Annotated in this window: 54 protein-coding genes, 1 tRNA gene and 3 pseudogenes (2 of these 58 cut by a window edge); 16 read left to right on the top strand and 42 right to left on the bottom strand. The window is 52.3% G+C overall.

Annotation, left to right across the window (positions count from 1 at the left end; genetic code table 11):
• Positions 1-49: the final stretch of a J domain-containing protein gene (locus C0623_13240; GenBank protein ID PLX98282.1), read on the top strand. It extends 710 nt beyond the left edge of the window; 49 of the gene's 759 nt are visible here — the last part of the coding sequence; the start codon falls outside the window, past its left edge; its stop codon occupies positions 47-49.
• Here C0623_13240 and C0623_13245 read toward each other — a convergent pair whose 3' ends face one another.
• From C0623_13245 to C0623_13255, 3 genes are read right to left on the bottom strand one after another with little or no spacing between them, the layout of a single operon-like run.
• On the bottom strand, positions 50-757 hold the full coding sequence (locus C0623_13245) for an N-formylglutamate amidohydrolase (GenBank protein ID PLX98283.1): 708 nt from the start codon (positions 755-757) through the stop codon (positions 50-52).
• Between the two features lie 60 nt (positions 758-817).
• Positions 818-1,948, bottom strand: a complete 1,131-nt coding sequence (locus C0623_13250) for a hypothetical protein (protein PLX98284.1) — start codon at positions 1,946-1,948, stop codon at positions 818-820.
• A gap of 2 nt (positions 1,949-1,950) precedes the next feature.
• Positions 1,951-2,682 (bottom strand): hypothetical protein, encoded by a 732-nt coding sequence (locus C0623_13255; protein PLX98285.1) that lies wholly within the window; start codon positions 2,680-2,682, stop codon positions 1,951-1,953.
• Between the two features lie 208 nt (positions 2,683-2,890).
• On the opposite strand from C0623_13255, the gene C0623_13260 reads away from it, so the two are divergent.
• From C0623_13260 to C0623_13290, 7 genes are all read left to right on the top strand, one after another.
• Positions 2,891-4,066, top strand: a complete 1,176-nt coding sequence (locus tag C0623_13260) for a branched-chain amino acid ABC transporter substrate-binding protein (GenBank protein ID PLX98286.1) — start codon at positions 2,891-2,893, stop codon at positions 4,064-4,066.
• Positions 4,067-4,163: 97 nt separating this feature from the next.
• Positions 4,164-5,075 carry a branched-chain amino acid ABC transporter permease gene (locus C0623_13265; GenBank protein PLX98287.1) on the top strand — a complete coding sequence of 304 codons (912 nt, stop codon included), beginning with the start codon at positions 4,164-4,166 and terminating at the stop codon, positions 5,073-5,075.
• Between the two features lie 14 nt (positions 5,076-5,089).
• Positions 5,090-6,160, top strand: a complete 1,071-nt coding sequence (locus C0623_13270) for a branched-chain amino acid ABC transporter permease (protein PLX98288.1) — start codon at positions 5,090-5,092, stop codon at positions 6,158-6,160.
• A complete protein-coding gene (livG, locus tag C0623_13275; protein PLX98289.1) occupies positions 6,160-6,957 on the top strand; it encodes a high-affinity branched-chain amino acid ABC transporter ATP-binding protein LivG in 798 nt (265 codons plus the stop codon). Before C0623_13270 ends, livG begins: the two co-directional genes overlap by 1 nt.
• The gene (locus C0623_13280; GenBank protein PLX98290.1) at positions 6,957-7,682 is read left to right on the top strand and encodes an ABC transporter ATP-binding protein; all 726 of its coding nucleotides are present in this window, start codon (positions 6,957-6,959) and stop codon (positions 7,680-7,682) included. Before livG ends, C0623_13280 begins: the two co-directional genes overlap by 1 nt.
• 219 nt (positions 7,683-7,901) lie before the next feature.
• Entirely contained in the window at positions 7,902-9,353 is a 1,452-nt protein-coding gene (locus C0623_13285) for a hypothetical protein (GenBank protein ID PLX98291.1), read from the top strand.
• Positions 9,350-9,994, top strand: coding sequence for a hypothetical protein (locus C0623_13290; GenBank protein ID PLX98292.1), 645 nt, complete (start codon positions 9,350-9,352; stop codon positions 9,992-9,994). Before C0623_13285 ends, C0623_13290 begins: the two co-directional genes overlap by 4 nt.
• A gap of 3 nt (positions 9,995-9,997) precedes the next feature.
• Here the strand turns inward: C0623_13290 and C0623_13295 are convergent, their stop codons facing one another.
• The 9 genes from C0623_13295 to C0623_13335 all read right to left on the bottom strand — a co-directional run bounded on the left by C0623_13295 (position 9,998) and on the right by C0623_13335 (position 21,600).
• Positions 9,998-10,180 carry a hypothetical protein gene (locus C0623_13295; protein ID PLX98293.1) on the bottom strand — a complete coding sequence of 61 codons (183 nt, stop codon included), beginning with the start codon at positions 10,178-10,180 and terminating at the stop codon, positions 9,998-10,000.
• Positions 10,158-13,994 carry a hypothetical protein gene (locus tag C0623_13300; GenBank protein PLX98294.1) on the bottom strand — a complete coding sequence of 1,279 codons (3,837 nt, stop codon included), beginning with the start codon at positions 13,992-13,994 and terminating at the stop codon, positions 10,158-10,160. The genes C0623_13295 and C0623_13300 overlap by 23 nt, the downstream gene beginning before the upstream one ends.
• 276 nt (positions 13,995-14,270) lie before the next feature.
• A complete protein-coding gene (locus tag C0623_13305; protein ID PLX98295.1) occupies positions 14,271-16,085 on the bottom strand; it encodes a hypothetical protein in 1,815 nt (604 codons plus the stop codon).
• Between the two features lie 156 nt (positions 16,086-16,241).
• Positions 16,242-16,664 (bottom strand): hypothetical protein, encoded by a 423-nt coding sequence (locus C0623_13310; protein PLX98296.1) that lies wholly within the window; start codon positions 16,662-16,664, stop codon positions 16,242-16,244.
• Positions 16,665-16,679: 15 nt separating this feature from the next.
• Positions 16,680-17,075, bottom strand: a complete 396-nt coding sequence (locus tag C0623_13315; protein PLX98297.1) for a hypothetical protein — start codon at positions 17,073-17,075, stop codon at positions 16,680-16,682.
• 130 nt (positions 17,076-17,205) lie between these two features.
• Positions 17,206-17,916 (bottom strand): hypothetical protein, encoded by a 711-nt coding sequence (locus tag C0623_13320; protein PLX98298.1) that lies wholly within the window; start codon positions 17,914-17,916, stop codon positions 17,206-17,208.
• A 45-nt stretch (positions 17,917-17,961) separates the two neighbouring features.
• Positions 17,962-18,849: an AAA family ATPase gene (locus C0623_13325; GenBank protein PLX98354.1), complete on the bottom strand. Its 888-nt coding sequence runs from the start codon at positions 18,847-18,849 to the stop codon at positions 17,962-17,964.
• The gene (gene aroC / locus C0623_13330) at positions 18,846-19,928 is read right to left on the bottom strand and encodes a chorismate synthase (GenBank protein PLX98299.1); all 1,083 of its coding nucleotides are present in this window, start codon (positions 19,926-19,928) and stop codon (positions 18,846-18,848) included. Before aroC ends, C0623_13325 begins: the two co-directional genes overlap by 4 nt.
• Positions 19,929-20,001: 73 nt before the next feature.
• On the bottom strand, positions 20,002-21,600 hold the full coding sequence (locus C0623_13335) for a hypothetical protein (protein ID PLX98300.1): 1,599 nt from the start codon (positions 21,598-21,600) through the stop codon (positions 20,002-20,004).
• Between the two features lie 71 nt (positions 21,601-21,671).
• On the opposite strand from C0623_13335, the gene C0623_13340 reads away from it, so the two are divergent.
• Complete coding sequence (locus tag C0623_13340; GenBank protein PLX98301.1) at positions 21,672-22,538, top strand: Hsp33 family molecular chaperone HslO; 867 nt, start codon at positions 21,672-21,674, stop codon at positions 22,536-22,538.
• On the opposite strand, the gene C0623_13345 is transcribed toward C0623_13340, so the two are convergent.
• The 16 genes and pseudogenes from C0623_13345 to C0623_13420 form a co-directional block, all read right to left on the bottom strand.
• Entirely contained in the window at positions 22,496-22,978 is a 483-nt protein-coding gene (locus tag C0623_13345) for a hypothetical protein (GenBank protein ID PLX98302.1), read from the bottom strand. The two genes, C0623_13340 and C0623_13345, sit on opposite strands and share 43 nt — an antisense overlap.
• 33 nt (positions 22,979-23,011) lie before the next feature.
• A complete protein-coding gene (locus C0623_13350) occupies positions 23,012-23,599 on the bottom strand; it encodes a hypothetical protein (protein PLX98303.1) in 588 nt (195 codons plus the stop codon).
• Positions 23,580-23,978, bottom strand: coding sequence for a hypothetical protein (locus C0623_13355; GenBank protein ID PLX98304.1), 399 nt, complete (start codon positions 23,976-23,978; stop codon positions 23,580-23,582). The genes C0623_13350 and C0623_13355 overlap by 20 nt, the downstream gene beginning before the upstream one ends.
• Complete coding sequence (locus tag C0623_13360) at positions 23,969-24,958, bottom strand: hypothetical protein (GenBank protein ID PLX98305.1); 990 nt, start codon at positions 24,956-24,958, stop codon at positions 23,969-23,971. Before C0623_13360 ends, C0623_13355 begins: the two co-directional genes overlap by 10 nt.
• 3 nt (positions 24,959-24,961) lie before the next feature.
• Positions 24,962-26,356: pseudogene (gene rimO / locus C0623_13365) on the bottom strand (30S ribosomal protein S12 methylthiotransferase RimO).
• Between the two features lie 64 nt (positions 26,357-26,420).
• On the bottom strand, positions 26,421-27,317 hold the full coding sequence (locus C0623_13370) for a hypothetical protein (GenBank protein PLX98306.1): 897 nt from the start codon (positions 27,315-27,317) through the stop codon (positions 26,421-26,423).
• A complete protein-coding gene (locus tag C0623_13375; protein ID PLX98307.1) occupies positions 27,217-27,708 on the bottom strand; it encodes a hypothetical protein in 492 nt (163 codons plus the stop codon). The genes C0623_13370 and C0623_13375 overlap by 101 nt, the downstream gene beginning before the upstream one ends.
• Entirely contained in the window at positions 27,695-28,324 is a 630-nt protein-coding gene (locus C0623_13380) for a CheY-P-specific phosphatase CheC (protein ID PLX98308.1), read from the bottom strand. Before C0623_13380 ends, C0623_13375 begins: the two co-directional genes overlap by 14 nt.
• The gene (locus C0623_13385) at positions 28,321-30,204 is read right to left on the bottom strand and encodes a hypothetical protein (protein ID PLX98309.1); all 1,884 of its coding nucleotides are present in this window, start codon (positions 30,202-30,204) and stop codon (positions 28,321-28,323) included. The genes C0623_13380 and C0623_13385 overlap by 4 nt, the downstream gene beginning before the upstream one ends.
• A gap of 49 nt (positions 30,205-30,253) precedes the next feature.
• Entirely contained in the window at positions 30,254-30,619 is a 366-nt protein-coding gene (locus tag C0623_13390) for a response regulator (GenBank protein PLX98310.1), read from the bottom strand.
• 14 nt (positions 30,620-30,633) lie between these two features.
• Positions 30,634-31,050, bottom strand: a complete 417-nt coding sequence (locus tag C0623_13395) for a hypothetical protein (GenBank protein PLX98311.1) — start codon at positions 31,048-31,050, stop codon at positions 30,634-30,636.
• Positions 31,050-32,327, bottom strand: coding sequence for a methyl-accepting chemotaxis protein (locus C0623_13400; protein ID PLX98312.1), 1,278 nt, complete (start codon positions 32,325-32,327; stop codon positions 31,050-31,052). The genes C0623_13395 and C0623_13400 overlap by 1 nt, the downstream gene beginning before the upstream one ends.
• A 50-nt stretch (positions 32,328-32,377) precedes the next feature.
• Entirely contained in the window at positions 32,378-33,265 is an 888-nt protein-coding gene (locus C0623_13405) for a chemotaxis protein CheR (GenBank protein PLX98313.1), read from the bottom strand.
• A gap of 119 nt (positions 33,266-33,384) precedes the next feature.
• Positions 33,385-34,380 carry a thiamine-phosphate kinase gene (thiL, locus tag C0623_13410; protein ID PLX98314.1) on the bottom strand — a complete coding sequence of 332 codons (996 nt, stop codon included), beginning with the start codon at positions 34,378-34,380 and terminating at the stop codon, positions 33,385-33,387.
• Entirely contained in the window at positions 34,377-36,638 is a 2,262-nt protein-coding gene (gene lon, locus C0623_13415) for an endopeptidase La (protein PLX98355.1), read from the bottom strand. Before lon ends, thiL begins: the two co-directional genes overlap by 4 nt.
• 167 nt (positions 36,639-36,805) lie before the next feature.
• Positions 36,806-37,582, bottom strand: a complete 777-nt coding sequence (locus C0623_13420) for a hypothetical protein (GenBank protein PLX98315.1) — start codon at positions 37,580-37,582, stop codon at positions 36,806-36,808.
• Positions 37,583-37,728: 146 nt separating this feature from the next.
• Here C0623_13420 and C0623_13425 point away from each other — a divergent pair, with 146 nt between their 5' ends.
• Positions 37,729-38,139, top strand: coding sequence for a hypothetical protein (locus C0623_13425; protein PLX98316.1), 411 nt, complete (start codon positions 37,729-37,731; stop codon positions 38,137-38,139).
• A 90-nt stretch (positions 38,140-38,229) separates the two neighbouring features.
• Here C0623_13425 and pyrE read toward each other — a convergent pair whose 3' ends face one another.
• The 7 genes from pyrE to C0623_13460 all read right to left on the bottom strand — a co-directional run bounded on the left by pyrE (position 38,230) and on the right by C0623_13460 (position 48,534).
• Positions 38,230-38,787: an orotate phosphoribosyltransferase gene (gene pyrE, locus C0623_13430; protein PLX98317.1), complete on the bottom strand. Its 558-nt coding sequence runs from the start codon at positions 38,785-38,787 to the stop codon at positions 38,230-38,232.
• 52 nt (positions 38,788-38,839) lie between these two features.
• The gene (locus C0623_13435) at positions 38,840-40,246 is read right to left on the bottom strand and encodes an amidophosphoribosyltransferase (GenBank protein PLX98318.1); all 1,407 of its coding nucleotides are present in this window, start codon (positions 40,244-40,246) and stop codon (positions 38,840-38,842) included.
• Positions 40,247-40,337: 91 nt separating this feature from the next.
• Entirely contained in the window at positions 40,338-41,162 is an 825-nt protein-coding gene (locus C0623_13440) for a phosphoribosylformylglycinamidine synthase (GenBank protein PLX98319.1), read from the bottom strand.
• A gap of 1 nt (position 41,163) precedes the next feature.
• Positions 41,164-44,145, bottom strand: a complete 2,982-nt coding sequence (locus tag C0623_13445; protein ID PLX98320.1) for a phosphoribosylformylglycinamidine synthase — start codon at positions 44,143-44,145, stop codon at positions 41,164-41,166.
• Positions 44,146-44,223: 78 nt separating this feature from the next.
• The gene (locus tag C0623_13450; protein PLX98321.1) at positions 44,224-45,522 is read right to left on the bottom strand and encodes an adenylosuccinate lyase; all 1,299 of its coding nucleotides are present in this window, start codon (positions 45,520-45,522) and stop codon (positions 44,224-44,226) included.
• On the bottom strand, positions 45,519-46,313 hold the full coding sequence (locus C0623_13455; GenBank protein PLX98356.1) for an MBL fold metallo-hydrolase: 795 nt from the start codon (positions 46,311-46,313) through the stop codon (positions 45,519-45,521). The genes C0623_13450 and C0623_13455 overlap by 4 nt, the downstream gene beginning before the upstream one ends.
• A gap of 91 nt (positions 46,314-46,404) precedes the next feature.
• Positions 46,405-48,534, bottom strand: a complete 2,130-nt coding sequence (locus C0623_13460; GenBank protein PLX98322.1) for a PAS domain-containing sensor histidine kinase — start codon at positions 48,532-48,534, stop codon at positions 46,405-46,407.
• 191 nt (positions 48,535-48,725) lie between these two features.
• On the opposite strand from C0623_13460, the pseudogene gap reads away from it, so the two are divergent.
• The 6 genes and pseudogenes from gap to C0623_13490 all read left to right on the top strand — a co-directional run bounded on the left by gap (position 48,726) and on the right by C0623_13490 (position 53,971).
• Positions 48,726-49,727, top strand: a pseudogene (gene gap / locus C0623_13465) (type I glyceraldehyde-3-phosphate dehydrogenase).
• Positions 49,728-49,805: 78 nt separating this feature from the next.
• On the top strand, positions 49,806-51,020 hold the full coding sequence (pgk, locus tag C0623_13470) for a phosphoglycerate kinase (protein PLX98323.1): 1,215 nt from the start codon (positions 49,806-49,808) through the stop codon (positions 51,018-51,020).
• Positions 51,021-51,031: 11 nt separating this feature from the next.
• On the top strand, positions 51,032-51,775 hold the full coding sequence (locus C0623_13475) for a triose-phosphate isomerase (GenBank protein ID PLX98324.1): 744 nt from the start codon (positions 51,032-51,034) through the stop codon (positions 51,773-51,775).
• A gap of 66 nt (positions 51,776-51,841) precedes the next feature.
• Positions 51,842-52,210 carry a preprotein translocase subunit SecG gene (locus tag C0623_13480; protein ID PLX98325.1) on the top strand — a complete coding sequence of 123 codons (369 nt, stop codon included), beginning with the start codon at positions 51,842-51,844 and terminating at the stop codon, positions 52,208-52,210.
• Between the two features lie 65 nt (positions 52,211-52,275).
• Positions 52,276-52,362, top strand: a tRNA-Leu gene (locus C0623_13485).
• A 61-nt stretch (positions 52,363-52,423) separates the two neighbouring features.
• Positions 52,424-53,971, top strand: coding sequence for a hypothetical protein (locus tag C0623_13490; GenBank protein ID PLX98326.1), 1,548 nt, complete (start codon positions 52,424-52,426; stop codon positions 53,969-53,971).
• 113 nt (positions 53,972-54,084) lie between these two features.
• Here the strand turns inward: C0623_13490 and C0623_13495 are convergent, their stop codons facing one another.
• The 7 genes and pseudogenes from C0623_13495 to C0623_13525 all read right to left on the bottom strand — a co-directional run.
• The gene (locus tag C0623_13495; GenBank protein PLX98327.1) at positions 54,085-54,636 is read right to left on the bottom strand and encodes a hypothetical protein; all 552 of its coding nucleotides are present in this window, start codon (positions 54,634-54,636) and stop codon (positions 54,085-54,087) included.
• Between the two features lie 16 nt (positions 54,637-54,652).
• Positions 54,653-55,411 carry a hypothetical protein gene (locus C0623_13500; GenBank protein PLX98328.1) on the bottom strand — a complete coding sequence of 253 codons (759 nt, stop codon included), beginning with the start codon at positions 55,409-55,411 and terminating at the stop codon, positions 54,653-54,655.
• Positions 55,412-55,453: 42 nt separating this feature from the next.
• Positions 55,454-56,761 carry a hypothetical protein gene (locus C0623_13505; protein ID PLX98329.1) on the bottom strand — a complete coding sequence of 436 codons (1,308 nt, stop codon included), beginning with the start codon at positions 56,759-56,761 and terminating at the stop codon, positions 55,454-55,456.
• 104 nt (positions 56,762-56,865) lie between these two features.
• Positions 56,866-57,120, bottom strand: coding sequence for a hypothetical protein (locus tag C0623_13510; protein PLX98330.1), 255 nt, complete (start codon positions 57,118-57,120; stop codon positions 56,866-56,868).
• A 29-nt stretch (positions 57,121-57,149) separates the two neighbouring features.
• On the bottom strand, positions 57,150-57,389 hold the full coding sequence (locus C0623_13515) for an HNH endonuclease (protein PLX98357.1): 240 nt from the start codon (positions 57,387-57,389) through the stop codon (positions 57,150-57,152).
• Positions 57,390-57,533: 144 nt separating this feature from the next.
• Positions 57,534-57,662: pseudogene (locus C0623_13520) on the bottom strand (YHYH domain-containing protein).
• A gap of 4 nt (positions 57,663-57,666) precedes the next feature.
• Positions 57,667-57,671 carry the end of a hypothetical protein gene (locus C0623_13525; protein PLX98331.1) on the bottom strand. The gene runs 523 nt beyond the window's last position, so only the last 5 of its 528 coding nucleotides appear in the window; its start codon lies beyond the right edge, outside the window — the gene reads right to left on this strand; its stop codon occupies positions 57,667-57,669.

Raw genomic sequence — 57,671 nt, forward strand, 5'->3', positions numbered from 1 at the left:
TGCCCGGGTCAGCAGCCGCCAGCGCCACCGCCACAAACAAGCCCTCTGATCAGAGAACCGCGTACACTTCGGAAAAAGCCTCGATAACCACTTTCTGCAGATGCTTCCATGTTTGGCGCTCGGCGAACGGAAATTTCTGGTTCACTTCAATCTGTAACCAGATATAGTTCTGTCCGGAAAATTCCTGCCGCAAGGAACGCACGATCCCGTCATTAACACCACGATATGGATAATTACGCCGCACCCGGACCGCCGGATCAATGTCAGTAATCTGCTCTTGCCAGCGCCGACAGAACGAGCGCTCGGTTTTGTGGGAGGGATCATACATCAATCCGACATCGCAGTTGCGCACCTGTCCGTTCAGCACCGGAGTAAAGGAATGGATCGCCAGATGCAACACCGAATCGGCTGTGCTCAACAGACTTTCGATCCTCTTTCTGACCAGGTACTGGTATGGCCAGTAACAGACATCGATAATCTTCTTCTGCTCCTCTTTCGGCAGACCTCTCGTAAACTCCGAAAAAAGGGCCCGGCGGTTGTTCCGTGAGCGGTTCTGATCAATCAGTAAGCGGGTAATTTTGGCTTGTTCACACGGCGCGTGGAAGTGGGTCGAAAAACGGACGGCCAGCTCCCCGGCACCGGGGTCATAACCGCGATGACTCGCAAGGACCGAGTCATATCCGGTAAAAAGGTGGGCAAATTCATCCGGAACCTTATTATCGCCATGTTCAACTGTAAAAAACAGGGTGGGCCGCACTTAACTACCTCAATATTCCGGCGAGGGGAAGGTCAGTACGCAGAATTGGCGAGGTTATTTTCATTCCACGACAACGAATTCCCCGTCTTTGACTACAGTCAGGAAGAGGTCACGTTCAATATCACCATAAGGGTCAAATCGCAAAACGGTTTGCAGGGCGTCAAATTCTTTCGTTTGCAACAGAACCTTTTTCAACTCCGGTCCGGTCCTGGCACCCCTTTTCAGTCCGGCAATAACAACCTGCATTGTATCAAAGCCGTGAATGACCGGAAATGACGGCTCCTGGCCGAAGTAAGCTCTGTACTCATCCTTGAATTCGAGATACTTCTTTTTCTTCGACGCCTCGTTAAACACGTGAAAAAGGGTGATCCCCTCAACCGAGCGCCCGCCGGAAGTCAATAAATCCCTGGTCATTGACCACTCACTGGTAAAAAGAGGTATCTGCACCCCCTTTTTAGCCAGCTGCTGGGAAAAGATCGCCGTATCAAGGGGGTTTGCGAGAACAAGAATTCCTTCGGGCTGACTCTTTAAAATCTTTCCCGCCAACGCACCGAACAGATGATCATCTCCCGAAACAAAACTGACAGCAGAAACAACTTCACCATCTTTTTCTTCGAGATATCGGCTGAAGCATCTCTGCCAATCTTCGGTATAGGCACTATTCCCGACATCAAGTAAAATCCCTATTTTTTTCAAGTGCCTCTGGTCAACAATGTAATTGACCAGCTTGCGAACAACGGTGACGCACTGTGGGCGTAACCGGAGAAAATTATCATCCTGTCTGCTCAGGCTGGTTGTTGAAGCAGTCGGGCTGATCAGAAGTGTTTTGCTCCGGTTGACAATCGGAACCATCTCTACCGCCATGGTGCTGGTCAGGGGGCCGATTATGACCGGCACCCCTTCCGAGATAAGACTGCGAACTGCAGCACGGGCAACGTCCCGATCCTGCTTGTCATCATAGATAATCAGTTCAAGCTTGCGGCCATCAATACCGCCGGCCTCGTTGACCTGCTTGATCGCGAGGAGAGCCCCATCACGCGCCGGGATACTGACCGGGGCCATCCGGCCGGTCATTCCGGCGACAAAACCGATCCGGATCGGATCCGGATCCGCTTTTTTACACCCGTTGAGAAAAAGCGTAAAAGTCGCCAAAAGGCAGGAGAGTACGATTAGTCCCCGAGCCAAAATCACGGCTAGCCTCCATCTTTCGCGCTGAGGTGCATGCGCGCCGAGTCGAGGACAAATTGCTGCAGCTGCAGTCGCCAGTCCCGATCGAGATCGACAAATTCAAGACCGATTCCGGGCGGCAGGTCAGGCCGTTTCATCTTTTCGGCCCGGTTAAGCCAGGCAACCCTTGCCGTGCAGCGGACCGGCTCCCCGGCGCGCGGCAAAAGAAATTCGATTTGAAAACGACTATCGAGCTCAACCGTCTTTTCCGTTGCCAGGAATATTCCGCCAGTCCCGAGGTTATGGGCATAGTCATGCCACTCGAGCTCATCATCGGGGCCGTACTTGACGAGAATGTTTCGATCGATGCGCGGAGCCGCCCGGTTGGCAAGAGCAACATACTGCCGGGCCGCGGCGAGAATCTCGCGCCGGCCAAGCGGCCGGGTCAACAGGCCATCGCAACCGGACTCCCATAACGCATCGAGCTCATTGCCCGCTCTGTCGGTCAGGATAATCACCGGGGTTGTGAACAGCTCAGGATCGTTTTTGATTTTGCGACAGCATTCAATGCCATCCATCCCGGGCATTTCAGCATCCATTATAACCAGGTGCGGTTTTATCGCTTTGGCCATGCGTAGCGCCTCCTGACCATCACGGGCCGTTGAAACCTGGAATTCGCTCCGGTCGAAGTAGCTCTTGGCGATGCCGCGCATCAGCTGTACATCATCAACCAGTAACAGCCGGTATTGAGTTGCCATGAAATGATTCCTTAAGCAGAGTTTGGGCGCAAACAACCGAGGTAAAATATTAACACAAACAAACCTTTAGGTTTAGACCAAAGTTCAGGTAGCTGTCATGAAAACTTGACTTTCATCGTTTCTCATGTGTAATAAGTCAGTTATCGGCATTTTCGAGAACGCAAATCGCAAGATGGCGTTCATCTATCCTTTACATCGAACAAGATTAATGGAGGTTGTTATGTTTCGAGGCTTTCTTTCTGTATTGGTCCTGACTGTATTCCTGGTTACATCCCAGGCCTTCGCAGCCGAAACCATCAAGATCGGCTTCAACATTCCCCTGACCGGCGATATCCCTGAAGTCGGCGAAGGCTCGAAAAATGCTGCCGAGATGTACCTCGCAGACATTAACGGTGCCGGCGGACTGGAGGTCGGCGGTAAGAAGTACATGCTCGAGTTCGTCTACATGGACAACGAATCAAAAGCGGAATCTGCGGTCACTGCCGCACTCAAACTGATCGATCAAGCAGAAGTTGTTGCCATTATCGGCCCCAACTCTTCCAAGCAAGCTGTTCCGGGTGGGGGCACTGCCAACGAAAACCGGACACCAATGATCAGCCCCTGGTCGACCAACCCGAACACCACGTTGGACCGTCCATGGGTCTTCCGCGCGGCCTTCCTCGACCCCTTCCAGGGCCCGGTTGCAGCAAACTTCGCCGCAAAAAAATTTGGTGCTAAAACAGCTGCCGTTCTCTACGATGTCAACAATGACTATTCTGTCGGCCTGGCCGAGGTTTTTAAAAGCGCATGGGAAGCCAAAGGGCTCGGACCGGTTGTTGCTTATGAATCAAACGGAACCAAAGATCAGGATTTCTCTGCTCAGCTGACGACAATCATTGCGGCCAAGCCTGACTTCATTTTTGTTCCGGAAAACTATAACCAGGTTGCGTTGATTATCCCACAGGCCCGCGATCTCGGCTACAAGGGCCCCTTCATGGGTTCTGATGCCTGGGGCACTCCTGACCTGGTGAAACTCTGCGGTGAAGAGTGCAACGGCCAGTACTTCTCAACTCACTACGCGGCGGCCGGAGCAAAAGGTGCAACCAAGGTCTTTATCGATCGCTACATGGCCAAGTACGGCGCAGAGCCAGCCGATTACGCTGCTCTGACCTGGGATTCCATCGGTCTGTTGGTTGAAGGGATCAAGAACGCCGGCAAAGTTGACTCCAATCCGCGTAAAATGCGTAAGCTGATACGCGATGGCCTGGCTTCGATTAAATCATTTGACGGTATCACCGGTTCATCGAAGTTTGACGCACAGGGCGACCCGATAAAGTGTGCCGTTGTCGTCAAGATCTCCGACGAAGGAACCTTTGTCTTCGAAGAGTCTGTCTGCCCGAAATAACCACCGACTCAAAAACAGCGCGGGGGCCTTCTGGCCCCCGCTTTGATCCTCTTAACAAACTCGCAAACCCGGCGCGTTGTCCAAGGAAATACCCGAAGTGGATTTTATCTTTCAGAATATTTTGAACGCCCTGCAATGGGGAAGTTTCTACGCTCTGATAGCTCTCGGCTACACCCTGGTTTACGGGGTACTGCGCCTGATCAACTTCGCCCACGGCGACATTTTCATGGTTGGCGCTTATATTTCTTTTTTTGTTGCCGGCTTTCTGCTCGGCCCAATTGTCGGCCTCTCCCCGGTGCTGACATTCCTGATCACTATCCCCCTGACCATGATTTTGACCTCGCTGGTCGGAGTAACGCTGGAGCGGATCGCCTACCGGCCGCTACGGCGAAAAGGGGCGCACCGGCTTTATGTGGTCATCACTGCGCTGATGTGCGGGCTGATTCTGGAATACTCCAACCTGGCGGTGCTCGGTGCCAGCCGGTTAAAGTTTCCCGAACTGATTGAAAAGCAGATCTGGAATATCGGTGGTATCACCGTGACCAATCTGAAGGTGCTGGTCATCGCCGCTGCGATTGTTGTGTTCCTGTTCTTGCAATGGGTGGTCACCAGAACCAGGGTCGGCATGGCGATGCGTGCCATCTCTTACGACAAATTTGCCATTCCACTGATGGGAATCCCGATGGACAACATCATTGTGATCACCTTCATCCTCGGTTCAGGCTTTGCCGGCCTGGCCGGCCTGCTGTTCGCCATGAGCTACCCGGTCCTGGAGCCGTTCATGGGCATGCTGATCGGCTGGAAAGCGTTTATCGCCGCTGTCGTTGGCGGCATTGGTGACATCAAGGGTGCATTCGTCGGCGGTTTCCTGCTCGGTTTTATCGAAGTCGGCGTTGTCACTGTTTTCCCATCCTCCTATCGTGACCTGTTTGCCTTCACCATATTGCTGCTCATTCTCTGGATAAAACCTACGGGACTGTTCGGCATTCCGCAGTCGACCAAGATATAGTCGGGAGATATATTATGAAACAATATTCTCTCAACATTCTACTGGTCATCATCGCAGTTCTGCTGCTGATCGCGGCGCATTTTGGCTGGATCGACAACTATATCCAGATAGTCGTCATGACCATCGGCATCAACATCATGATGTCGACCAGCCTGAACCTGGTCAACGGCAACATGGGCGAATTCACCTGCGGCCATGCCGCCTTCATGTGCGTCGGAGCCTATGTTTCCTCGATTATCTCTGTCTTCTGTTTCGGCACCAAGTTCGGCGCCCCGATGCTGCCCGCCTCCTCGGTTCTGATCGTTTTCCCGATCATTCTGCTGATCGGTGGTGCGTTTGCCGCGGTCTCTTCCCTGCTGGTTTCGATCCCTTCGTTTAAAACCCGCGACGACTACCTGGCGATCATCTCGATCGCGGTTAACTATATGATCATTTCAGCGCTGGAAAACATGGACTTCATCGGCGGCTCGCGTGGTTTCCAGGGGATGAAGGACACCTACTGGGCAATGATCGACATCTTCGACGGCCCCTGGATGCTGTTCTGGGTCATCAACTTCACCATTTTCACCGTTTGGGCGATTCGCCGCTTCATCAGTTCCACCTACGGCAAAGGAGTCAACGCGATCTGCCAGGATGAAGTTGCGGCCGAGATCATGAGCGTCAACACAAACAAGATCAAGATCATCAACTTCATGGTTGCCGCCGGGTTGGCAGGCTGTGCTGGCGGTCTCTACGCCCACATCATCGGCTACGTCAACCCGCAGTCCTTCAACATTCTCAAATCGACCGAAGCGATGGTGATGGTCTATCTCGGCGGCATGGGCTCCCTCTCCGGTGCCGTTATTTCCGCCGTGCTGTTCACCTGCCTGATGGAAGTGCTGCGCTCCCAGGCGATCATCGATGGCCTGCTGTCTCCAATCACCTTCATGTTCCCGGACTGGGAGCCTTCGGCCGGTGTCATCAAGTGGGTCATTATTCCGCTGCTGCTGGTCATCGTGATGCAATTTCGCCCGGAAGGGATCATGGGCAACCGTGAGTTGTCCGATGTGTTTCCGAAGTTGAAAAAGTTTTACAGGTTTAAATAATGGTACAGACCCAATTACAGACAGAGACCTCGCCGGTTCTCGAAATCCACGGCATGACCCAGCAGTTCGGCGGTCTAAGAGCCGTCTCCGACTTTAACGTCAAGCTACAGCCCGGCCAACTGACCGGCCTGATCGGCCCCAACGGCGCCGGAAAAACTACCGTCTTCAACCTGGTGAGTGGCTTCTATCAACCAACGATCGGTAAAATCTTCATCAATGGGCAACCGACTGCCGGCCTTAAACCGCATAAAGTCACTTCGCTCGGCGTCGCCCGTACCTTCCAGAACATCCGCCTCTGGAACGACATGACGGTACTCGACAACATCCGCGTCGCGCAACACTACTGGCTCGGCTACGGCTTTTTCAGCAGCGTCTTCCGCAGCAAACGTTACAAACAGCGGGAAGCACAGATCTCCGAAGAAGCGAATGAGTTGCTCGAAGTCTTTGACCTGAAACGCTTTGCTGACGAGTTGCCGAAGAACCTCCCCTACGGCACCCAGCGCAAACTGGAGATTGCCCGCGCGCTGTCGAGCCACCCGAAACTGCTGCTCCTTGACGAGCCGGCTGCCGGACTCAACTCGGCCGACGCGAAAGAGTTGATCCGCCTGGTCCGCTGGATTCACGAAACTTTTGATGTGACCATCTGGATGATTGAACACCACATGGACGTCATGATGGAACTGGCCACGCAGATCAAGGTGATCGACTTCGGTGAAACCATCGCTGAAGGAACACCAGACGAAATCCGCAACAACCAGGCGGTCATCACCGCCTACCTGGGAGACGATAATATCTGATGCTTCTGCAAGTCGAAAATCTCGAAGTTAAATACGGCAATATCCAGGCGCTGCATGGCATCAGCTTTCACGTCAATGAAGGCGAGATCGTCACCCTGATCGGCGCCAACGGTGCCGGCAAAACCACCAGCCTCTACACCATCACCCGGCTACCACCGCCGGAAGCACCGCGGGTGGTCGGCGGCGATATCAAGTTCCAGGGGGAGTCTATTCTCAAGACCCGCCCGAGCGACGTAGTGAAGAAGCTGAACCTTGCTCTCTCGCCGGAAGGCCGACGGATCTTCGGCAACCTGTCGGTCATGGAGAACCTCAAGCTGGCCACCTACTCCCGCGAGAAGAACGCCGACCTGGATGCCGAGTATGAACGGATTTTCGACCTGTTCCCGCGCCTCAAAGAACGCCGCAACCAGCGCAGCGAGTCGCTCAGTGGCGGCGAGCAGCAGATGCTAGCGGTCTGCCGCGCCCTGATGACCGGCTGCAAAATCCTCCTCCTTGATGAGCCGTCGATGGGTCTGGCACCGGTACTCAAGTACGAGCTGTTCCGCAAGCTGAAGCAACTCAACGAAGACGGAATGACAATTCTGCTGGTCGAACAGAACGCTAACCTGGCACTACACCTGGCGCACCGCGGTTATGTTCTCGATACCGGGAATATTGTTGCCGAAGGGAACGGCCAGCAGTTACTCGAAAATCCCGACGTCAAAAAGGCTTATCTGGGTGGCTGACGCCGTAAATTGTTACCCCGGCTCCGCCACTTCACCCTTTTTCCAACTCTGGCCAACTCTTATTTCTTTCCTTAACCAGTTGCAAAATCGGTAATAACAGTAAAACTCAAGGGTATTGCGGGAAGTTCATTTTTTCTTTTTTCTGGAACTCCCTTTGCAATAAAAACATGGTCAGAGTTGTTCAGCCTGAACCGAGCCGACTGGCTCAAGGAGGTTTGCATGTCATCCCTGCCATTTTTTTCGAACTATCCGATGATCGCCTGGCCGGTTTTTGTCGTTGTACTGGTGATCCTGCTCTACCTGGCCCGCAACCAGACCCACAAAATGATCAAGTCGTTCACCCGGGTTGCCTCACAAGCCCTGCGCATGGCATCAAAATCGTTGATAATGGCTGAACAAAAGCTCAAACAGCGGAACCGCGAAGTGCTTCTCGCCTCCGGCGCTCTCGCCGTCGAAAAGGAGCTGGAACGCGAATTCCACCGGGTCGACGCCGTCGTCAAACGCGACCTGCAGACCTACCCGGCCTTTCATCGCAACATGTCTGACCTGATCACGCGGATCGATGAGGACTACTGCAGGAGTACCGAGGTGCCGCCCTCACCGCCGGCCTGGATCTCGGCGATTGAAGCGGTTGCCCAGGTTCCGAACAGCGATGGCGGTGTCGCCGAAATCCTCGGAGAGATCAACAAGACCCTCGACCGGCATCATAAATCGGCGATGGATGACTACCGTAAGGCGAGCCAGCAGCGTCATGCCACCCTCAACAAGATGATGCCGCTCTGGCGCAAGCTTGGCGAAACTCTTGAGCAGGTCGGTAAAACCATTACCGGTCTGTTCGAACGTTCGGAGCTGATTTCGAAAAAGATGGATGAATACGAGCAGATCCGGGCCGGCGAGGATCAGGCCGAGCGTCGCCTCTCCTCTTCATCGCTGACCCAGTTTTTTATTTCCGGCCTGGTCATGATGATCGCCATCGGCGGTGCCATTATCAACTTCAACCTGATTGCCCTGCCGATGTCAGAGATGGTCGGCGGCGGCAGCTATATCGGTGCTTTCAAAACATCGAATGTTGCTGCCCTGGTCATTATCCTGGTTGAAATATCGATGGGCCTGTTCCTGATGGAATCGCTGCGAATCACCCATCTGTTCCCGGTGATCGGGCAACTCGACGACAAGATGCGGCGCAAGATGATCTGGATCTCGTTTATCATCCTCTTTACCCTGGCCGGGGTTGAATCGGCCCTCGCCTTTATGCGCGACCGGATCGCCGCCGACATGGAGGCTCTGCGCCAGACCCTGGCCGGCGCCGAAGCAGTCAGGACCCAGGTGGAAAGTATTATCCCGACGGCCGGACAGATGGTCATGGGCTTTGTTCTGCCGTTCGCCCTGACCTTCGTTGCCATTCCGCTCGAGTCTTTCATCCATTCTTCACGCACCGTGATCGGTCTCGCTATCGCCTGGGGCCTCAGGGCGAGCGCCTTCTCCCTGCGGCTGATCGGCAACATCACCAGCCATCTCGGTACGGCGGTCATCGCCCTTTATGACCTTCTGATCTTCCCGGCACTCTGGCTTGAAGAAAAACTGCACCGCGACACAAAACCGGAAAAGCAGGTCGAAACTGCTCCTGCCGCCAACCAGAAACCGACCCCTAGCGAGGAGGCCTCTTCATGAAAAAGCTGCTCCTGTTGTTATCCCTATCCATACTTTTGATCAGCGGCTGCTCCGACACGACCAGTCATTCAAAATCGGTCTACATGCTGCTCGACACCTCCGGCACCTACACCCGCGAGCTCGACAAGGCGGCCGTCATCATCAATTATCTCCTCGGAACACTACAGCCGGGTGACTCCCTCGCCGTGGCCCGGATCGATACCGGCAGCTTCAGCGAAAAGGATATCGTGCAGAAGATGACCTTTGACGGTCGGCCATCGGTCTCCAACCAGCAGAAACGGGATTTCAAGGAGAATATCGACACGTTCGTCAAAACCGTCAAAGGGGCACCCTACACCGATATTACCGGTGGCCTGCTGCAGGCCGCTGAGTCCCTCTACGAAACCGGCGCCGGGCGCAAGGTGATCCTGGTTTTCTCTGATATGGAGGAGGAACTCGCCAAGGGTTATGTCCGCGACATCCCGCTACAGCTTCAGGGCATTGAAGTGGTCGCCCTCAATGTCACCAAGCTGCGCGGCGACATCATCGATCCGCGCAAATACATGAGTCGGCTTGAGGACTGGAAGACTAAAGTCGAATCAGGTCAGGGGCAATGGCGGGTGATTAATGATCTGGAGAGGCTAGAGCGGATCCTCGAGTAATTCTCAGGCCAGAAACTTTACCACCGGGGTCCAGAACGCAAGGAAAAGAAACGGCAGAAAACAAGCAAGACTAATCGCGAAAGCCCCCAGAAAATCCAGGGGCTTTCGCGATACAAGCCGGAACTTTGATTTGTCGTAATCGAGATTTGCCCCGCTACACCCTTCAGCACGCAGAATTATTCTCATCCAGAACTTTCCGGGTTACCGTAGCAAGTTTCTTTATGTCCATCGGTTTCAGGCAGAATTCACGGATACCGATCCTTTCGATATCATCTTCTGAAATCTGGGCAGTATAACCACTACAGATGATGATCGGGATCTCCGGCCGGATTTTCAACAGCTCTTTCGCCAACTCCACGCCCGTCATCCCGGGCATCGTCTGGTCGGTAAAAACCAGATCAAAATCCTCCGGCTTTTCCCTGAACAGCTCGAGAGCTTCACGGCTATTGGTGAAACTGGCAACCGTGTACCCCTGGTATTCCAATAACTCGCTGCAGGTCTCGGCAAGACACTCTTCATCATCAATAAAAAGGATTCGCTCAGTCCCGGTCGGCAAAGAGTCTTCGGCGTCGACCTCCGGCGCCGGCTGATAATCCTCAAGCAGGGGAAGGTAAACATGAAAAGTGGTCCCCTCTCCAGGGACGCTGTCAACGGTTATATGGCCGCCATGCTGCGAAACGATACCATGGGCAACGGCCAGTCCCATACCGGTCCCGCTACCGACTTCCTTGGTGGTAAAGAATGGATCGAATATACGATCCAGATACTCCGGCTCAACGCCGTGGCCAGTGTCGCTTACCGAGATTACTGCGTAACAACCGGGTTGTGCTTCGGTGTCGGAAGGCAGTTCGTTGCTGGCAAGGTCAACTTTCAACAGATTGATTTTCAGCAGCCCCTGCTCATTCATTGCATCGACAGCGTTGGCACAAAGGTTAATGAGAACCTGCTGCACCTGGGTCGAATCAGCGTTGACAAATACGGTGCCCCTTTCAACCCGGGTCTGAATCTCAACGCTAACAGGAATGGTCGGTCGCAACAATTTCAGTGAATCGGAAATGGTCAGGGAGAGATCAACCGCAGAGAGGGCCTGATCGTTATGACGGCTGAAGGTAAGAATTTGTTCGACGAGACTTTTTGCACGACTGGCGGCCTCTTTGATATGGCCAATGTTCTCGGCAGAATCGGTCGCGGTTTTCTGCTTATGTTGAACGATATCGATATTACTGCTAATAATCGCCAGCAGGTTATTGAAATCGTGTGCAATGCCGCCACTCAGGGTGCCGATAGCCTCCATCTTCTGGGCTTGACGCTGCGCCTCTTCCTGCCGCAACCTGTCAGAAACATCGCGCATGAGGCCAAAAAAGCCCATGACGTTACCGCCCGGGGTAAACACCTTGGTGCCAATGGTTTCACCGGGAAACAGGGAGCCGTCTTTTCTACGATAAGTAACGATATAGGGTTCGGCAGCCTCTTCGGGGGACAAATTAAAGCGCAGACGGCCTTGCCGGAGGAATTCCTCTCCGCTCTCATAGAATACCGAAGTTGGTTTTCCAGCTATTTCGTCCAGCGTGTAACCGAAAGTCTCGGTGAAAGCCTTGTTGATAGCAATAATACTTCTCTGCTGGTCGACAAGAACAGTGGCATCCGGAATCGAATCAAACAACGACTCAAGGGTTGCCTTATGTTCCTGCATCTCCCTCGCGGCCAGTCTCTGTTCGGTAACATCTTTCGCGATGCCGGAAAACCCGGAAACAGAGCCATCCGAACTTCTCTCGATGCTGATCGTCCATGATACATCATGAGTTCTCTGCCCATCGATACTGACCAGACGATTTTCATGTTTAAAAGTACTGTCATCACTTTGCAACCAAGTACCAAAAGCGCTAGTAGTGCCGGAACGATCCTCGGGATGAATAAAATCAAAGGCCAACTTTCCAATGCACTCTTCAGGTTGCATCCCGTAGAACTTGGGTGCGGCATGATTAATAAAAACGATGTACCCCTCGGGGTTGACGCTAGAAATAAGGTCAGGGGTCCCCTCGACCAGATTCCGGTATTGTTCTTCACTCGACCTCAGCTTTTCCTGGGCCTGCAAGCGGTCAGAAATATCGACAAAACTGGTGACGGCACCGGTCACTTCGCCATTTTGTATCGTTGGGTAGCTCCAGAGTTCGACCGATAATGGTGTGCCATCAGCCTTCCAGAGGACTTCAGTTTTAAGATAGACTTTTTGCCCGGTTCTGAAAGCATCGTAAATCTGGCAATTTTCGACGGGATGCGGTACTCCATCTTTCGTTTTGTAATGAATTAACTCATGCATATTGCGCCCGAGAAGGTCGTTTTCAGATTCAAACCCGAGGAGTTCGACGCAGCTCTGATTGCAAAAGGTACAATTCCCTTGCGGGTCGAGACCGTAAATACCCTCTGCCGCAGAATCAAGTACCAATCGGACCTTTTCTTCGCTTTCTATTAATCTATTTTCTGTTTTTTTCAGTTCAGTTATATCCGTTGCAACTGCATAAACATTTCCATCCTGATCTGCCTTGGTCCCCCTCCATGACAACCATTTATAGGACCCGTCTTTACACTCAAATCGATTTTGAAATTTCGAGACCGGCTCCCCTTTTAATTGTTTCAATGTTTCATCGACCGTACCTTGTCTGTCATCAGGATGGATAAATTCAAGAAACGGTTTAGACAAAAATTCTTTTTCTGAATAACCTAATATATTTCTTACTGCCGGGTTACATTTTGTGAAATAGCCTGTGTTTGTATTTGCTGCGCAGATGATGCCTGGCGATAACTCGAGCGTTTTTTGTAAATCGAATTGGAATTCGGAAAGTTTTTCTTCGACCAGTTTGCGCTCAGTGATGTCTTGAATTGTCCCCCTTAAAAAGTATTTTCCCGATCCGGTTTTTTGTTCCGGTTCGCAAAGGGCATGTACCCATTTCACGCGATCCGGGGCGAACACAAGTTTCAATTCAACATCATACGGCTTCCCCTGGTCTATCGCTCTCTTAATGACAGATGTGAATTTATCTAAGTATTCGCCCTTGTAAACATTTTTGTAATCTGACAAAGAATAAGGCCCATCTTCCGGGGCTCGATCATAGATCCGATAAACTTCCTCTGACCACTCAGGCACACCAATATCAGGATCAAGTGTCCAGTTCCCGATATTTGCAATACGTTGAGCAAGGTTTAAATTCTTGTTACTCCTCCGTAGTAATTCATCCTGTTGTGCTTTTTCGGTGATATCTTGGAAAAAGCCATAAATCCTCCGATTCGGCAGGTCGGACATGCCAACAACACGAACATACCGAAGGTTTCCTTTTGCAGTAATCAATTCCAGTTCAAGGTCAAAAGACTCACCATTCTCGATAGCTCTTTGTACCGCCTCTGAAATAACTGGTTTTGATGCCTCAGAATAGAAATTAATCCCTTCTTCAAGGTTCGGATCATAGTTTATATTGACTTCATGGATACGGCAGACTTCTTCAGTCCATCGTTGCCTTCCGGTATCAATATCGACTTCCCAGCCACCAACCTTACCAATTTTGCTCGTCTCCTTGAGTAACTTCTGACTTTTCCTAAAAGCTTTTTCTGCCTCTTTATGAGCGGTAATGTCGGTTAGCATCCCGACAAACATAGTCGCTTTACCGTCTTTTCCCAGTATGGGATTGACCTCGCCAAGCGTCCATACGACTTTCCCGTCCGAGTGAACCCAACGATACTCCGAGCGGAATTCCTTGCTATTCTCGAACGCTTTTTGCCATTCGGAAACCATTCGGTCTCGATCGTCGGGATGGAGGAAGGGGATCCAGTCAAAATCGAGTGCTTCTTCAGATGTCACTCCAACCAGTTCAGCACATTTTTTATTAACATAGGTCGTCTTGCCCTGCGCATCGTTGAGAAAGATTCCAACCGGTGCGGACTCTGTCAATGCATGGAAGTTATTTTCAATTTCTGAACGTAGCGGTTTTGAATAACTCTCATCCATAAATAATCCTCCAGCGGACCGACCAAACCAGATAAGACAAGCTACGACCAAAGAAAAAGCTCATACGCACAGGCTAAATTTCCAACTCATGCAGAAGCTGCCTTTAATATGTTTTCTGAATTTTCAGTATAACAGATAAAAAGTAACCAAATTTCGATCTGGCTCAAATTTTCGGCGAAATTTAACAACTGAAAAATGGCCACTGTGATCAATATTCAAACCACTGACATCCTGAAATGGCATAGGCTTCTGGCAATCGTGATTGTCGGGATGCTTTTATTCTTTTAGAACAGGGAACTCGATAACAACTTTAGTGTAATCACCAACTTCACTCTCAACAGAGATTGTGCCTCCATGCTTTTTTACTATATCGTAGGACATACTCAACCCAAGACCGGTCCCTATTCCGGCTGGTTTGGTCGTATAAAAAACATTGAATATCTTATTAATTTTTCCCGCAGGAATACCACATCCCTGATCCATAACTGACAGTTGCACTTTTTTTGCAGACCCTTCGCCCGTGCAACTTGCCTCTATGCGTATGACCTTACCCGGATCGTCCGTTGCATATTTTGCATTCAGGGCATGACGGGCATTGCTGATCAGGTTTATTAAAATCTGTTCCAGTTGCTGGACATTGCCCTGAACCTCAGGCAGGTCACTTTCAATGGAGACATCTACTGTTATCCCATCCTGTTCAAGTTGCCTTTCAAGCAGCTGCAATGGCGCACTAATGATCTCTTCAATCTGGAGCGGTTTAAACTCTTGTGCTTCCTGCCGGGAAAGGCTTAGCAGATTACTGACTATTTTAGCGACTCTGCCCCCTTCATACATAATACCGTTCAACATTTTGTCCGTGGATTCATCCTCCGGAAGTCGATTCTTCAGAATTTGTGCGTAGTTGATAACACCATTAATCGGGTTGTTGATTTCGTGGGCGACACCGGTCGCCAGCTCGCCAATCGATGCCATCTGGGCATCACGGATGCGCTGATCGAGCATTTTTTTCCGCTCGATCCAGTTTCGACAAAATGCTCTGGCCAAAAACCAGGCCCCGGAGAAATAGAGAAGGGCCAAAACCACGCCCAAAGTGATAAACACATTTTCCACATAAGAGACCGAAGCGGAAAGGAGATCTTCCGGAGTGTGCAGAACAGCATACCAGCTATAACCGGAGTAAGGACCGGTCACGTTTCGGTGAGATGATTCGTCCCGGTTGCCGGCAGGGCTGATCGGAGCGATTTTGGAATAAACAAAAAGGCCCTGATCGTTTCTACTGAAATCGGCTCCTCCTTGTCCCATATCGTCCCATATATCGGGGAAATCCTTGTTAAACCGATCATCCCGGTCATACATGAATCCCCATTCCTTAGCGGAATTCGGATGGGAGAGATAGAAGCCTTCCCGGTTCATCAGCATTAAATGCCCGGACAATGATCGTTGCGTATCACTCCTGATCTGGTCAATTAAACGTTCAGCCAGGTAATTAAAAACAACGATACCGCGCTTCCTGTTTTTCTGGTCAAAAACCGGAATACCGAAACGGATCATCGGCTTGATCGGCTCTTCTATCCGCCCATTTTCTACATTCAAATCGAGAGGTGACACGAATACGGAACCTGAATCGAGCCTGTAAGTATCGGTGAAGTAATAACGATCCGACTTATCCTGAAGCTTTTGCCTGGGGATGGCCAGCGCCTTCCCGGCCAGGTAATTGACACGGATTTTCTCAAGACCGGAGTGATCAATGAAGCGGATCTGATCAAAAACCTTTCGGCTCTCCATGAGTACGCTCCAGTCGTGCTCTATTTGTTTGATCTTCTCATCCGAAGGGGTTGTTAAATATACCTGAAAGGAATGATTGCGACTCAACGCGATCAATTCTGCAATTACGGCGTCAAACTCTATGGAGACACTATTCTCAACTGAAAGTAAAGCCCCCGTACTCTGGCTCTTGATATCGCTCAGATGTCTCTGGTATTGGGTTTGAAACAACAGAACAAAGATGATGATGGTAACGATTGAAGGGATGGCGAAGAGGGGATAAAAAATCTTCCGAAAATCATTTCGTGCACTATCGTCCATTTTCATTGATATATCTATTCATCCTGCCCCCCGTGGCTAAAAAGTCGTCACCTGGCTCCATCTATAATGCGACCAATATACTTGAAAAACAAGGAAAGGTCGAACAATCTGTCCGACCTTTCCTTATTCTGACAACCAAAAACTGCCAACTGACGACTTCCTTTATTTCTTCCTGGAAATTGTCTGTTCAATCATCGCCTTGAATCCGGGCAGGCTCCGTTGCTTGAGCAGCCGGCCGTTAACAAAGATCGACGGTGTCCCGCGGACACCATTTCTCTGCCCTTCGCGAAAATCACGCTGGACCAGGGCGGTGTACTCCCGAACTTTGTCCTTGAGATCCCGATCATAGCGGGTCATGTCGAGCCCGGCTGCTTCGGCAAGTTCCCTGATCTTCTCCGAACTCAGCTTGTTGTAGTTGGCGAATACCAGGTCATGGAACTCCCAGAACTTTCCCTGGTCGTTAGCAGCCAGGGAAGAGAGGGCTGCCGGACCGGCAAACTTGTGATTGCCGAGCGGAAAGTGCTTGAAAACCAGTTTGACATCTTTCGGGTATTGCTCGAGCACCTGCTCGAGTAGAGGCGTCAGCCTCGCACAGTACGGTCATTGGAAGTCGCTGTAAACAGCGACCACCACCTTTGCGTCATCCGGACCCTTGAAAGGCGATCCGGAGATATCGATTTTTTTGATAAATTCGAGTGAGACCAGTTGAACCTCTTTGCCCTTATTGAGGATCAGCCGCTCACCGTCGGGTGAAACCGCTATCTTCTCGGCCGCGAAGTCGAGGTCGAGGCTCTCCTGTGGACGTCCCCAGGCATCGAGCACCTGGATCTTCCCATTTTCCTGTAGAACAAAGACCCGCTGTCCGTCGGCACTGGTCGTCATATCGATCGGGTCCGAATCGAGTTTGAGATTTCCGTTGACCTGCCATTCGACCTCGGCCGGAACGATTGCCGCCGGCAACAGGAACAGCAAGGTCAGCACACACATACGAAGCATCGTGAACCTCCTTTGCAAGGTAGAGTTAACTTTAATCATACCAGGCAGAAATAGCAACCCACGCGAGGATGATTCATGCAGCCGAAGAGTTCCGTAATCGGCCCAAAATCAATGATAAAACTGCATCAGGTCAGGCATCACCGCCGGGCTGAAGATCGGTTGCATCACCTTCTTTACCGTTTTTTTTAAGCAGACGGGCAACTATCAGGCCCAGGAAGAAAAAGAGTATGGCCAGGACCAGGGTCAAAATCCGGTGTTGATTCGTTGCCGATGCGACACCACCGAACAGGACAAAAGAGACCAGTGCCGGGATAATGCCGATGAACGTACCGATCGCAAAATCGAGCTGGCGCATCGCAGTCAGTCCGCAGGCAAAATTCACCAGATCAAACGGAAGATATATCAGGCGCATGATCAGGACGGTGACCAGGCCATTCTGGCGCAGGCGCTGGTCCCAGCGTGCCGCCAGAGAACTCTCTGATTCCCGGGCCGCGACAAGATATCGCCCGAACCAGCGGGCCAGGAAAAATGCAAAATTGGCACTCGCATTCTCACCGATAATCGTAAAGATGACTCCAAGAAACGGCCCGAAAACAAGCCCCGACGCAATCGTCAAAAGCGCTGCCGGAAAGAGGATCAGAGGACGAATTGTATAAAAAACAACGTAAATCAGGGCCGCATGCAACAACCCGAACTGTTCAAGCCAGGATTCAAGACGGTACGGGATCTGCGTCAATGGAATCCCGGACTGCCACCAGAGAACAAGGCCGGAGCAGAAGATGGCAAGCCAGATGGTGGCGAGAAGTTTCTTGATGGCGGGATGGGCATCGAAAACTGACAAAAGTCTTCCTTTTTCATACCGAAAAGCCCTGAAAAAAGGCCCGGCCTATTCGGCCGCTAACCTCGCTTTTCCGACACGGTACCTGGCAAACTGCGCGGCGGTGCGCCCGCAGCGCTTGCTTTTGTCGTGTGACCAGCGGACAGCCTCTTTCTCGAGTTGGCTGTCCCATTTCAATTCGATGCCATTTTCAAACGCCAGGTCCTGAATACACTGGCGGACGACCCGCAGGTAGTGCTCCTGGGAGAATGTCCGGAATGAGACCCAGAGCCCGAACCGGTCGGAGAGTGATATCTTTTCCTCAACCGCCTCGCCATGATGAATTTCATTGTTGACCATCTTGGCGCCAAGGTTATCGATTTCATATTCGGGGAGCAGATGCCGACGGTTCGAGGTCGTGTAAATCAGAACATTCGCCGGCGCCGCGTAAACCGATCCATCGAGTGCACTTTTGAGCATCTTGTAGGTAATTTCTCCCGGCTCGAAGGAGAGGTCATCGCAGAGCAGAACAAACCGGTAGGGGGCGTCCTTGATCTCGGCAAAAATCTCCGGCAGGTAGATCAAGTCGTTCTTGTCGACCTGGACAATGCGCAGACCTTCATCGACGTAGCGATTGAGCAGGGCCCGGACCAGCGATGATTTCCCGGTGCCGCGACTGCCCCAGAGCAGGACGTTATTGGCCGGATAACCGGCGAGGAATTGCCGGGTGTTGTTCTCTATGATCTTTTTTTGCTGATCAATCCCGAGCAGGTGATCGAGCTCGGTTTTCGACACTTCTTCAATCGGCTCCAGGTATCCGGAAAACGAGTGGCGGCGCCAGTTGGCGGCCGGACAGACCGCCCAGTCGATCGGTTCGACCGGCTTTGGCAGCAGCTGCTCAAACGCCGACAGAACCCGGTCAAGCTTGGCTATCATCTCCGGCGGCAGGGACATCAGCCCAACCTTGTCTTCTGGATCAACGCCAGATCGAGCAGAACCAGGGCAGCCATGCTTTCGATAATCGGCACTGCGCGCGGCAGAACACACGGGTCGTGTCGTCCCTCCGCTTCGAGAACGACCTCGTTGCCATTCATATCAACCGTCTTCTGGGCAATGCCGATCGTTGCCGTCGGCTTGAAGGCAACCCGAAACCCGATCGGCTCACCATTCGAAATACCCCCCTGGACGCCGCCGCTGTTGTTGGTCACCGTCCCGAGTCGGTCGCCTTTTTTGACGAAAGGATCATTATGCTGTGAACCACGCAGCCGGGTACCGGCAAAGCCAGACCCGATCTCGAATCCTTTGGTCGCCGGAATGGAGAGCATCGCCTGGGCCAGCCGGGCTTCGAGCTTGTCAAAAACCGGCTCACCGAGTCCGACCGGAACGTTTCGACAGACACAGGTAATGATTCCGCCGAGGGAGTCTTCAGCCGCCTTGGCGTCGACAATCACCTGCTCCATTGCCCTGTCCGTTGCGGCGTCGGGACAGCGCGTGACATACGAATCAACCGTTTGCCGATCGATACCGATCAGGTCAATCTCTCCGGCTTCGACCGTGTTGATGGCGCTGACAAAGGCAACGATTTCGACGCCAAACTTTTCCCTGAGGATCTTTTCGGCAATGGCTCCGGCCGCGACCCGGCCAATGGTCTCCCGGGCGCTCGACCGGCCGCCGCCACTCGATGCATGAATGCCATATTTAGAACGGTAGGTATAGTCGGCATGTGACGGTCGCGGAATATCGGACATGCTGCCGTAATCACCGGGCCGTTGATCCTTGTTATCAACCTTGAGGCCAATCGGCGTTCCGAGGGTGCGCCCGTTTTCCGTCCCCGAAAGGATCTGCACCTGGTCCGCCTCGTTGCGCGGCGTCGTCAGGTGGCTCTGCCCGGGCCGTCGCCGGTCGAGCTGCGGCTGGATATCGGCTTCGGTTAATGAAATGCCCGGCAGGCAACCGTCAACGACGGCACCAACCGCCCGGCAATGTGATTCGCCAAAAGTCGTCACCCGAAACAGGGTGCCAAATGTACTCGACATGATCTTCTCCCCAAATATGAATGCAAGCGCATTGATGATACGTCAATCGGCCTGATCTGTACAGTCCCGGTACTCAGAACATTCCGGACTGCAGAATCAGCAGATTCAACAGACCGATCAGGAAACCGAGCAGAGCCCCGAACAGGTTGATGTAACGGAACTGTTCCTGCATTACGCCGAGAAGCAACGACTCGATTTCGAGAAGGTCGAGTCTGTTCACCTTGTCCTCAACCATCTGGCGGATGTTCAGTGCATCGACCAGCACCGGAACCTCCTTGCGCAGAACCTCGTAAATTTGCAGGAAAAATATATCCTCCAATTCCTGTCCGACATCGGACGGCAACCGGGTCACCAGACGTCCCACCTTTTTTTCAGATACCAGGATCCGAATCTCATTGCCGACAACCGTCCTGATCTGATCGGCAACCGGTTCGCTCCGGAGCAATGACAGCGCTTTTCCCTCCAGCGCCCCGATCGCCGCCATCCTGCTGCCGGAGGGCATCGCCGTATCGAGCAAGCTTGCGAATGTACGGTTGCGGATTGATTTCAAGCCTTCGTCAATAAGACCCAGCAAAGTCTCCACCGATTTTCGGCTGCGGATAATGCCAGCAGCCCGCTCGCGCAGAAAAACCCGGACACCGTCAACTTTTTCGTACGGTAACTTGTCGACGTAGCCGGCGAGCGGTTTGTCAAGAAAGCTCTCAATCCGCTCGCGCACGAGCGCCGAAACCTGACCCCGTGTTTTCTCCTCGCGCAACCAGCCGGCGACTTCCTCGCTCAACTGGTCAAGAGCGTCCGGGATTTTTACATAGAGCTTGTCGAGGTCGATAAATCCGCTGAGCAGTCCGGCGAGCCCGCCGAGGGAATCGATAAATTTTTCCAGAACTTGCCGGATGCTGGCTGCCATCCGTTTGCGGAAATCCGGATCGTACAACATTCCCCCGAACTTTTCGAGCAGCGCCGGAATTTCCCGGTCAAGCTGATCGAGCAGGAGCTTGACAAGATCCTCCGGCAAAAGCGCCCGCATCGGCTTGTCGCTTCGCAAAAGTCGCCCGGTTCTTTCATCCACGAAACGGCCGACCGCGGCGGCGACCTCAGGTGAACCGAGAAACTGGCTCAGACGCTCATCGAGGTGCTGACGCAACCGGTCGTATTTTTCCGGAGTCAGGGTCCGTTCGAGATCAAGCATGAGAAATTGATCGAGATGTTGCCGCAGGAAGATCCGCAGGTACTGGTCAAATTCGTCGCTCCTGAGATATATGACGATTATTTCCGAGAGCTTGACTCCGGCGGCATCTGCCAGTTCAAGGAATCTGGATCGAAACTCCGCCGGGACCAGGGAGACGATCGTTCCATGCTCTCGTTCGAAGAGTTGATTGAGCTTGTCCGATACGGCCGACTTCAGTTCTTTCCGGAAGGAATCCTGTTCGAGGGTCCGAACCACATCTCCACGCGTCAGCAGATGCGAACCGACCATCTCACCCATCCGGATCGCCAGCTCGCCCCGCTTGGCCGGAATAACTCCCGGGGTCATCGGCAGGCGCAGTCCGAACAACCGCCAGGCCCGTAACGGCCGGAAAAGCATCCGGATCGCAACGTAATTGGTCAGGTAGCCGATCAGGGCGCCGAGCAGAGGCGGTACGATGTAAGGTAAAAGTTCGGGCAGTGTCATAACTCTATTCCATCGCGCTTGACAGTTTGCCAGCAGTCGCTAATAATACGCCGACTTAAACGAGGTAAAAAATGGGCGATCAACTTATCCGGTTTATTTCCGGGGACAGTCAATTCAGGGTCATCGCGGCAGAAACCACTGTATTGTGCGAAAAACTCCGCCGGCTGCATGGGACCGATCCGACCGCAACGGTTGCCCTCGGCCGGCTTGCGACCGGAGCCGCTCTGCTCGGCGGACTGCTGAAAGGGAACCAGCGTCTTGCCATTGCCCTGGAGGCAAACGGGCCCCTGCAGAAGCTGCATGCCGAGACCGATGCCGAGGGCCATATCAGGGCCTCGGTCAAGTGCCCGATCGCCGGTCTGCCGCCTCGCGATAACCGCTTCGATGTCGCCAACGGCATTGGCAAAGCCGGCTTTCTCCACGTCATCAAGGACCTCGGACTGAAAGAGCCTTACCGCGGCATGGTTCAGTTGCAAACCAGTGAGGTCGGTGACGATATTGCCTACTACCTGACCCACTCCGAGCAGGTACCGTCCTCGGTGATCCTCGGTATCACCCTTGACCGGAATGCCGAAGTCGGCAACGCTGGAGGATTGATGGTTCAGGCTTTGCCCGGTTGTGCCGATGAATTGATTACAGAGCTCGAAAAGCGTCTCATGAAAATGCCTTCGCTTTCGTCCACCCTGCAGAATGGCGGTTCGATCGAAGATCTCCTCGACGATCTGTTCTTCGATATCGAATGTGGTCCTTCGGAAAGAACAGCGCTCAGCTTCCGTTGCAGCTGCAACCGGAAACAGGTCAGCAAAATCCTCGAGAACCTCGGCCGGCAGGAGCTTGAAGAAATGAGCGCCGGGGATGAAGATGTTGACGTAACCTGTGAGTACTGCCGACAGACCTATCGTTTCTCGCCAGCAGACGTTTCGTCTCTCATCGGCTGAATTTCTATTTCCAACGGGGCGCCATCCCGAACCTCAGCAGAGAGCTGAACCTGTTGTTCCGGAATACCCCGATTCGAAAAAATCCTGAGCAGCAGTTCCATTCTTTTATCCGCCAGTTGCTGATCATACTCCGGGGAATGTCCGCTTGAACGAACGACTCCGGCCGCAGTGACCTGACGGTTCGACAGCAACAGATCGATCAGCGGATCAAGAACCTCCATGCCGCCCGGCCAGGGCAGAACAGCGCCGGACGCGAACAGATTGTCATCCGGATAACTGATCATGGTCCCATCGGAACTGATGGTCGCACCCGGCAGGTTTAGCACCGCCGACCGGGTGGTCTGCATGATCGATTCAGGTGTTTCTTCTGGCGGAACGGCACAGGCAACAAGCACCAGCAACACCAGGTAAACGGAATATGTTTTTATGATCGTTATCATTATCTCGATATTATAACAAAACCGGGAGGCAGCTCACAGGTCATTTTTATCAGCCACCGAGCCAGTTTCATCCGCCGGTTCGGCAAAAGCCGGATGGCGGCGCAGGCTTCGCAGCAGGGCATCAGCGACAAAACCGTTGATCACTCCGGCGACAACCGCCATCAGCAACAGTATCGGCAACAAGTACCATAACCCGTCATGCCTGACCAGCAGCAGCCAGGCACAGATCATTTGACCAAAGGTGTGACCGGCCGCACCGAGAACCGAGACGCCAACCGCTCCGATCCGTTCGCCGGCCAGCTTCCGGCCGGTGATCATTGCCAGTGTTGCCAATACTCCGCCACTTAATGAGAGAAAAAACCGGGGCGAAATAAAAGTCCCGAGAAACAGTGAACTGACAACAATCCGGGTCAGAGTCACACTCCAGGCAGCCCGACCGTCATAAAGGAAAAGCGCGATCAGCGCGAAGATATTGGCCAGACCGAGCCGGAACCATGGGGTCGGTGACGGCAGCAGGAACTCGATGGTATGCAGGGCAATCGCCAGAGCCGAAAAGAGTGCGAGAAAAACCCGGCGCCGCTCCGTGGCCAGGCGATTCGGATCAACGACTGAGGAGGTCATAGCCTTGTCCCTTGTCAGGTTCCGCCCGCCCGGTCACTTCTATCAACAGTCGGTTCGGCACACAGGCTATAATCTCGCCAGCCCGGCTGATCGCACCCATGCCGATACAGACCTTGTAAGGGCATGGTGAAGAGAGAATCCTCGCTTTACCGTCCCGGATCTCGAGTTCGCTGACCCCGAGCGGACCCGCCAGTTCGACCCGGCGGCCGGTTTCGAGATCCGCCTTGAAAATAATCTGGTTGTCGCGGAGGACATGCAGTGTTTCACCCGGGCCGGAGAGCCCGAGAAATAGCGTCAGAACAACGCAGAGCAACAACAACAGCAAGACGATCATCCGGTCAAGCGGTGTTGTGCGCCGCCAGAGTTCATTCAGGGCCATTCGACTTTTCCCTTCAGGCCCGGTGTCGTGACCACCGATCCATCCCGGCTGACGATGATTCCGTCGGCAGAGAACCTGGCAAGCAGCGGCAGACCTTGCTCGGGGCCGAGGACAAAAACCGCAGTCGCCAGAGCATCGGCCAGCATCGCTTCACCGGCAATAACGGTTACCGCCTGACAGCTTGTCGCCGGGTAACCGCTGCGCGGATCGAGAATATGATGGTAACGAACGCCGTCCTGCTCAAAATAGCGCTCATAATCACCGGAGGTTACGACCGCGGTATCGGCCAGTTCAAGCCGCGCCAGGATTCCGTCCTTTCTTCGCGGATGCTGGATGCCGATCCGCCATCCGGTCCCGGCCCGATCACCAAGTAGCTGCAGATCGCCGCCGGCATTGACGCTGGCATGACGCACGCCGGCAGCCGCCAATATTTGAATAGCTCGATCGATAGCGTACCCCTTGGCGACCCCGCCGAGGTCAATGGCAAGCTGCGCCTGCCGCTTGACCAGCGTATCATCGACGATCGTCAATGCTCCGGGTCCGGTGCCGACGAGGGCCCGGTCAATCTCCGCTTTGGTCGGCACCTGCGGGTTCCCTTCGGCGAAGCCCCAGAGCCGGACCAGGCGGCCGAGACCGGCATCAAAGGCTCCTGCGCTTGCGCTGGCGACATTGATTGAGGTCTGCAGGACTCTGCGCAGATCGGCCGAGACGGTCCGCTGTTTTTTAGCCAAGGACAAAAGACTGACTTCGCTGTCGGGCCGGTGCGGCGACATCAAGGCTTCGATCCGTTCAATTTCGGCAAAGGCGGCCGTTACCGCTGCATCGAATTGTTCAGCATCGGGATCGAGGATTCGGATTTCGGTGACCGTCCCCATCAGGAGTCGGGTACGGACAAGCGGACCGTCCGTGCCGGGCAGCAGCAAGCTGACAACAGCAACAAACAGGAGAATACCGAGAAGTGTAATAGCCGGACGGATCACGGGTCACGCTTCTTCATTTTCAACAATTTCACCGATCAGGTCGTATTCGGAGGAATCGGTAACCCGCAGTGGCACGATGTCGCCAATATCGGCCTGGCCGGCAGTAATGTAGACCTGGCCATCAACTTCCGGTGCCTGGCGGATTGATCGTCCACGCAACAGCAGGTCGGTCTCTTCGCTATATCCCTCAACCAGGACCGGATCGATCCGCCCGACCATTGCCCGGTTTTTGGCAAAAGCGACACGGTTTTGCGCTTTCATCAACTTGTGATAGCGGGCCCGTTTGATCCGAACGGGAATCTGCCCTTCAAGTGCCGCGGCGGCCGTCCCTTCTTCGCGCGAATAGCGGAAGACACCAACCCGTTCAAAATGTCCCTCCTTGACAAAGTCAAGAAGCCTGGCATATTGCGCGTCACTTTCTCCCGGGAAGCCGACGATGAACGAGGTCCTTAACGTTGCCTCCGGCATCCGTTCACGAATACGATTCAGCAATTTGCGAATACCCGTCTCGCCAATGCGCCGATTCATCATCGTCAGCACCTGATCGTCGATATGCTGCAACGGGATATCGAGATATTCACAAATTTTTTCTTCACTGGCAATCAGATCAAGCAGCTCGTCACTGATGCCGTCCGGGTAGGCATAGAGCAGGCGCAGCCATTTCAGATCTGTAATCTTCACGAGTTCGCGCAGCAGTTGTGCGAGGGATGTGCCATCATTCAAATCATTGCCATAAGCGGTGACATCCTGGGCAATCAGGTTAATCTCCTTGACGCCTTCGGCGACCAGTCGTTCGACTTCGGCAAACACCGATTCGATCGTTCGGGATCGCAGGTTTCCGCGCAGGCTCGGGATAACGCAATAGGAACAACAGTTTGAACACCCCTCGGCAATCTTGACGTAGGTCGAATAGAACGGCGAGGAGCGGAGTCGCGGTGTCTCGTGATCATAGAGATAATCCGGCAGTTCGAAGGACAACCCGGCGGCGTTCCCACCGCCCTGGCCCAGGATTTCGGCAATACGGGGCGCGTCACCTGTCCCCATAAAGATGTCGACTTCCGGCAGTTCTGCAGCCAGGTCATTCTGGTAGCGTTGCGGCATACAACCGGAAACCACCAGGAGTTTGCAATTGCCACTGTTCTTGTGCTCCGCAACATCAAGAATCGTATCGATCGACTCTTCCTTCGCTTCATCGATAAACGAACAGGTATTGACAATAATAATATCGGCGACCGCTTCATCGGTCACTATCTCGTACTGGTCTGCCGGCAGGTGCCCGAGCATCACCTCGGCATCAACCAGGTTTTTCGGACAACCGAGACTGACCAGGCTGATCTTCTTTTTCGCCACTTAATTGTTACCTTTCTGCAACCGCTGCAAAGCTTCAAGCAGCGCCATGCAAAACAAAGCGCCCCGGAGTAAAACAACAGCCGGGGCGCTTAAAAATGACTGCCATTTCTGTTCAATAACCCATGCGATGGCCTTCCGGTCTGACCACGTCAACCCCGGCAGGCATCATGAAATCAAAGTTGAGCGGTGAGACACCTCGGTTCAACCGGACCCGGTTTTGATCAAAGACAATCTTCGTCGTATTTTCGCTTGTATCGACCGCCCTGGTTGAGACAATCGGAAAGGTGCGACCGGTCAACCCGGAGCCAGCATATTCGTTCACCGCCCGCCGATCAACAACGACCTCAAGCTCACGGAACATCGTTGTTGTCGTTTTCGGTGTCAGCTTCAGCACATAGTTGCCATCGTCATCCCGGTTCGGCGAAGCCCAACGCACCAGAAAATCACGCGAAAGGTTGCCAAGACCGGTCAGAAACGTCAGCGGATCCTGTGATCTTGCCTGCGAAACCCGGCTGACATCCGACTCGATCACCTGGTTGTTCTCGGGGATATAAACCCACATTGTCCGACCATCCGAAACAATTTCCTGCCGGGTCGGGAAATCATACTCCCAGCGGAACTTTACCAGAGGGACGGTTGATGTCGACTGGCGATCAAACTGAAGCGTCACCCGGCCACTCCCCTGCTGTTTTCGGTCGAGTGAAGCGATCCCCGATTCCTGGGAGAATTCGGTTTCGACGTCATGGATTGCATCGGCCGAAGGCGTATCAACCCGGAATGGGACCTCCAGAGTCTCGACAACCTCTCTTACGGTCGCCGCCCGGGCCAGCGGCGAAAGCAGCAACATCAGGGATACGAATATGACAAGATTTTTCATATAAGCCATCTTAACCTCCCTCAGCAAGGTTCTAATAGTTTTTCTCTTTTTGGCCTTCGCGAACCGACTTAACTGTAACTCTACCCGATGCCAGATCAAAAACCAGTGTTCGGCCAAAGTTACCGCCAACATCTTCAGCGACCAGCGGGATGCACAATTCGGCCAGCTTTGAGCGGGCGCAGGAAATATTTCTCTGGCCGATCGATTCTCCTGCCCAGGCCTGCAGTGCCTCAAACATATTGGCGCCACCGAAAATCTTTGCCTGAAGACGCGCGACAACGGCTCCTTCTGCCACCAACGCATCGACTAACAGACCGATCGATGCATCAACGAATTTGCTCATGCGGGACGTATCCATTCCGGGCCGTGGTGACGGTAGCAACGTATGGGCCATACCGCCGATTTTCAGCTCCGGGTCATAGAGAGTAATCCCGAGGCAGGAACCGAGACCGTAGGTCACGAGTTCATTCGGCGCACTTGCGATTCTGAACTCGGAAATTCCGACGCGCTCACGCCCGGTCATTCACTCCCCCTACAGCAGTGGTAATCACCTCAAGCGATGTCGGATCGGGCATCAGAAAAAAATGCCCGCGGATAATCTGTTCTTCCAGGCCGTTGCCATGAAATTCGGTCTCGATCATCAACGCCTGATTCCCCTCTTCACTCAATTCGATCAGGAGAAAATCGATGATCGATCCGGCCATATCGTTGGCAAACAGCGGAATCGACGGAATCAGGCTCAGATTGAGCAGACTGCCCATCGCGCCGAGGTAGGCCGATGCCAGAATATTTCCGACCTCTTTGATCGTCGAGATTCCTATTTCATCAAAAACACCATCGACCGGTGCTTGCCCCAGAAGCCGCGACACCATCCGCTTGGCACTTTCCATCGGAAAGACCAACAGGATATTGCCGCAGGCGTCACCCCGGACCTGCAAGGTGATCCCGACAACAACCTGCTCCGGACCGCCCATCAGGTCGGGAACTTCGACGATGTCAGCAACGGTCACCCGCGGTACATGGAGGTATATTGTTTCGCCGACCATCTGCGAAAGAGCCGTCGCGGCATGCCCCATTCCGACATTGCTGATTTCACGTAAGGCGTCGAGATGTTCTTCTGTCAACTGCTTGAAAGTCATGCACTCTCCTCGACCTCTGAAAAAGAGAATTGTTCCGTTTCAACCTCAAACAAAACCTGGGGATCGAGGATGAAAATTATTTTCCCTTCACCGGTGATCGTGGCGCCACTTACACCGGCAAGTTGACTCAACGGCGTCACCAGGGTTTTGACAAAAGCCTCCTGTTGACCGGAGAGCCGGTCGACGATTAAACCAACCTTGCGACCCTGAATCTCACTGATGACGAGATGCATTGTCGCAGCCTCATGCTCCTGCAGATGCAACAACCGGTTGAGTGAATAGAGCGGAATGACTTCGTCGTCGAGCGGATATATCCTCTGCTTCCCGGACAACTGAACCTCATTTGAGCCAAGGTCGAGTGTCCTCAGAACACGGGTGACCGGGATCCCGAGTGTCTGGCCATCACATTCGACCAGTAAAATTTTAATAATGGCGATCGACAGCGGCAACTTCATGAGAACACGCGTCCCCTCGCCCCGTTTCGACGCAATCTCGAGCATGCCGCCGAGGCTCTCTACCGCTGATTTGACCACATCCATACCGACACCGCGGCCGGAAGTTTCGGTTATCTGCCCAGCCGTGGAAAAACCGGGATAACAGACCCACTGAAAAATTTCGCGATCGGTCAGGGCTTTAATCTGGGCCGGCTTGAGGAAGTTCTTCTCATTCAACTTTTTTCGAACTGAAGCCGGGTCGATACCACGGCCATCATCGGAAACCTCGATCAGGGCCAGGTCCTTTTCGCGCCAGGCCCGAATCTGAACTGTTCCCTCCTTTTCGATACCGTGGTCAATCGCATTCCGAACCATATGAACAAGCGGATCGGCCAGGTCTTCCAGAATTGCCCGGTCAAGTTCGACATCATCGCCGATAATTTCAAGTTTGACCTTCTTGTCGCTTTTGCGGCACTGGTCCCTGACCAGACGGGGCAGATTGGCAGTGATGCTTTCAAGCGGAGTCATCCGGACCTGAAGGACATGATAATGGAGATCGGTGACCAGGCGGGTCAGCAGGTTCAGGCCGCTATCGATATCGTTCCACTCCTGAGAGCGGGCCGCAGATTGCAACATGTAACGATTGGTAATTAACTCTCCGGTCAGGTTGACAAACTTGTCGAGCAAGGCGGTCCGGACCCGGACGGTTCGTAGATCTTCATCACGCCGATTCGAGCGCCCTTCCTGACGCCGATCACTACCGAATGAAACATTGGCGATGTCCGGCATGGCTGATATTTTTTGCGCAATAATTTCTTCGGAGACATCACTCTGCAGCCAGGCTGTAACCTGTTTGACGGCAAGCCCCTGTTTCATTTCCTCTTCACTCGGGTCGCAAGACCCGATTCGGCCAAACTCCTTCAGGGCCTCCAGAGCGAGAATGGCACGTGCCGCCGGCGCCGGAACATCTTCGGCAAGATCAATCAAAACCTTAAAAACCGGACCCGACTCCTCACTTGCATCATCGTTGACTTCAGGTTGATTACCTGATGACTCGCCGGCAGCTTCCGACACAACCAGAAGATCTTCTCCCCCCTCGGCCATAAAAGCAGTAACATCCTGTTCCGGTTCCTCAGCTTCAATATTGGCAAGCAACCCTTCCAGCAGATCGATTCCGGCCAGCAACCGATCAACTGCCGGTTCGGGAACAACACCGGATTTTCGAAAATTGTCGAGGAAGTCTTCGAGATGATGGGCCAGAGTCGCCGTATTTTCAAAACCCATTGAGGCCGCCATCCCCTTGATCGAGTGGGCCTCGCGAAAAAGGGCATCAATGCCCTCGCGGTCAGAGGGATTCTGCTCCAGCGCGATGGTGAGCTGACTCATTCTTTTGAGATGTTCCTTCGATTCCGACAGGAACAACTCCTGGTATTTCGACATGTCCATGGTGGACCCCGAGCGTTTCAGTGAAATCCGGGTTCAAATCGCCCGGAAACTACGAACCGAGAACACGGCGGACAACGTCAAGCACCCGCTCTTCTTTAAACGGTTTTACAATAAAATCCTTGGCGCCGGCCTGTACTGCCTCGACAACCAGTGCATCCTGACCGAGGGCGCTGCACATCACGATACAGGCATCCGGATCTGAACTACGGATATCCCGGAGCGCCTCGATGCCGCTTTTCAACGGCATAACAATATCCATGGTGACCAGGTCAGGTTTCAGTTCGGCATATTTCGCAATAGCTTCTTCGCCATTAGCGGCCTCGCCAACGACCTCATGTCCGGCCTTGGTGAAAATATCCTTGAGCATGTTTCGCATGAAAAGGGCGTCATCGACGACCATTACCCTTACTGCCATTGTATCCTCCAATATTATAACGTTTCCAAGCTACTCAGGAGACTTGGGAGATCCAGCATATTGATCATTTTTTCTTCGTAACTGTAAAGCATCCGGATATGAAGATCCTTCTGTTCTTCCTGCTGACAGGTCAGTAACATTTCCCGGTTGAGCGGCACGATCCGATGTATTGCTGTAACCCCCAGAGCCAGCGCTTTCTGTCCAATCGGCAGAACGATTACACGTTGGCCATAGGCATCATCAGCCAATCCCATATAGCGGCTCAGATCGAGAACCGGGACTATATTACCGTGAAAGTTGATCGCGCCGAGAATCGACCTGGGAGCCCGCGGCACATAATTGAGCTCCGGTGCTTCGACAATCTCCTGCAGATCGTCAACTTCCAGCCCGAACCATTCATCGGCCAGTCGAAAAACCAGAACAAGATCCATCACGCACTCGGCAGATCATCCCCGAGTCGGAAGCGCTTGACGTTTTCCGCCAGGGTCTGGGCATAGGTTGCAAGTTCCTGGGCCGACTCGGCCATTTCACTCATTGCCGCCGACTGCTCTTCGGTTGCAGCTGAACCTTCTTCAGTCGCCGCCGCATTGTCTGAAACAACCTGGGAAATCTCCTCTATTGCCTCGACCATTTTATTGGCGCCCTCGATCTGCTGACGTGACAACTCAGCAATACTGGTCGCCTTCGACTGGGTATTGACGGCCGTCTCAATAATCTCTTCAAATGCACTGTTGGTTTCATTGATTGCCTTGCGGCCTTCATCCATCTCCTGAATATTGTTGCGTAACGAAACCTCGACATTTTGCCCTTCACCCTGAACCTGGCCGATCAACGTCGTAATTTCTTCAGCTGATTCGGTGGTCGAATCGGCTAGCTTCCGGATCTCTTCGGCGACGACAGCAAAGCCGCGGCCGTATTCTCCGGCCCGGGCCGCCTCGATAGTCGCATTCAGAGCAAGTAGATTGGTTTTCTGGGCAATGCCGTTGATCACCTCAACTATTTTCCCGATTTTGCCAAGCTGGTGACCGAAATTCACCACCTGTTCACCGCTGCGCTCGACATCCTGAAGAATCTGCAGCATCCGCTCCAGGGTCTGACGCGACTTTTCGCCACCCCCCTTGGCCGTCTGCGCGGTGATATCAACCGCGTCAGAAACCTTTTTCGAAGAGGATGCGACCAGTTCGGTATTGACCGCCATCTCCTTGATCAGACGGGATGCTTTTTCAACGGTCTCGGCCTGGATTTCGGCCCCGCGACTGATCTGTTCAACGGTATTGGCAAGTTCATGGCTGGAGGCTGTCATCTCTTCCGATGTTGCCGAAAGCCCCTGGGCAGAGTCACTGACCCGGACCGAAGCATCACGGACTCGACCGACCAACTCCCGGAGGTTGGCATTGACCCGATTCAATGAATCCGCCAGGTCTTCCGTTTCATCGGCGAATCGCGACTCCTTCAACGTTATGGTTTGCGAAAGATCGCCGTTGCTGATCCGTTCTGCGGCCATCGTCAGAACTTTGATATTGCCGGTGAACGCTTTGGAGAAAAGTGATCCGAGAACCAGACCGACGAGAATGGCACCACCGGTCGAAACCAGCTGTTGCCAGACTTCGGCAATTCCGATCCTCGGAACCAGTAGGTTCAGAACCACAATGGAAGCAACGACAAAAATAAACCCCATGATGAATTTGTAGGTGATTTCGACACGCATCGCTCAATTCCTCCAGTCAATTCCTTATGACAAGCCGTTTGCGTTTGTACTTAAAACCGCTCCGGGCCAAACTCATTTTCAATGCAACGATAAATCCGCTCAACCGGATATTCCGATCGGAATATATGCCGGGCCGATCCGACCAGGGTTTCAGCACGTCCGAGGACGAGGAAACGATCCGGACCGAGGGCCCGGGCAAATCTGTCGAGGATCTTCGCTTGCTCTTCCCTGGAAAAATAAATCATAACATTCCGGCAGAGTATCAGGTCCGCAGCCGGATAGTCGCTATTTTTCAACACATCGTGCGACCGGAACTCAACCCGCTGGCGAATCTCCTCGGTTAACTGGAAACGGGTACTCTCGACCCTCTCGAAATAACGCTCGCGCACTATGTCCGGTACTTCGGCCAGACGCTGGGCGTCATATTCGCCAGATTCGGCCTTTTTCAGAATCGGCCGGCTGATATCGGTGCCCAGGATGCTGACTTCAACATCATCAGTGACCATCTCGTGCAGGAGTAAAGCCAGCGAGTAGGGTTCTTCACCACTTGAGCAACCGACGCTCCAGATCCGCAATTGTTTCCGCCCGGTCTGCCGGGCCGCGGCAAGCAACTCGGGAAAAATCTTTTCTTCCAGGACCCGGTAAGTCGACGGATTCCGGAAAAAATGCGAAACATGAATCGTCAGAACGGCCAGAAGTGCATCAATTTCATCATTATCCGCATCGAGCAGTTCGACGTAGTTGGCCGAGCTTCTCAACCCCTTGGCCCGAACCCGGCTGGCAATGCGTCGCTTGATGCAACGATCCTTGTAACTGCCGAGATCAAAAGCCCGGCGCGACAGCAGAATCCGAACAACCTCCTGAAAGTCCTCGTCAGTAAAATCGGCGCCGACAAACGGGGCCTTGCCCTCCGTGCCGAACGATTCCCGGTCCGTCATCCCGCTCCTGCCAACTGGCTGATGCCGTGAAGACACGGAACCGTCCAGTATTATTGCCTATTTCTCTTTTGAAAGCAAAAACTATCGCTGTTTAAGTTAGTTCGCACAAGGATACATGATTATCCTGTTTCTGGAAAGTGTTTGTAGCCGCGCTTCGCCGGCAGGGGGATGACTCCATCCGGCCCGTAAACCTTCAATTCCGAATGCCTTTCAACAATGCTGCCAATCCGGCCGATCGGCACGCCGGTTGATGCTGCAATATCGTCGATCATCGGTAAAGCTGAAGGGGGGGCGGTAAAGAGAAGTTCATAGTCTTCGCCGCCGGCCAGGGCAAGATCGATCAGAGAGGCATTGTTTGTCAACGCCGAACGGAAGGATGAAGAAAGCGGCAGCAGGTCAAGCTTGAGATCAGCACCAACCCCGGAAGCGGAGAGGAGGTGTTCAAGGTCACCGAGCAGGCCGTCCGAAATATCGATCATCGCTGTCGGGATATCACCGGCCGCGAGCCGGCGGCCGACTTCAACTCTGGCGGTCGGGTCAATATGCCGTTGCAACAGCTGCTCCTCCGGCGTCTGGCCGGAGAAAAGCTGCTGCAACGCCAGAGCACTGTCACCGACCGTACCGGTCACGCAAACAGCGTCACCAACTTCAGCGCCGTCTCGACCGACCCAGGCGGCCTCTGCGGCAACTCCATAAGCAGTAACTGACAGCGTCAAACCGGAGGCCGAGCGACAGGTGTCGCCGCCGGCAAGAGTGATTCCATAGCCGGAACAAGCCGACAGGAACCCGTCAAGTAAATTTTCAAGATCGGCAATCGTAAGCAGGTCGGGGATGGCCAGAGAGAGAAACAGAAACCGGGGTTCCGCCCCCATGGCGGCGAGGTCACTGACGTTGACGGTTACCGCCTTGCGGCCGAGAGCATTTAAACCGATCCACTCCCTTTTGAAATGGACTCCCTCGGTCAGCAGATCCGTCGTTATCAACTGAACCTCACCCGGGCCAATTGTCGTCACGGCACAATCATCACCGATGCCACGAATCAGGCATTCCGAAGAGCCGCATCGACTCTTCAGAAACCCGATTATGCTGAATTCATCGCGGCCAGCCAGCTTCATGCCTTCTCTTTCAGTGCCGCATCGAGGACCTCTTCGATCCGGCCGGCGTAAACAAAGCTGATTTTTTTCCGTAAATGCGCCGGGATCTCTTCCAGATCCTTGCGATTCTTCTCCGGGATAATAATCGTTTTGATCCCGGCCTGTACCGCCGCCAGAACTTTCTCCTTCAAGCCACCGATCGGCAGGACCTTGCCGCGCAGGGTAATCTCACCAGTCATGGCCACGTCCTTGTCAATCGGCCGTCCTGACAAAGCCGATATCAGCGCCGTCGCGATCGTAATCCCGGCACTCGGCCCGTCTTTCGGGATGGCCCCGGCCGGAACATGCACATGAATATCGGATTTTTCGAAAAAATCTTCTTTAATTCCGAGTTCTTCGGAGTGGGCACGGGCAACCGAAAGTGCGGCCTGCGCACTCTCCTTCATGATTTCACCGAGATGACCGGTCAGGGTCAACTTCCCCGTCCCTTTCATCGGGCGAACTTCAACGTAGAGGACTTCACCACCCGCTTCGGTCCAGGCAAGACCATTGGCGAGTCCTATTTCATTCTCGGTCCGCTCCTCTTCCGGCAGAAAGCGGGCCGGACCGAGAAAACGACCGATCGATGCCACATTGATCATCACCCTCGACTTTTTCCCATCGGCAAAACGACGTGCAACCTTGCGGCAGACCGCTCCGATTTCCCGTTCAAGGTTTCGCAACCCCGCTTCCATGGTATAGCCGGTGATAATCTTGCGCAGAGCGTTGTCGGAGAAGTCGAGGTCTTTTTTGTGCAGACCGTTCTCATCGATCTGGCGCGGCACCAGGTATTGCCTGGCGATCGCCAGCTTTTCTTCAGTTGCGTATCCGGCCAACCTGATTATTTCAAGACGATCGCGCAATGCCGGGGGAATCGTTTCCAGGATATTGGCCGTCACAATAAACATCACCCTGGAGAGATCAAACGGCTGATTAATATAGTGATCGGAAAAGGCATGGTTCTGCTCCGGGTCGAGCAACTCCAGCAGGGCTGCTGACGGATCTCCACGAAAATCACTTCCGACCTTGTCGAGTTCATCAAGCATGAACACCGGGTTGTTGCTGCCGGCCTGCTTGACCCCCTGAATAATACGCCCCGGCATTGCCCCGACATAGGTCCGGCGATGCCCACGTATTTCAGCTTCATCGCGAATCCCGCCAAGGGAAATACGCACAAACCTGCGGCCGAGGGCCCGGGCGATCGATTTGCCGAGACTGGTCTTGCCCACCCCGGGAGGACCGACAAAACAGAGCACCGGCCCCTTGAGATTCTTCTTCAGTTTCCGCACCGCCAGGAACTCCAGAATCAGTTCCTTGACCTTTTCGAGGTCGAAGTGGTCTTCATCAAGTACATTACGTGCTTTTATCAAATCAAGGCTGTCTCGAGTCGAATGACTCCACGGTAGATCGAGTAGCCAGTCGAGATACGTCCTGACCGTTCCGTACTCAGCAGCTTCCGGATGCATCGATTCGAGACGGCGAAGCTGTTTTTCGATCTCGCTTTCGATCTCCTCCGGTATTTTAACCTTACCGAGACGCTCTCGCAGTTCCGCGACATCTTCTGCCCGCGGGTCACTTTCGCCAAGTTCGGCCTGAATCGCCCGCAACTGCTCGCGCAAAAAGTATTCACGCTGCGAACGCCCCATCTCCTCCTTGGCCTGGCTCTGAATCTCGCTCTGCACCGAAGCGAGCTCGAGTTCCCGGGCCAAAAGATCCTTGATCTTTTTAAGCCGCTGAACCGGATCACTGATTTCGAGTATATTCTGCGCCTCTTCGACCCTGAGACCTATATTGCTGGCGACCAGGTCGGCCAGACCGCCCGGCTGTTCAATATTGCCAAGAACACTCATAACATCGGGCGGCATGGTCTTACCGAAGTTTGAAATTTGGGTCAATTGTTCCCGTACGGTTCTGACCAGGGCCTCCATTTCAAGGTCAGGTTCGGTGGACGACTCTTCCGTGATTCCGACAAGTCCGACCGAAAAATGCGGTTTATCATCAATGAAACGGGTGATTTTTGCTTTCGACACACCCTGCACAAGAATCTTGATCCGTCCATCGGGCAGCTTGAGCATACGCATAATCATCGCCACCGTGCCGGTCGGATAAATATCATCCTGACCCGGATCTTCAACTTCGACATCGCGCTGCGCCGCCAGAAAGATCTGCCGATCACCGGCCAGGGCAGCGTCGACCGCCGAAATCGATTTTTCGCGGCCGACAAACAAAGGCAGGATCATGTAGGGAAAAACAACGATGTCACGAATCGGCAAAAGCGGCAATGTCTCTGGGACGGTGCCGGGGATGCCCTCTTCAACCTGTTGTGCCAAAAGTAACCTCCATCAGCAATTGGATTCCAAATCAGTACTATCCTGCACGTCGGGGCTGTCAAGTAACCGGCCGACCCTCAAGGTGTCGGCTCGGAAACAGTAAAATTATAACTCACCCGCGCCGATTCCAGACCATTTTCATCAAAACTTTTCTCGATAAAGCTTGCCCGGTTTTTGTAATCAACGAGATAAAGAGTCGTGGCTCGGGTACCATATTTTTCACCTCTGATGAAACGGGCGGAAAGCATCCGCTCCCACTCGATACCGACTCCGGTATCTGGCAGATCGGCATCATCGGCCTGCGATCGATCCGCCAGGATGGCAAAAAGCTCTTCCGGATCGGTCGAGCCAGCCGCAACCCATCTTTCAAAGTCGGCCCTGGTTCCGACAACCTTCGGCCAGGGAGTATCAAGCCAGCCATTACTTAGACCGTAGATTCCGGCACAAATTTTCCTCGAGCCGCCGCCGGTATTGGAAAAATAAAAGGTTTGCTTCAGGTCACCGGCAATAAAATTGAGTCCAGCATAGTGGCCATCGTCTTCTTCGAGAAAGGCATGAAATGCTTCCAGGCCGATACCATCTTCGAGAAAACGCCGCACCAACTCGCCACGCGAGCGCCGGCTGTAACGTCGATGATGAAAATCACGATAGTTGGTCACCACCGCCCAGCGACCGGAACGATTCACTCCGAACCAACTGCCGCCCCGTTCAAGGTCGCGACCGGCCAGAAGGTCGGGAGCATCTTCCCAGAATCGCGCCGGTTCGGTCGGACGATTATAAAATTCGTCCCGATTTTCGGCAAGGACAAGACGGTATTCCGGATGGCTCTCTATCGCCAGGGCAAGCAGGCACATACTGTCAGTGTTACAGATTCCACGGGTTTTGCAAAGAACAGATTCGGGGGGAATAAAAAAGGTTCTTCGCAGATTAGAGTGAATACAATGTTAGACTCATCCTTCAGCTGGATCAGAACAGGCAAGAAAAGTCTGGAGCCGGTCGTTTGATACCGGCAGTCTTGATTGGTTGGATAGGTCGGATAGGGACACTTCCCGAAGTTCAGGGAGGTGTCCCCTCAAGACAGAAGATGGAAGAACCGCGCGGTCGCGGCCGCGCACTCCGCCATACTCTTTTATTAAGCCATAAAATGAGTATGCAGAAAACGGCTCCCTTGCAGGGGGCTTTTTTGTCCGGTCTGAATTATTTCTGTTCAACTTTGCTGCCAGGGAGTTCGCCTCGAGGCGAACGCGGTTCGTCGCTGTGGCAGTTGCGGTTGGGCTACGGTTTAGTGATACGCGCCAAAATAAGGCGACCTCAAGAGCAAAGGGGGCAAGTCAAAATTATCAATGGATTCCCCCTTCGGCTACTTCGGCGAGCTCAGTACAAGATAACTCAGGACAGGCAAGAAAAGTAAAATGGTATTTGGGTGAGACCCTTTGTTCCCGATAAAACGCGATGAACCTTTTTTTACTGACAACTAATCTCTGACTACTGAAGACCCCCTTTAACCGGTAATCTCGCCTTTGGTAAAGACCGCCTTCAATACCTGTCCGGCACCAGTGACATTCTCCTGAGCACCCTCCTGGCGATCGACCAGGGTGACGATCCCGAGAACTTCCAACCCCTCTTCCTGGGCCCGCTCGACCGCTTTCATCGATGAACCGCCGGTCGTGGTGACATCTTCGACGATCACAACCCGGGATCCGGCCGGCAGGTTCTTGCGACCTTCCAGCCACTGACCGGTGCCGTGCCCTTTCTGTTCCTTGCGGATAATAAAGGCATGCACGGGCGACCCTTCGAGAGCGGCGGCGATCGAAGTCGCCGTCGCAATCGGGTCAGCACCGAGGGTCAGGCCGCCGACCCCGTCGATCGGACCGTCGAAGGTTTTGACGATATCCCAGAAAGCCTTGCCGACCAGCAGGCCACCGGTTTTATGCAGGGTTGTCTGCTTGCCGTCGAAGTAGAAATTGCTTTTGCGGCCGGAAGCGAGGGTGACTTCACGCTCCTCATAAGATAACTCCCGGATAATACCCATCAACTCGTTACGTTCTTCAACAGTCATTTTCAACTCCTTGGATAAACATCAATATGTAGAATGTAAGACTTTGATTTAATTAAAAAAGACCGAGCTGGCTATCTGACTTTAGCCGGGGAAACCGGACCGGATAGTCACCGGTAAAACAGGCGTCACAGAAGCTGCAACTCTCTTTGCGATGCAGGCCGGCCGCCGCGTGCATCCCTTCCGGTGCAAGGTATCCGAGACTGTCGGCCGTGATGTACCGGGCGATCTCGTCAACGTTGTGCGAAGAAGCGATCAGTTCCTTGCGGGTCGGCGTATCAATCCCGTAAAAGCAGGGGTAGGACGTTGGCGGACTCGATATCCGGACGTGCACTTCCTTGGCCCCGGCATTGCGCACCATTTTGACGATTTTACGTGATGTGGTGCCGCGAACAATCGAATCATCGACAACGATGACCCTCTTCCCCTCGATCACGTCACGCACCGGATTGAGTTTGATCTTGACGCCGAAATGCCGAATCGACTGGGCCGGTTCGATAAAGGTACGGCCAACATAATGATTACGAATCATCCCGAGCTGGAACGGTATCCCCGACTCTTCGGCATACCCGATTGCCGCCGGCACCCCGGAATCGGGGACGGCCATAACGACATCGGCCTCGACCGCATGCTCACGGGCCAGCTGACGCCCGAACTCCTTGCGCACCCTGTAGACCTGCTCGCCAAAGATCGTGCTGTCCGGGCGGGCAAAGTATATATATTCGAAAATACAGGGCGATGGCTCGACCTGGTCGAACGGTCTGAACGACTTCAGGCCATGCTTGTCGATCACCACCAGTTCACCCGGCTCAATTTCGCGAATAAACTCGGCCTCAATCAAATCGAAAGCGCAGGTTTCGGAAGCGATCACGTAAGCACCATCAATCTTGCCGAGACAAAGCGGTCGAAACCCGTTCGGATCGCGCGCCGCAACAAGGCGGGTTTCGGTGAGAAAGACGAGACTGTAAGCCCCCTTGACCTGTTTCAGCGCCTCTACGACCCGGTCCGGGAGTGAATCGGCCTGTGAACGGGCAAGCAGGTGAATAATACATTCGGTGTCGGCAACGGTTGAAAAAATGGAGCCGGCCTGTTCGAGTTCATTACGACACTCACGGGCATTAACCAGATTGCCGTTGTGGGCGATGGCAATACTGCCGCGATGATAGTCGACGAGGATCGGCTGACAATTCTTGACGTCAGTTCCGCCCGTCGTCGAATAACGGACATGCCCGATTGCAGATTTTCCGGGCAGATTGTCAAAGATCGTATCATCCTTGAAAACATCAGAGACCAGGCCATAGGCCCGGTGCGAGCGGAGTTTGTTGCCGTCCGACGCAACGATACCGCAACTCTCCTGGCCGCGATGCTGCAGGGCATAAAGCCCGAGATATGCCAGGTTGGCCGCTTCCGGATGGCCAAAAATCCCGAAAACACCACACTCATCCTTGAACTTATCGAACATTCTGAAGGAACTCCCTGCCAACAGAGTTGTCGGCATCACTATGAAAGGTTTGAGCGAATACTAACATAGACCTTGATTGAAATAATAGATGCTAGAGTAATATCTGACGAATAAAATCGACACCATTTTTATACAGGGTCAAACCCATCCCCTCTTCCGGCAAATCCGGCTCCCTGGTCCAGCGTGGATGATGCGTTCGGTGGGTAAATGCTTCGGGATGTGGCATCAGGCCGAACAAGCGGCCGCTCGCATCGCAGATTCCGGCTATCGCGTTGAGGGAACCGTTGGGATTAAGCGGATATTCCATGGTTGATTCACCATCGGCGGTACTGTAACGGACGGCGGCCAGATGGCCGGCTTCGATCGCCGTCAGGGTTTCATCTGACGCCAAAAACTTCCCCTCGCCATGGCGCACGGGAAAGTAGAGCGTATCCTGACCTTTGGTGTAGATGCAGGGTGACGCCGGATCGGCCTTGAGATAGCACCAGCGATCCTCGAACTTGCCGCTGTCATTAAACGACAGGGTCGCCGACTGTGATTTATAATCCCCGGCGATAGCCGGCAGCAGCCCCATCTTAACCATCAACTGGAAGCCGTTGCAGACCCCCATGACCAGTTTGCCTTCGCCTATAAAACGTTGCAACTGATCGGCGAGCTTCTCTTCGGAACCACTGATAGCGGCGTGGCGAAGGCGATTGGCTCCAGCCTTGGCTCTACCGAGATCGTCTCCATCAAGGAAGCCACCGGCCAGGTGCAGAAAATGGTAATCATCAAGCGAGCACCGGCCCGACAGTAATTCGGCGATATGGACGATGTCGTTGACATCACTGCCGGCGAGGCGGCAGGCGTTTGCAACTTCGCGCTCACAGTTGGTGCCGTTACCTGAAATGATGATGCTCTTGACAACCTTGCTCATATCATAACTCCCTGAGAGGCTCTTGCCAGGCCTCTTTAAGGTCTTCCAGTTTTGACTTGACCAGAATCTCGCCGCGCAATCCGGTCACCAGTAATTCCTGTTCCCTGGTAACCTCACCGATAAGGGAGCAGGACTGGCCGGCGAACAGCTCTTCAAAAGCTACCGAGTTCTTCGGATGCACGGACACCAGTAATCGGCTTTGCGATTCCGAGAAAAGCAGACGATCTTCACGCATGCCGGCAGCAACTTCAACTTCGCGCAGATCAGCCCGGATACCGTAACCGCCGGCAAAAGCGGTTTCGGCGAGGGCAACCGCGAGGCCGCCATCGGAAAGGTCGTGACAGGAGGCGATCAGCTGCTGGTCCTGTGCCTTGTTGACGGCACGATAACGGTGCATTGCGCTTGCGGCATCAACTTGCGGCACGTTGGCACCAAGGCAGCCTTGCATATCGTAATATTCCGACCCGCCGAGTTCATCAGCCGTCTGACCGAGCAGATAGACCAGGTCACCGGGGCGCTTGGCATCCATGGTGACTGCCTTGCGGATGTCTTCGATCTTGCCGATCACCGAAAACAGAACCGTCGGCGGGATTGAAATCCTGGTGTCGCCGATCTGGTAATCGTTCTTCATCGAATCTTTACCGGAGATCAGCGGTACACCGAAGGCGACACAGTAATCGTAGAGCGCCTGGTTGGCGCGCACCAGCTGCGCCGCCTTGTAGGCGCCATCCGGAGTCTTTTCGCTCTCGACCGGATCGCACCAGCAGAAATTATCGAGACCTGCGACATGATCGATATTGCCGCCGGTCGCGACAAAATTGCGCAGCCCCTCGTCGATCGCACTCGCCATCATGTGATAGGTGTCGATGTCACTGTAGCGAGGGCAGAGTCCATGCGAGACGACGATCCCTTCAAACGAATCGAACAGCGGCCGGACAACAGCCGCATCGGAAGGCCCGTCGTTATCGGCACCGGTCAAAGGCTTGACAATGGTCGCCGCCTGAACCTCATGGTCGTAACGTCGGACCACCGATTCTTTCGAACAGATATTGAGCCGGCTCAGCATGTGGCGCAGGGTTGCACCCATGTCGAGTGGCTGCGCGAATGTCGGCTCGGCATGTCCCTTGTCCTCCCAGCGTGCAGGGATCTCCATTTGCGGCACACCGTCGTGGATGAAGTCCATCTCGAGGCAGGAAACCGTGCGACCGGCGTAAAGACAGTGAAACAAGCCATTATCGGTGAAGATGCCGAGATCGGAGACTTCGACATCCATTTCATCGGCCAGGGTCATGAATTCGTCGAGCTTGTCCGGCGCCACCGCCATGGTCATTCTTTCCTGGGCTTCCGAGATCAGGATTTCCCACGGTTGCAAACCGGGGTACTTGAGTGGCGCCCGGTCGAGATGCATCTCGAATCCGTTGGTAAATTCGGCCATCTCACCAACCGATGACGAAAGGCCGCCGGCCCCGTTATCGGTGATTGCGTTGTAAAGGCCGCGGTCACGAGCGATGATCAGGAAATCGAACATCTTGCGCTGGGTAATCGGGTCACCGATCTGAACCGCCGTAACCGGCGAATCTTCATGCAGCTCCTCGGACGAAAAGGTTGCGCCGTGGATGCCGTCTTTGCCGATCCGGCCGCCGGCCATAATGATATGGTCACCGACTTTCGCTTCTTTCTCGTGACAAGGTTGGCCGTTGAGCTGTCGCGGCATGATCGAACCGGTCCCGCAGTAAACCAGAGGTTTGCCGGCAAAGCGTTCATCAAAATAGATCGAGCCATTCACCGTCGGAATGCCCGACTTGTTGCCACCATGCTCAACCCCCTCGACAACCCCTTCAAAAATACGCCGGGGATGCAGTAATCGCGGTGGCAGCGGTTTATTATAAAAAGGCGAAGCGAAACAGAAGACATCGGTATTGAACGCGAGGCGGGCCCCCATGCCGGTACCATAGGCATCGCGGTTAACCCCGACGATGCCGGTCAGGGCGCCGCCATACGGATCGAGGGCGCTCGGCGAATTGTGGGTTTCAACTTTAAAAACCATGCTCCAGTCATTATTGAACTCAACGACTCCGGCGTTATCCTTAAAGACCGACAAACAGATATCATCATCGCCTTTAGCTTTTCGGATATCGGCAGTCGCTTTCATGATGTAGGATTTGAAAAGAGAATTGATACTCTGCGTTTGCCCGGTCCCGTCATCGTACTCGATGCGGGCCGAAAAGATCTTGTGCTTACAGTGTTCGCTCCAGGTCTGGGCCAGGGCCTCAAGTTCGACATCGGTTAATTTGTCCGATAGACCGTAGCGTTTGCGTTTCTCGACAACCTCAGGCTGGCGGATATGCGCCTGAATCGTTTTCATCTCCTCAAGGTTGAGAGCGAGCATGCCGTCGCGGCTGATCTGCATCAACTCAGCGTCGGAAACTTCGAGGTCGATTTCTCGCACGACCGGCTCCGAACCACCGGTAACGCGAGGCAGCGACGCCGGAATTCCGCCACTCTCCGCAAACTCCTTGGCATCCATGATCGTCCAGCGCTGAATCAAACCATTGGCGAGGAATCCGGAGACAACCTTTTCTGCCAACTGCCGATCCAGATCGCCATTAAGCAGGTACTGAACCGAGGTATAAACCGCTTCACCCTCGGCAAACCGGCGGCCGGTCTGGTACTGGATCGCCTCACGCGCCGTCCGGCCGGTATTGTCGGTCACCCCGGGCCGGAAACCGATTTCGATCAATATATCGAAGCTGGTGGCCAGCGGTTGATCTATTGCATATTCCTGGATAACCGGGTCGCTGAACGGTCCGGCCGCCGCATCCTGCAACTCCGTGGCAGTCAGATCCGAGTCAATCGTGTAAACATCGATGGTCCGGACCTGTTCCAGCTCGATACCGAGATGTTCCCTGATCTGCCGTTTGGCCCTCTCGCCACGTGCATCACGGATACCCTCCTTCAAACCGACCAGAATTCTGTTTGCCATAGTTTCTCCAAAAATTTTAAATCAGTAGCCAGTTGTCAGTTACCAGCCAACTGCCTGCCAGTCACTGCCGACTGGTTTCTAGCTTTCTTCAAAGACTCTTTTGAAAATCGTATCAACATGCTTGAGATGATAACCGAGATCGAACGATTGCTTGACTTTCTCGACGCCGAGCGCCTTGACCACGTCAGCATCGGCCAAAAGCTCTTCCTGGAAGTCCTTGCCCTCTTCCCATACCTTCATGGCGTTGCGTTGAACAATGCGATAGGCATCCTCGCGTGACACCCCGGACTGGGTCAGGTCGAGCAGAATTTTCTGCGAGAAAACGAGGCCGCGCATCTGGTTCAGGTTCTTCATCATATTTTCCGGATATACAACCAGGTTTTTGATCAGACCGCTCAGGCGGCGTAGCGAGAAATCGAGGGCGACCGTCGCATCGGGCCCGATATAACGCTCAACCGAGGAATGCGAGATATCCCGTTCGTGCCAGAGCGCGACATTCTCCAGTGCCGGCATGCACATGCCGCGAATGTAGCGGGCCTGACCGGTCAGGTTCTCGGTCAGAATCGGATTACGTTTATGCGGCATGGCGCTCGAGCCTTTTTGCCCTTTGGAGAAGAACTCCTCTGCTTCGAGAACCTCGGTCCGCTGCAGGTGGCGTATTTCGACAGCGATTCTCTCCATCGACGAAGCAATGATGGCGAGAGTACAAAATAGTTCGGCATGCCGATCGCGCGGGATGACCTGGGTCGAGACCGGCTCCGGCTTCAGCCCCAGTTTTTCACAGACATACTCTTCGACGTCCGGCTGAATATTGGCAAAGGTCCCGACGGCACCGGAAATCGCTCCGGTCGCGATCGCTTCGCGGGCCGAATTCAGCCGGCGCCGGTTACGTTTCATTTCGGCGTACCAGCTCGCAAGCTTCAGGCCGAAGGTGACCGGCTCGGCATGAATACCATGTGACCGGCCCATGCAGACCGTATCTTTATGCTCGTAGGCACGCTCCTTGATCGCATCGAGCACCATGTCGAGATCAATCAGCAATTCGTCAGCAGCCTGAACGAGCTGGACGGACAGGCAGGTATCGAGGACATCAGAAGAGGTCATGCCCTGATGAATGAAGCGGGCTTCCGGTCCGACAAACTCTGCCACCGAAGTTAAAAAAGCGATAACATCATGTTTGACCTCGGCTTCAATGGCGTCAATCCGCTCAATATCGAAATCACCCTTCTCACGAATCACCTTGACCGCTTCCTGCGGAATAATGCCGAGATCAGCCATCTTTTCACAGGCCAGCGTTTCTATTTCCAGCCAGATTTTAAACCTGTTTTCCGGCTCCCATATCGCCGCCATCTGCGGACGGGTATAGCGTGGTATCATTTACAGACTCCTTTAATTTTGTCTATTTGAAAGCAGAAGCTGGCATCTTTCTGAGTCCCGATGATGAGCTCAGGCTGACAGATGTTTTGCCGGGCCAGAACTTCGGCAGCGCCGGCATAGGCCATCTCCGGCTCATTATTCTCTTCACTCAGGTGGGCGAGAAAAACCGCTTCAAGCCCATCCCACATCAATCCACCGAGCAGTTCGGCCGAGGCTGTATTGGAAAGATGTCCCTGGTTGCTCTTTATTCGCTGTTTGAGATGCCACGGATACGGACCGTCCTGGAGCATTTGTTCATCGTGATTTGATTCGAGTATCAGTACCCGGCTCTCTTTGAGATAATCTGCTACCAGCCGAGTCGCAATGCCGAGATCGGTCGCCACGCTGATTTTACCCTCAGTCGTGTTGACAACAAACCCGACCGGAGCCCTGGCATCATGCGTAATCGGAAAAGGTGTGACTTCGAGATCGCGTAGAGTAAAAGCAGTTCCGATATCGAATTCCATGATCCGGTCCAGTTTGCCTGGCCGCGGGAGTGCGTTGAATGTCTCAGGGTGTATGCAGAGAGGCAACCCGAATCGCCGGGCCATCGGGCCAACACCCCGAACATGATCGAGATGCTCGTGCGTGATCAGAATGGCATCAAGCGAATCGGCTTCAATACCGATTTGCCCCAGACGACGTTCGGTCTCTCTGGCAGAAAGACCGACATCGATCAAAAGCCGCGTTTCACCGGCTTCGATAAAGACAGCATTACCCTTGCTGCCGCTTGCTAACAGACAGACACGCAAAAACAGATCTCCCGGGCCCTTCAGGGCGGTGCATATATACCGCATCCGACATCCTGGTAGCAAGAAAAAACAGGGTCGGTAACGTCATCATTCAACTCAACTTGTAAGAGTGAAGATCGGCACTTTTCACAACATCGGGAAGGAGCACGACGAAAGTACTTCCCGGGAGTTGTTCCGGGTCGTATCCGGAGCTTTCAACCCGCAGTACACCGTGGTGAAGATCGACAAAACCTTTGGCAATCGACAAACCGAGGCCGGTCCCTTTGCCCTTGAACGCCGATCGGGCTGTGAAATGGCCGCCGATCTCTCCGACCTCGTAAAACTTGTCAAAGATATGCTGCTGGTCCTTTTCTGCAATACCGATACCGGTGTCCCTGATCGAAATTTCGATGTAGGGAATCTTTTCACGAGTCCCTTCATCCTCCGGCGTGGTCTGTTCTGAAACGGCTGTTCGGTCGATAGCTGGATAATCATTCACCCGGCGGGTTTTGATGGTTATCGTTCCGTTATCCGGCGTGAACTTGATAGCATTGCTGATCAGGTTGGTCAGAACCTGATTGATCCGTTCTTCGTCACACCACAGCTCCGTAACATTATCGGCCAGATCAAGAACAAGTGACTGGTTTCTGCGCCTGAAAAAGTAATCCATCTGACCGGTAACACTATCAAGCAGTTTTCTGACCTCGACTTTCTGACAGCGCAAGCGAATATTCTGGTTGTCAAGCAAAGTGACATCAACCATATCCCGGACGATCGTCGAAAGCCGCTCGGCCGATCGACTGATATGTTCAATCATCGGCAGAGCCTGCGCGCCGACCAGGGGGGACATTTCACCCAGCAGCAGTTCGGTATAGCCGAGGATAACGGTCAGCGGGGTTTTCAGTTCGTGCGAGGCAACGCCGAGGAAGGAGTCCTTCATTTCGTTGAGACGTTCAAGCTCGGAAGCACTCTTTTCAAGATTCATTGTTACTTCACGCTCCCGTGTTACATCACGAACGATCGTCTGGACAATACGCTTACCCTCCCGGTCAACTATTGGCGAACACTTGGCCCAGCCGATCAGAGCCGACTTGTCGGAGGGGCGGACAAATCGTATCTCGGTTTCAAGGGTCTGACCGTGCAGCACAGTCATATAGAGATTGGCGATCCCGCCAGCCTCATCAACATTGAGATCGGCGAGAAAATCGACGAGCGGCTGCCCCTCGGCCCGTTGCCTCGATATTGCAAACAGGGATTCGGCCGCCTTGTTGATCATCATGATGCGGTTTTCATCATCACTGACAATGATAGCATCGGAAGCATCATCGAGCAGCAGGCGGTACATTTCACGGCTGCGCACAAGTTCATGACCAATAAGTTCCTGTTGCTCATACGAATCGCGCAATTGCGCGTTCGACTCTTCGAGAACCAGGTAGTTCTGGTGGATTTCGCTGTCACGTTCCTTGAGTGACCTTGCCATCTCGCGCAATGAACGCCCCAGCTGTTCAAATTCGAGGGTGACCTGTTGCGGGATGGAAACATCAAATTGACCACCGGAAATCTGGGTTGCGACATTCTCAAGCTGACGCAGCGGACGGATAACGTCCCGTTTGACAAAAACAACGATCATGACTACCGCCAGCGCAAAAGCCCCGATCAGAATCACAATAGCGCGCTGAATCATCGAAGATGTCTTGTCAGCCACAACCTGAACCGGAATGCCGATTCTGATCCGGCCGGCCAACTCACTCGAAGCATCATAAAACGGTTGCTGGATGTCATAAAAATCGCCAAAGGTTGAAAAGCCGAGAACAACACGATCTTTTTCAACTTTTCGCAAGTGAGCCTGATCGGAAGCATAGTCCTTGAATGAATCAGAGCCGAAGACAACTTTACCGGAGACATCCTCGACCAGAACATAGGAGATTGCCGGATCAGATTCTGCGAGGAGAGCGCAGCGCTCATTAATGCCCGAAACATCTTGCAAATCGATCCCGAAACCGAGAACTTTTTCGATAGAGGATTTCAGGCTGGCGCCAACCGAATGGCTGCGCAGGATCAGGGAATTTCGATAATCCTGCCGATAACTCTGCAGGTTAAAGGCCGTATTGGCAACAATGGCAACGGTCAGGGCGAGCAGGGTAAAAAGAACAATCCGTTTTTCCAGAGTGCGGATCATTATATGGCAGTAACCCAGGGTAAAAGTATAAATCCAGTGCCCGGAAAAAACATAAACGGTCACAACAGGACCAGCCGGACAGATCGATATAAATGGTGTTACTTATTAGCACATCAACCCCTGCCAGAGCAACCAAACTCTGCCCGTTTTTGTAGGTTGACGGAGGAGTTTCTATTGGTTATCATCCCCATGCAATAGACCTTGTTATTTCAGTAAACCAAAAATATTTCAAGTACCTTCAGGAGGTAAGAATCATGTCTGTCAAAGTGGCAATAAACGGATTTGGCCGGATCGGCCGCAACGTATTTCGCGCAGCCTTCGATTCCAACTGGATCGATATCGTTGCTGTTAATGACCTGACCGATGCTGCCACCCTGGCACACCTGCTCAAGTACGACTCTGTTCATGGCATCTTTGCACAAGCCATTTCTGTTGAAGGTGAGAATATTAAAGTTGGTAACAAGACACTTAAGGTCTGCAGTGAACGAGACCCTTCAGCCCTCCCCTGGAAAGAGCTCGGTGTTGATATCGTTATCGAATAGACCGGACTGTTCACCAGTCGTGATGCAGCTGCGAAACATCTTGATGCTGGCGCCAGAAAAGTCATCATCTCTGCTCCGGGCAAGGAAGTTGACCTCACCGTTTGCATGGGGGTGAATGAATCAGATTACGATGATGCGAGTCATCATGTTCTCTCCAACGCGTCCTGTACCACGAACTGCCTGGCGCCGGTCGCCAAAGTCATTCTCGAAGAATTCGGCATCGTCAAAGGATTGATGACCACAATTCACGCGTACACCAATGATCAGAAAATTCTCGATCTACCGCACAGCGACCTGCGCCGCGCCCGCGCTGCAGCCGTTTCCATGATCCCGACCTCAACCGGTGCGGCCAAAGCAGTCTCTCTGGTATTGCCTGCCCTGAAAGGTAAACTGGACGGCATGGCGGTCCGGGTACCGACACCCAACGTATCGGTTGTCGACCTGGTTGTGACCACGGAAAAAGAAACCTCGGTTGAACAGGTGAATGCCGCCCTGAAAAAAGCAGCAGACGGTCCACTCAAGGGAATCCTTGAGTATGTTGAAGCACCACTGGTCTCCTGCGATTTCAACGGAAACCCGGCCTCGTCTTCGGTCGATGCACTGTCGACTTCGGTTATCGGCGGCAATATGGTCAAGGTTCTCTCCTGGTATGACAACGAGTGGGGTTATTCAAACCGGATCTGCGATCTGGTGGAATTTATCGCCGCAAAATAAATCTGCCGATACAGAGGGCAGGACAGTTCTTCTGTCCTGCCCTTCTCTTTACCCCATCGTTCAACAATGAGGTTTTCGATGTCAAAAAAAATAGGTTTACAGGATATCGACCTGCAGGGACAACGGGTCTTTTGCCGCGTCGACTTCAATGTGCCGATCAATGAAGATGGTACCATTGGCGATGACACCCGGATCACCGCGGCCTTGCCGACCATCCGTCATATCATCAATCATGGAGGCAAACTGATTCTGGCGAGTCATCTCGGCCGACCGAAAGGCTCGGTAAACCCTGAGTACAGTCTCGCCCCGGTCGCTCCCTACCTCGGCAAGCTTCTCGGACGCCCGGTTGCTATGGCCCCGGACTGTATCGGGCCGAAGGTAGAAGCTCTCGTCGATTTTCTCCAAGATGGCGATGTGCTGCTACTTGAGAATGTCCGATTCCATCAGGGCGAGACCGACAACTATCCGGAGTTCTGCCGACAACTGGCCAAACTCGCCGATATCTATGTTAATGACGCCTTCGGCACCGCCCATCGGGCCCACGCCTCGACCGAGGGCGTTGCCAGGTTGCTGCCTACGGCTGCCGCCGGTTTTCTCATGGAAAAAGAACTTGAATACCTTGTCGGCGCCCTCGCCGCTCCGAAAAAGCCGTTTATTGCAATTATCGGCGGGGCCAAGGTCAGCGACAAGATCCAGGTCATTGAGAACCTGCTCGACAAGGTTGACCAGCTGATTATTGGCGGCGGCATGGCCTATACCTTTCTCAAGGCACAAGGTTACGAAATCGGCACTTCACTGGTTGAAAATGATCGAGTCGAAATGGCCAGCGAACTGCTCAGCCGATCGGTCCGGAAAAATGTTGAAATCCTGCTGCCGCAGGACCACCTGGCCGCTTCCGAATTCTCGGCAGACTCCTTTTACCAGGAATGCGGCAACGACGATTTCCCCGAAGATGCAATGGGGCTCGATATCGGGCCAAAAACTATAGAAATTTTCAGGAATGCGATTCTGGAAGCCGGCACCGTTGTCTGGAACGGGCCGATGGGCGTTTTTGAGTTTGATGCCTTCTCCGCCGGCACCTGTGCCATAGCCGAAGCCATGGCCGAGTCGGATGCCCTGACAATCGTCGGTGGCGGTGATTCGGTCGCGGCGGTCAACAAGACCGGACTGGCCGACCAAATGACCCATATTTCAACCGGCGGTGGTGCATCACTTGAACTGCTTGAAGGGAAAACCCTTCCCGGCATTGCCGCCCTGACCGACGCCGTCAGTCTCGACCACCCGACATTTTAAGGAGAAAAAACATGCGTACTCCATTGATCGCAGGCAACTGGAAACTGAACAAGACCCTGCCCGAGTCAGTCGAACTGGTCGGTGCATTAAAAACTGCCGTCAAGGATGTTGAGAATGTTGAGATCCTGGTCGCGCCGCCGTTTACGGCTATTTCCATGCTGGCGACCAAACTCGCCGGCAGCAATATCAAGCTCGGTGCCCAGAATTGCTGGTATGAGGAATCCGGCGCCTTCACGGGAGAAGTCTCACCAACACTGCTCAAGGATGCCGGGTGCGACTACATCATCGTTGGCCACTCCGAGCGCCGGCAGCTTTTCGGTGAATCCAACGAAATCATAAACAAAAAGGTCAAGGCGGTTCTGGCTGCCGATATTTCCTGCATCCTCTGCATCGGTGAAACCCTGGAACAGCGGGAAAGCGACCAGATGTTCGATATCCTGACAGCCCAGGTCAAAGAAGGGCTTGCCGGAGTCACCGACATGCAGCGCATCGTCATTGCCTACGAACCAGTCTGGGCAATCGGCACCGGCAAAACAGCGACCAGCGAACAGGCCCAGGAAGTTCACTCCTTTGTCCGCGGCCTGGTCCAGGGCCTGTATGACCCGGAGACGGCAGCAGCGACCCGCATCCTTTATGGCGGCAGCGTCAAACCCGACAATGTCGATGAATTGATGAGCATGGACGATGTCGATGGAGCATTGGTCGGCGGCGCCAGTCTCAAGGCCGATGACTTTGCCAGAATCGTCAAATTCTAGTAGATTTTTGACTTTTCTTGTGCTAAAGTCCGCCTTCGTTAAAAATCATAAAGCTGGAGTCATTTGATGTCGACATTACTTATTGTTTTACACGTCCTTGTCAGCCTGGCGCTGATCTTTATCGTTCTGCTGCAATCCGGGAAAGGAGCTGAAATTGGTGTTTCTCTCGGCAGCGGAGCCAGCCAGACGGTATTCGGTGCCGGCGGCACCAAAAACTTTATGCACCGTATCACAGTCAGCGCGGCAGTTATCTTCATGCTGACCAGCCTGACCCTGGCCTACTTCTACGGCCAGCCCGGGTCTTCGAGTATCATGCCGGCCCAGGTTGCACCGGCCGCCGAACAGCCAGCCATGCCGGACCAGAATGCGGCTCCGGCTCCAACTGAAGCCCCGGCCCCGGCAAAAGAAGCGGCCAAGCCTGCGGACAAGGAATAAATAAATTCAAGCCCGATTCGCTATTGACAGTAACGGGCTGAATCAGTATAAATATTGCTCTTTTTGCCGAAGTGGTGGAACTGGTAGACACGCCGTCTTGAGGGGGCGGTGACTTAACGGTCGTGCGAGTTCGAGTCTCGCCTTCGGCACCATTCAAAAACAAGTAGTTGAAATTACTAGACTTTAACTACAGAATTGACAGCGCTACACAAAATGCTACACTGCGAGGTGAGCTACGTGAGCGCTGTTTTTTTATCTAACATACCGGTCAATATGCAGTTACGTAATAAAAGATATCATTACCGTAGGCGTGTACCTGCGAATCTGGTTGAATTATTCAACAGAAAAGAGATCACCAAATCTCTCCACACAACTGAGGGCAGAGCTGCCTCGCGTTTAAAGAACAAGTTAGACGGTGAACTTGAAGCCCTCTTTCAAGCATGTCGTTTTAATGCACTCTCCCAAGATGAAGCCCAGCAACGCCTATCGCTTATCCTCACAGGTAAACCATTACCTGATCTACAAGAAGCAACTGAAACCAAAATCACTACTGTTAAGACTCGGAACAAACGAGCCGGCAAAAGGCTTTCTGAAGCAGTTGATGCTTACTGCAAAGAGAAAGAGCATTCCTGGACGCAGAAGACCAAGAAAGAATACTCTGGCATCTATGATCGCATAATTAAGGGACTAGGAGACCCTTGGCTAAATGATCTTGAACGCACTGACCTTGTAATTTACAGAGATACGTTAACTCGTGAAGGCAAGAGCATTAAGACCGTTAACAAGTATCTTGAAATCCTCTCTACAGTTCTTAAACACGCGAGCAGGTTAAAGTGGATTCAAGGTAATCCTGGTGAAGGGCTCGGATTGAAAGACAATAGACGCCCTGATGAAATGAGAAGAGCGTTTACTGTCAAAGAAATCAAAACAATCTTTGAAGCGCTGCAACGAGATAAGAAGTTCTTCTATGAACAGGGCCGCCATGAACGCTACTGGCTTCCCCTGCTCGGAATCTACACTGGTGGTCGTGTTAATGAACTCGCCCAGCTAGGGATTAAAGACATTATTATCGAGGATGGAATTCCAACCATTGAAATCACTGAAAATGGCGATGATAGTAAGAGCGTCAAGACTTCAAATTCCAGACGAAAGATTCCTATCCATAAAGACCTTCTGACACTAGGGTTTCTGGTCTATGTCAACAATATCAAAGCACAGGGGAACAATATGCTTTTCCCAGCCTTGATCAATGGTCCCAATGGATACTCCCACTATTTTGTTAAACACTTTTCAGGTAAGGCCGGGTGGTTAAGGAAACAGCTTAAAGATCTTGAGAAAGGTGTAGCCTTTCATAGCTTCAGGCATATATTTATAGACATACTTAAGAACGCTGAAATATCAGAACGGCTCATCGAGGAGATTGCAGGACATCGCCTCACCTCCATGAGCCTCGGCAGATATGGCAAGCCTTACAAAGTCGATGTGCGCCTTAAGGCAATCAACAAGATCGACTACGGCTTGATTCCCAAAGTGAAGCCGGAAGTACGATTGGTTGATATTGAAGGCACTGATGCAGTTGAAGAACATGACTATCTTGTATGCGGGAAGACCAGTGTTCGTATCATCCTTGAAGATAAAGAGCAGCCTTTAGAATTGAAACAATACAAGCGTCCAGACCTACATGGCTACAGTCCATTCCATAAAGAGATAGAGGGTTTTGTTGAAGATGAGCTAGTTGCTAAGGATAGCCTTGACGAATAAGCACTAATGAATTAAAGTTCGCAACATTGTGAGCATGCCTCACACTTTGCCCGATTCAGCATCCCCCCTCCGCTGTTTCGGGCTTCTTTTATTGTCTGAAAGCCATACACACACTAAGTACAGTCACCACCCATTTTAATTTCAATCAACATGCCGTCGTTATTAAACTTGAATGTCATGAAGGTTCCCATCGCATTACAATGTTGAAAATAACATTGAGACAAATTTTCATTACAGTGATCAGAAGCATTAAAAGTGTCGCTGTGATTCTTCTGTAAATAATCAACTCCAAGAATACTAAACACTTCTTCGCGACTTAATCCAACATGGACACCGGAAGGCGTCTTATCCTGACTGTTTTGAGTTTTGATCCACGTCATATGGTTATAACAAGTTCCTATTTCTAACGTGTCAAACTTATATGTGGGCCAATCAGTACCTAAATATCCACCTACTGGCTCACCCAAGATATCTTTTGTTTCTTGGATGTCATGTCCCGTAGTTATGCCACGAACTGTAAACTCAGAACCAGGCAGACAATACTCACTCTCGACGATCGGGGTGCCATAGCGCAATAACGTCGAGCGCTCATCAGCACTAGCTACACTAACAGTTAAAGCCAACAGAATTAAGAATGTTACTGTGAAGATTTTAGAGTTCAACATATCCCTCCTCCTTCGATTAATCCATTGCATCAGACACAACTGTCACCCAAGCGACTGTATTGAAACCTTCTGGAGATATCTTTAGAATCCTTACATTGCTGTATTCTGAATCGTGTAAATAAATTTCATTCATACTGTTTTTGATAAATGACGCTTTTCGACCTATAAGATGGTAACTATTCTTTAACTCACCTTTGTAATATAGCTCTAGATATTGTTCTTGAATTTCATCATCGGTATTTGTTAGTAGAAGACTTATTTTTACCGACAGCACAGACAATAAATTATCAAAATCTAGTTTACTTATGGTGAACACAGATTGTGGCTCTTGCATTAGTTTATTTGTGGCTCTATCAAGAACATCAATAGAGAAAACTTTTTGCATGTCTCCTATATAACGTGAGCCAGCAATCTGACACCTAATATGGTTTTGTCCGAAAGATTCAATACATTCTTTGAGATATTTTTCTGTTTCCATACGCTTACTATCTATCTGAACAAGAAGCTTTTGGATATAAGCCTCATAATACCTTTCGGGATTAAGCACAGATTCAAGCTTTAACGCATCACCAGTTAATCTATAAAAATGGCTAGAACGAATATCAGAAAGATTAACTCCCATTTTCGAGAGGTCATTTATTCGATAATCACCTTCAGCTTTTAATTTGATGACAATATTTTCAGGACTCGGAATAGGAACAGTTTCAACTTCCTGGGCAATGCAAGCCCCTTTTATCACTACGATAAGACTCAGAACACATACAAGATATTTCATAGGATCAACCCTTCAACAATACCCTCCGACACTAAAGGAGAGCTACAAAATGATTATGTCTAGTTTGTCTTTCCAGGTATTAAAACCATCCACATCATTTATATAGTCATGAATGATTCGATGAAAGCCATCGGGTTTGCTTGAGATATACTTCTGTCGGTTCGTTTCTTCAAAAGCAGACATTAATCCCTCAAGCTCTTTGAACTTTAATTTCATGGAGGTAATATCTTTTTCTACTACCCAAATATATGTAGCTAAAGACTCATCGTATGTCTCCAACACAAAGTAGTATTTATCATCCCCTTCCAAGAGGAAGAGAAAGCTAAAGGGCTTAACTGTAAACCTCAACTTGAAAAGATCTGCTTTGTGCTTATCAGCCAGATATTTCAGAGGGAGATAATGCTTAGGCTTCTTAAACTCAAATGCTTTCTCCAATATTGACTCAGGATCGTTTTGAGATGGCTTTAAATTAGACTCAAAATTGTCTGCGAAGAACTCATCTGATGTTTTTAGCTTAGACTCATCATCTATATTTGATCTCTTGCTGAACATTTGATCGAAGGCGTATGTGTACTTAACATCTTCAATAATACGTTCATCGATACTCTCTATTTCTTTAGAGAAGACACTCACTATTTCAAATGATTCTTCCTGACCAGACTCATTTACCTTCACCATTAATTCAAGAACAAATTCAGCGTTCTTCCTGCCTATTTTCTTGCCGATATACTTAGACACACAATCAAACTGGGTCTTGATAAAATCGTTGTTCACCTTTACCTCAACTTTGGGTAAATGCTTGTATGGATGATGCCTAAAGCACACATATCCTTCGTTGTATTCCAAGTTGGTAAATGGAACCATGATAGACTGTGTAACCTTTTCTGTTTTCAGTGTCTTCTCACTAGGTGGGGATATGTTGGCAATATCTATATTTGAAGTATTGAGTTCTTTTTTCTGTGGTGCTGAAGGTAAGTTGCGGAGAGGTTGACGCGTACTATGACTGTTGGGTCTAGCTCTCATTGCGCTCTTGGCAGATGAATGTGCTTTAGAGCGTACTGTGCAGCCAAGGAGGCTTGCCGTGTCTATATGACTAAAGATTATTCTATTGATGCGTCCGGTGAAGTCAGCCTGTGTAGAGAATGAATGCTGTGAAGAGCTGTAGTTTTTTATCACTGCGTATAGAGTGCCTGTTCTTTCTTCATACTTTGTCACATCAAGTGCCCAATACACCCCTGGCTTAAATTTATGAAAGCCTTTTGAGATGTTTGTTCCACTCAAGGGAAGTGCCTCTGTCGCATTGTAAAAAACTTCATTTCCAGAGAACTTGATAATCAACGTTCTATTCATGGCAGTTCACTACCTCCTCAGTGTCTACTCTACAAGAGGCTGTGACAAAATATGTCACGGCAAAAAAGCCAACCTACTACTGGAAAGTTATATGCGTATATGATTTAGACTTCTTGCTGCCTGACAAACTTTTTCAAACTTATACTTCCTTTTGCCGAATTACATTTACTACATGCAAAATCCAGATTACTCGGTGCCCAAGTTCCACCTTTGGACAACGGCCTCAAGTGATCCAGTGTTGCCTGGGAATATGTAAGCTTCCTGTCACAATATCGACAAGTCACATAGCCTCTGGATTTCTTGTTTTTGAACAGGTGCTTTTTGAGTGCATTCTTTGATCTTGAGTTTCTTGCAGACACTTATTACTACCCCCTCCAACACTTATTCTTTACCTACACATCCTATCCCGTTTACGCCTCATACTATTATCAAGTCTAGTCTTTGCCGTATGACAGTCATCACATAGAGTAGCCAGGTTAGCGATACTGTTATCACCACCATTCATCAATGCTCTCTTGTGGTCAACTTCTAGCTTATATGTGCTCCCACATATCACGCACTGATGACCATCACGTCTTTTGATATATCGTTTAGTTTCTTGGGATACATCACGTTCATACTTGACCAGGTTGCAATCTAATGCGCCTACATTTTCGTTTGCTTCCCTGTAGTAGCTATAGATTGCTCGTTCACGCAGTTCACCCTTGAGGGTTTTGATCTCTTTAGTTGGTTTGTTGTAACTAGGTGTGCTGCTCTGTTTCTTATAGCCAGAGTTGTGATAGTGGTACTCTCCAGTCTTTCTGTTTGTATGACCACCATTTGAATCAGTTCTGCCAGAGTGGGAATAGCTGAAGGTGCTTATTAGTATTAAGAGTAAGAGTATTGTGATTGATTTATCAATCATGTTATC

It is taken from the genome of Desulfuromonas sp. (genome assembly GCA_002869615.1).
In the GTDB taxonomy this organism is placed as follows: Bacteria; Desulfobacterota; Desulfuromonadia; order Desulfuromonadales; family UBA2294; genus BM707.

Bases quoted from the DNA above. Each gene is read 5' to 3' on its own strand.
- thiL (PLX98314.1), bottom strand. From the start codon at position 34,380: ATGAAGCTGGCTGGCCGCGATGAATTCAGCATAATCGGGTTTCTGAAG.
- C0623_13385 (PLX98309.1), bottom strand. From the start codon at position 30,204: ATGGACATGTCGAAATACCAGGAGTTGTTCCTGTCGGAATCGAAGGAA.
- livG (PLX98289.1), top strand. From the start codon at position 6,160: ATGGTACAGACCCAATTACAGACAGAGACCTCGCCGGTTCTCGAAATC.
- C0623_13395 (PLX98311.1), bottom strand. From the start codon at position 31,050: ATGGATCTTGTTCTGGTTTTTCGACTGGCCGATGAATGGTTCGGGCTG.
- C0623_13500 (PLX98328.1), bottom strand. From the start codon at position 55,411: ATGAAATATCTTGTATGTGTTCTGAGTCTTATCGTAGTGATAAAAGGG.
- C0623_13405 (PLX98313.1), bottom strand. From the start codon at position 33,265: ATGACGGACCGGGAATCGTTCGGCACGGAGGGCAAGGCCCCGTTTGTC.
- C0623_13280 (PLX98290.1), top strand. From the start codon at position 6,957: ATGCTTCTGCAAGTCGAAAATCTCGAAGTTAAATACGGCAATATCCAG.
- C0623_13440 (PLX98319.1), bottom strand. From the start codon at position 41,162: ATGAGCAAGGTTGTCAAGAGCATCATCATTTCAGGTAACGGCACCAAC.
- C0623_13335 (PLX98300.1), bottom strand. From the start codon at position 21,600: ATGACACTGCCCGAACTTTTACCTTACATCGTACCGCCTCTGCTCGGC.
- C0623_13420 (PLX98315.1), bottom strand. From the start codon at position 37,582: ATGTGCCTGCTTGCCCTGGCGATAGAGAGCCATCCGGAATACCGTCTT.
- C0623_13350 (PLX98303.1), bottom strand. From the start codon at position 23,599: ATGACCTCCTCAGTCGTTGATCCGAATCGCCTGGCCACGGAGCGGCGC.
- lon (PLX98355.1), bottom strand. From the start codon at position 36,638: ATGATCCTGCCTTTGTTTGTCGGCCGCGAAAAATCGATTTCGGCGGTC.
- C0623_13435 (PLX98318.1), bottom strand. From the start codon at position 40,246: ATGTTCGATAAGTTCAAGGATGAGTGTGGTGTTTTCGGGATTTTTGGC.
- aroC (PLX98299.1), bottom strand. From the start codon at position 19,928: ATGTCGAGTACATTTGGCACCCTGTTTCGGGTGACGACTTTTGGCGAA.
- C0623_13480 (PLX98325.1), top strand. From the start codon at position 51,842: ATGTCGACATTACTTATTGTTTTACACGTCCTTGTCAGCCTGGCGCTG.
- C0623_13300 (PLX98294.1), bottom strand. From the start codon at position 13,994: ATGGATGAGAGTTATTCAAAACCGCTACGTTCAGAAATTGAAAATAAC.
- C0623_13340 (PLX98301.1), top strand. From the start codon at position 21,672: ATGGGCGATCAACTTATCCGGTTTATTTCCGGGGACAGTCAATTCAGG.
- C0623_13495 (PLX98327.1), bottom strand. From the start codon at position 54,636: ATGTTGAACTCTAAAATCTTCACAGTAACATTCTTAATTCTGTTGGCT.
- C0623_13290 (PLX98292.1), top strand. From the start codon at position 9,350: ATGAAAAAGCTGCTCCTGTTGTTATCCCTATCCATACTTTTGATCAGC.
- C0623_13370 (PLX98306.1), bottom strand. From the start codon at position 27,317: ATGTTGGCGGTAACTTTGGCCGAACACTGGTTTTTGATCTGGCATCGG.
- C0623_13305 (PLX98295.1), bottom strand. From the start codon at position 16,085: ATGAAAATGGACGATAGTGCACGAAATGATTTTCGGAAGATTTTTTAT.
- C0623_13390 (PLX98310.1), bottom strand. From the start codon at position 30,619: ATGGCAGTAAGGGTAATGGTCGTCGATGACGCCCTTTTCATGCGAAAC.
- C0623_13475 (PLX98324.1), top strand. From the start codon at position 51,032: ATGCGTACTCCATTGATCGCAGGCAACTGGAAACTGAACAAGACCCTG.
- C0623_13260 (PLX98286.1), top strand. From the start codon at position 2,891: ATGGAGGTTGTTATGTTTCGAGGCTTTCTTTCTGTATTGGTCCTGACT.
- pgk (PLX98323.1), top strand. From the start codon at position 49,806: ATGTCAAAAAAAATAGGTTTACAGGATATCGACCTGCAGGGACAACGG.
- C0623_13270 (PLX98288.1), top strand. From the start codon at position 5,090: ATGAAACAATATTCTCTCAACATTCTACTGGTCATCATCGCAGTTCTG.
- C0623_13490 (PLX98326.1), top strand. From the start codon at position 52,424: ATGCTACACTGCGAGGTGAGCTACGTGAGCGCTGTTTTTTTATCTAAC.
- C0623_13345 (PLX98302.1), bottom strand. From the start codon at position 22,978: ATGATAACGATCATAAAAACATATTCCGTTTACCTGGTGTTGCTGGTG.
- C0623_13400 (PLX98312.1), bottom strand. From the start codon at position 32,327: ATGCGTGTCGAAATCACCTACAAATTCATCATGGGGTTTATTTTTGTC.
- pyrE (PLX98317.1), bottom strand. From the start codon at position 38,787: ATGACTGTTGAAGAACGTAACGAGTTGATGGGTATTATCCGGGAGTTA.
- C0623_13375 (PLX98307.1), bottom strand. From the start codon at position 27,708: ATGACCGGGCGTGAGCGCGTCGGAATTTCCGAGTTCAGAATCGCAAGT.
- C0623_13450 (PLX98321.1), bottom strand. From the start codon at position 45,522: ATGATACCACGCTATACCCGTCCGCAGATGGCGGCGATATGGGAGCCG.
- C0623_13445 (PLX98320.1), bottom strand. From the start codon at position 44,145: ATGGCAAACAGAATTCTGGTCGGTTTGAAGGAGGGTATCCGTGATGCA.
- C0623_13355 (PLX98304.1), bottom strand. From the start codon at position 23,978: ATGGCCCTGAATGAACTCTGGCGGCGCACAACACCGCTTGACCGGATG.
- C0623_13315 (PLX98297.1), bottom strand. From the start codon at position 17,075: ATGCTTCGTATGTGTGTGCTGACCTTGCTGTTCCTGTTGCCGGCGGCA.
- C0623_13295 (PLX98293.1), bottom strand. From the start codon at position 10,180: ATGAGAATAATTCTGCGTGCTGAAGGGTGTAGCGGGGCAAATCTCGAT.
- C0623_13255 (PLX98285.1), bottom strand. From the start codon at position 2,682: ATGGCAACTCAATACCGGCTGTTACTGGTTGATGATGTACAGCTGATG.
- C0623_13505 (PLX98329.1), bottom strand. From the start codon at position 56,761: ATGAATAGAACGTTGATTATCAAGTTCTCTGGAAATGAAGTTTTTTAC.
- C0623_13285 (PLX98291.1), top strand. From the start codon at position 7,902: ATGTCATCCCTGCCATTTTTTTCGAACTATCCGATGATCGCCTGGCCG.
- C0623_13380 (PLX98308.1), bottom strand. From the start codon at position 28,324: ATGACTTTCAAGCAGTTGACAGAAGAACATCTCGACGCCTTACGTGAA.